The organism is Gordonia asplenii (assembly GCF_012933505.1).
GTDB lineage: Bacteria > Actinomycetota > Actinomycetes > Mycobacteriales > Mycobacteriaceae > Gordonia > Gordonia asplenii.
The window spans coordinates 1-57,671 of record NZ_JABBNB010000001.1; the positions used below are offsets into that span (position 1 = coordinate 1).

At 66.9% G+C, this 57,671-nt stretch carries 46 protein-coding genes and 2 tRNA genes (1 of these 48 running past the window's edge); 24 read left to right on the forward strand and 24 right to left on the reverse strand.

Annotated elements, in window-relative coordinates:
• Positions 1-501 precede the first annotated feature (501 nt).
• Positions 502-574 (reverse strand) — tRNA-His (locus HH308_RS00005).
• A 114-nt stretch (positions 575-688) separates the two neighbouring features.
• Positions 689-1,288 (reverse strand): oligoribonuclease, encoded by a 600-nt coding sequence (gene orn, locus HH308_RS00010; protein WP_170192126.1) that lies wholly within the window; start codon positions 1,286-1,288, stop codon positions 689-691.
• Between the two features lie 89 nt (positions 1,289-1,377).
• Here orn and HH308_RS00015 point away from each other — a divergent pair, with 89 nt between their 5' ends.
• Together HH308_RS00015 and HH308_RS00020 are read left to right on the forward strand one after the other, a co-directional pair.
• A complete protein-coding gene (locus HH308_RS00015; protein ID WP_170192127.1) occupies positions 1,378-3,573 on the forward strand; it encodes a DUF222 domain-containing protein in 2,196 nt (731 codons plus the stop codon).
• Positions 3,574-3,673: 100 nt separating this feature from the next.
• Positions 3,674-5,251, forward strand: a complete 1,578-nt coding sequence (locus tag HH308_RS00020; RefSeq protein WP_211188008.1) for a helicase HerA-like domain-containing protein — start codon at positions 3,674-3,676, stop codon at positions 5,249-5,251.
• A 34-nt stretch (positions 5,252-5,285) separates the two neighbouring features.
• Here the strand turns inward: HH308_RS00020 and cmrA are convergent, their stop codons facing one another.
• From cmrA to HH308_RS00065, 9 genes are all read right to left on the reverse strand, one after another.
• Positions 5,286-6,089: a mycolate reductase gene (cmrA, locus tag HH308_RS00025; protein WP_170192129.1), complete on the reverse strand. Its 804-nt coding sequence runs from the start codon at positions 6,087-6,089 to the stop codon at positions 5,286-5,288.
• 120 nt (positions 6,090-6,209) lie between these two features.
• Positions 6,210-8,267 (reverse strand): NADPH-dependent 2,4-dienoyl-CoA reductase, encoded by a 2,058-nt coding sequence (locus tag HH308_RS00030; protein ID WP_170192130.1) that lies wholly within the window; start codon positions 8,265-8,267, stop codon positions 6,210-6,212.
• A gap of 54 nt (positions 8,268-8,321) precedes the next feature.
• Complete coding sequence (locus HH308_RS00035) at positions 8,322-8,858, reverse strand: PadR family transcriptional regulator (protein WP_170192131.1); 537 nt, start codon at positions 8,856-8,858, stop codon at positions 8,322-8,324.
• 357 nt (positions 8,859-9,215) lie between these two features.
• Positions 9,216-9,674 carry a hypothetical protein gene (locus HH308_RS00040; RefSeq protein WP_170192132.1) on the reverse strand — a complete coding sequence of 153 codons (459 nt, stop codon included), beginning with the start codon at positions 9,672-9,674 and terminating at the stop codon, positions 9,216-9,218.
• A 39-nt stretch (positions 9,675-9,713) separates the two neighbouring features.
• Entirely contained in the window at positions 9,714-10,163 is a 450-nt protein-coding gene (locus tag HH308_RS00045) for an RrF2 family transcriptional regulator (protein ID WP_170192133.1), read from the reverse strand.
• A 60-nt stretch (positions 10,164-10,223) separates the two neighbouring features.
• Positions 10,224-10,619, reverse strand: coding sequence for a type II toxin-antitoxin system VapC family toxin (locus HH308_RS00050; RefSeq protein ID WP_170192134.1), 396 nt, complete (start codon positions 10,617-10,619; stop codon positions 10,224-10,226).
• 101 nt (positions 10,620-10,720) lie between these two features.
• A complete protein-coding gene (locus tag HH308_RS00055; RefSeq protein ID WP_170192135.1) occupies positions 10,721-11,137 on the reverse strand; it encodes a molybdenum cofactor biosynthesis protein MoaE in 417 nt (138 codons plus the stop codon).
• Positions 11,137-12,159: a bifunctional molybdenum cofactor biosynthesis protein MoaC/MoaB gene (moaCB, locus tag HH308_RS00060; protein ID WP_170192136.1), complete on the reverse strand. Its 1,023-nt coding sequence runs from the start codon at positions 12,157-12,159 to the stop codon at positions 11,137-11,139. Before moaCB ends, HH308_RS00055 begins: the two co-directional genes overlap by 1 nt.
• Positions 12,141-13,319 carry a molybdopterin molybdotransferase MoeA gene (locus HH308_RS00065; protein WP_170192137.1) on the reverse strand — a complete coding sequence of 393 codons (1,179 nt, stop codon included), beginning with the start codon at positions 13,317-13,319 and terminating at the stop codon, positions 12,141-12,143. The genes moaCB and HH308_RS00065 overlap by 19 nt, the downstream gene beginning before the upstream one ends.
• 45 nt (positions 13,320-13,364) lie before the next feature.
• Between HH308_RS00065 and moaA the strand changes: the two genes are divergently transcribed.
• From moaA to HH308_RS00085, 4 genes are all read left to right on the forward strand, one after another.
• The gene (gene moaA / locus HH308_RS00070; protein WP_246284030.1) at positions 13,365-14,345 is read left to right on the forward strand and encodes a GTP 3',8-cyclase MoaA; all 981 of its coding nucleotides are present in this window, start codon (positions 13,365-13,367) and stop codon (positions 14,343-14,345) included.
• On the forward strand, positions 14,338-14,598 hold the full coding sequence (locus HH308_RS00075; protein WP_312870228.1) for a MoaD/ThiS family protein: 261 nt from the start codon (positions 14,338-14,340) through the stop codon (positions 14,596-14,598). The genes moaA and HH308_RS00075 overlap by 8 nt, the downstream gene beginning before the upstream one ends.
• Before the next feature lie 166 nt (positions 14,599-14,764).
• Positions 14,765-16,180: an MFS transporter gene (locus HH308_RS00080; RefSeq protein ID WP_170192139.1), complete on the forward strand. Its 1,416-nt coding sequence runs from the start codon at positions 14,765-14,767 to the stop codon at positions 16,178-16,180.
• 26 nt (positions 16,181-16,206) lie between these two features.
• Positions 16,207-17,328 carry a uroporphyrinogen-III synthase gene (locus tag HH308_RS00085; protein WP_170192140.1) on the forward strand — a complete coding sequence of 374 codons (1,122 nt, stop codon included), beginning with the start codon at positions 16,207-16,209 and terminating at the stop codon, positions 17,326-17,328.
• Positions 17,329-17,683: 355 nt separating this feature from the next.
• Here the strand turns inward: HH308_RS00085 and HH308_RS00090 are convergent, their stop codons facing one another.
• The 5 genes from HH308_RS00090 to HH308_RS00110 all read right to left on the reverse strand — a co-directional run bounded on the left by HH308_RS00090 (position 17,684) and on the right by HH308_RS00110 (position 27,378).
• Complete coding sequence (locus tag HH308_RS00090) at positions 17,684-18,379, reverse strand: sirohydrochlorin chelatase (RefSeq protein WP_170192141.1); 696 nt, start codon at positions 18,377-18,379, stop codon at positions 17,684-17,686.
• On the reverse strand, positions 18,379-18,807 hold the full coding sequence (gene nirD / locus HH308_RS00095; protein WP_170192142.1) for a nitrite reductase small subunit NirD: 429 nt from the start codon (positions 18,805-18,807) through the stop codon (positions 18,379-18,381). Before nirD ends, HH308_RS00090 begins: the two co-directional genes overlap by 1 nt.
• 61 nt (positions 18,808-18,868) lie before the next feature.
• Positions 18,869-21,400, reverse strand: a complete 2,532-nt coding sequence (gene nirB, locus HH308_RS00100; protein ID WP_170192143.1) for a nitrite reductase large subunit NirB — start codon at positions 21,398-21,400, stop codon at positions 18,869-18,871.
• A gap of 99 nt (positions 21,401-21,499) precedes the next feature.
• Positions 21,500-23,245 (reverse strand): NTP transferase domain-containing protein, encoded by a 1,746-nt coding sequence (locus HH308_RS00105; protein ID WP_170192144.1) that lies wholly within the window; start codon positions 23,243-23,245, stop codon positions 21,500-21,502.
• A gap of 29 nt (positions 23,246-23,274) precedes the next feature.
• Positions 23,275-27,378 (reverse strand): bifunctional nitrate reductase/sulfite reductase flavoprotein subunit alpha, encoded by a 4,104-nt coding sequence (locus tag HH308_RS00110; protein ID WP_170192145.1) that lies wholly within the window; start codon positions 27,376-27,378, stop codon positions 23,275-23,277.
• A 196-nt stretch (positions 27,379-27,574) separates the two neighbouring features.
• Between HH308_RS00110 and HH308_RS00115 the strand changes: the two genes are divergently transcribed.
• From HH308_RS00115 to HH308_RS00130, 4 genes are all read left to right on the forward strand, one after another.
• On the forward strand, positions 27,575-28,708 hold the full coding sequence (locus HH308_RS00115) for a thiolase family protein (RefSeq protein WP_170192146.1): 1,134 nt from the start codon (positions 27,575-27,577) through the stop codon (positions 28,706-28,708).
• Positions 28,709-28,774: 66 nt separating this feature from the next.
• Positions 28,775-29,593: a crotonase/enoyl-CoA hydratase family protein gene (locus HH308_RS00120; protein WP_170192147.1), complete on the forward strand. Its 819-nt coding sequence runs from the start codon at positions 28,775-28,777 to the stop codon at positions 29,591-29,593.
• Positions 29,590-30,732 (forward strand): acyl-CoA dehydrogenase family protein, encoded by a 1,143-nt coding sequence (locus tag HH308_RS00125; protein ID WP_211188034.1) that lies wholly within the window; start codon positions 29,590-29,592, stop codon positions 30,730-30,732. Before HH308_RS00120 ends, HH308_RS00125 begins: the two co-directional genes overlap by 4 nt.
• Positions 30,729-31,640, forward strand: coding sequence for an acyl-CoA dehydrogenase family protein (locus HH308_RS00130; protein ID WP_170192149.1), 912 nt, complete (start codon positions 30,729-30,731; stop codon positions 31,638-31,640). Before HH308_RS00125 ends, HH308_RS00130 begins: the two co-directional genes overlap by 4 nt.
• A gap of 369 nt (positions 31,641-32,009) precedes the next feature.
• Here HH308_RS00130 and HH308_RS00135 read toward each other — a convergent pair whose 3' ends face one another.
• The 3 genes from HH308_RS00135 to HH308_RS00145 all read right to left on the reverse strand — a co-directional run bounded on the left by HH308_RS00135 (position 32,010) and on the right by HH308_RS00145 (position 34,469).
• Positions 32,010-32,663, reverse strand: coding sequence for a nucleoside/nucleotide kinase family protein (locus HH308_RS00135; RefSeq protein ID WP_170192150.1), 654 nt, complete (start codon positions 32,661-32,663; stop codon positions 32,010-32,012).
• Between the two features lie 3 nt (positions 32,664-32,666).
• The gene (locus HH308_RS00140) at positions 32,667-34,292 is read right to left on the reverse strand and encodes a serine/threonine-protein kinase (protein ID WP_312870230.1); all 1,626 of its coding nucleotides are present in this window, start codon (positions 34,290-34,292) and stop codon (positions 32,667-32,669) included.
• Between the two features lie 103 nt (positions 34,293-34,395).
• Positions 34,396-34,469 (reverse strand) — tRNA-Arg (locus HH308_RS00145).
• A gap of 105 nt (positions 34,470-34,574) precedes the next feature.
• On the opposite strand from HH308_RS00145, the gene HH308_RS00150 reads away from it, so the two are divergent.
• The 3 genes from HH308_RS00150 to ettA all read left to right on the forward strand — a co-directional run bounded on the left by HH308_RS00150 (position 34,575) and on the right by ettA (position 39,168).
• Positions 34,575-36,599 (forward strand): bifunctional copper resistance protein CopD/cytochrome c oxidase assembly protein, encoded by a 2,025-nt coding sequence (locus tag HH308_RS00150; protein ID WP_246284032.1) that lies wholly within the window; start codon positions 34,575-34,577, stop codon positions 36,597-36,599.
• Between the two features lie 167 nt (positions 36,600-36,766).
• Positions 36,767-37,255, forward strand: a complete 489-nt coding sequence (locus HH308_RS00155) for a single-stranded DNA-binding protein (RefSeq protein WP_170192151.1) — start codon at positions 36,767-36,769, stop codon at positions 37,253-37,255.
• Between the two features lie 239 nt (positions 37,256-37,494).
• The gene (gene ettA / locus HH308_RS00160; protein ID WP_170192152.1) at positions 37,495-39,168 is read left to right on the forward strand and encodes an energy-dependent translational throttle protein EttA; all 1,674 of its coding nucleotides are present in this window, start codon (positions 37,495-37,497) and stop codon (positions 39,166-39,168) included.
• Between the two features lie 13 nt (positions 39,169-39,181).
• On the opposite strand, the gene HH308_RS00165 is transcribed toward ettA, so the two are convergent.
• Positions 39,182-40,048: a LysR family transcriptional regulator gene (locus HH308_RS00165; RefSeq protein ID WP_170192153.1), complete on the reverse strand. Its 867-nt coding sequence runs from the start codon at positions 40,046-40,048 to the stop codon at positions 39,182-39,184.
• A 70-nt stretch (positions 40,049-40,118) separates the two neighbouring features.
• Between HH308_RS00165 and HH308_RS00170 the strand changes: the two genes are divergently transcribed.
• The 4 genes from HH308_RS00170 to HH308_RS00185 all read left to right on the forward strand — a co-directional run bounded on the left by HH308_RS00170 (position 40,119) and on the right by HH308_RS00185 (position 46,530).
• A complete protein-coding gene (locus HH308_RS00170) occupies positions 40,119-40,478 on the forward strand; it encodes a nuclear transport factor 2 family protein (RefSeq protein ID WP_170192154.1) in 360 nt (119 codons plus the stop codon).
• 172 nt (positions 40,479-40,650) lie between these two features.
• Positions 40,651-45,324, forward strand: a complete 4,674-nt coding sequence (locus HH308_RS00175; RefSeq protein ID WP_170192155.1) for an NAD-glutamate dehydrogenase — start codon at positions 40,651-40,653, stop codon at positions 45,322-45,324.
• Positions 45,325-45,377: 53 nt separating this feature from the next.
• The gene (locus HH308_RS00180; protein WP_312870231.1) at positions 45,378-45,845 is read left to right on the forward strand and encodes an acyl-CoA thioesterase; all 468 of its coding nucleotides are present in this window, start codon (positions 45,378-45,380) and stop codon (positions 45,843-45,845) included.
• Positions 45,838-46,530 carry a DUF8010 domain-containing protein gene (locus tag HH308_RS00185; RefSeq protein WP_170192156.1) on the forward strand — a complete coding sequence of 231 codons (693 nt, stop codon included), beginning with the start codon at positions 45,838-45,840 and terminating at the stop codon, positions 46,528-46,530. The genes HH308_RS00180 and HH308_RS00185 overlap by 8 nt, the downstream gene beginning before the upstream one ends.
• Positions 46,531-46,621: 91 nt before the next feature.
• On the opposite strand, the gene HH308_RS00190 is transcribed toward HH308_RS00185, so the two are convergent.
• On the reverse strand, positions 46,622-48,271 hold the full coding sequence (locus HH308_RS00190) for a glycoside hydrolase family 13 protein (RefSeq protein ID WP_170192157.1): 1,650 nt from the start codon (positions 48,269-48,271) through the stop codon (positions 46,622-46,624).
• Between the two features lie 9 nt (positions 48,272-48,280).
• Positions 48,281-48,709: a globin gene (locus HH308_RS00195; RefSeq protein ID WP_170192158.1), complete on the reverse strand. Its 429-nt coding sequence runs from the start codon at positions 48,707-48,709 to the stop codon at positions 48,281-48,283.
• Positions 48,710-48,913: 204 nt separating this feature from the next.
• Between HH308_RS00195 and HH308_RS00200 the strand changes: the two genes are divergently transcribed.
• The 3 genes from HH308_RS00200 (at position 48,914) to HH308_RS00210 (ending at position 50,292) form a co-directional block, all read left to right on the forward strand.
• Entirely contained in the window at positions 48,914-49,462 is a 549-nt protein-coding gene (locus HH308_RS00200) for an HNH endonuclease (protein WP_170192159.1), read from the forward strand.
• A 118-nt stretch (positions 49,463-49,580) separates the two neighbouring features.
• Positions 49,581-49,829 carry an aa3-type cytochrome oxidase subunit CtaJ gene (ctaJ, locus tag HH308_RS00205; protein ID WP_170192160.1) on the forward strand — a complete coding sequence of 83 codons (249 nt, stop codon included), beginning with the start codon at positions 49,581-49,583 and terminating at the stop codon, positions 49,827-49,829.
• Positions 49,801-50,292 carry a DUF5130 domain-containing protein gene (locus tag HH308_RS00210; RefSeq protein ID WP_170192161.1) on the forward strand — a complete coding sequence of 164 codons (492 nt, stop codon included), beginning with the start codon at positions 49,801-49,803 and terminating at the stop codon, positions 50,290-50,292. Before ctaJ ends, HH308_RS00210 begins: the two co-directional genes overlap by 29 nt.
• Before the next feature lie 64 nt (positions 50,293-50,356).
• Here HH308_RS00210 and HH308_RS00215 read toward each other — a convergent pair whose 3' ends face one another.
• Positions 50,357-51,724 (reverse strand): cation:dicarboxylate symporter family transporter, encoded by a 1,368-nt coding sequence (locus HH308_RS00215; protein ID WP_170192162.1) that lies wholly within the window; start codon positions 51,722-51,724, stop codon positions 50,357-50,359.
• A 109-nt stretch (positions 51,725-51,833) separates the two neighbouring features.
• On the opposite strand from HH308_RS00215, the gene HH308_RS00220 reads away from it, so the two are divergent.
• Together HH308_RS00220 and HH308_RS00225 are read left to right on the forward strand one after the other, a co-directional pair.
• Positions 51,834-53,405, forward strand: coding sequence for a sensor histidine kinase (locus HH308_RS00220; protein ID WP_170192163.1), 1,572 nt, complete (start codon positions 51,834-51,836; stop codon positions 53,403-53,405).
• Entirely contained in the window at positions 53,402-54,094 is a 693-nt protein-coding gene (locus HH308_RS00225; protein ID WP_170192164.1) for a response regulator, read from the forward strand. The genes HH308_RS00220 and HH308_RS00225 overlap by 4 nt, the downstream gene beginning before the upstream one ends.
• A gap of 13 nt (positions 54,095-54,107) precedes the next feature.
• On the opposite strand, the gene pepN is transcribed toward HH308_RS00225, so the two are convergent.
• Complete coding sequence (gene pepN, locus HH308_RS00230; protein ID WP_170192165.1) at positions 54,108-56,684, reverse strand: aminopeptidase N; 2,577 nt, start codon at positions 56,682-56,684, stop codon at positions 54,108-54,110.
• Positions 56,685-56,738: 54 nt separating this feature from the next.
• Between pepN and HH308_RS00235 the strand changes: the two genes are divergently transcribed.
• Positions 56,739-57,428, forward strand: coding sequence for a VIT1/CCC1 transporter family protein (locus tag HH308_RS00235; protein ID WP_170192166.1), 690 nt, complete (start codon positions 56,739-56,741; stop codon positions 57,426-57,428).
• A 90-nt stretch (positions 57,429-57,518) separates the two neighbouring features.
• Positions 57,519-57,671 carry the beginning of a N(2)-acetyl-L-2,4-diaminobutanoate deacetylase DoeB2 gene (doeB2, locus tag HH308_RS00240; protein ID WP_170192167.1) on the forward strand. The gene runs 999 nt beyond the window's last position, so the window shows 153 of its 1,152 coding nt (coding positions 1-153); it begins with the start codon at positions 57,519-57,521; the stop codon falls past the right edge of the window.

Genomic DNA, 57,671 nt, shown 5'->3' on the forward strand with positions numbered 1-57,671 from the left:
CTAGATTAGAGCGACGAGCTCGTCACGAGTCGCGCCGCGATCAGATCAGACGTAAGGTTCTTTGGGCCGAGTGATTGTGCAAGTCTGCGATTACAGCTGTGCCCAGGTATCCGATGGAGAGTCCGACACTCTCCGGAGCCAGACTCGCGGGTACGGCAAAGAATGAAGCATGCCGTATGCAGTCGAAGCGACGGCAGTTCCGCCCATATTGCGGTATTTGGAGCGGTAGTCGTCTAAGCGCAAGATCTGGCGACCTTCTACATCGCGACACCGGCGAGTTCCTTAGCGATCAACCACTCAGCAAAGAACTCGGGTGGTGATCCGTCTGGGTCTCCGTGACCCCGGAGGTCTTCTGCGGTGATGACACCGTCGTCGCGTGGTTGACAAGTGAGCCACGAGTCGGTGTCCCACTCGCGGTTGATCCGGCAGCCGAAGCCGACGGCAAGCCCACGAGTAAACGCCTGACCCGCGCATTGCAGGTCAGGCGCTACTTCATATCGGGGTGGATGACGGGACTCGAACCCGCGACAGCCAGGATCACAACCTGGTGCTCTACCAACTGAACTACATCCACCATGGCGTCGTTCGGGAGACTTCCCGGCGAGCCAGGAACATACTCTAGCGGGTTTGCCCGCTAGAACGCCAATCGGTTTCCTACCTGCGTGTTCACCGTCGATCTACCGCGAGTTCACGCAGGTCCGAGCCGCTCGACGATCGCCGCGATGGCATCGGTGTCAGGGCCAGGAGCGTCGATGAACACAGCCTCGCGGTAGTAGCGCAGTTCGCGGATCGACTCGCGGATGTCGGCGAGCGCACGATGCGAAAGCCCCTTCTGCGGCTGGCCGTAGTAGATCCGCGGGAACCAGCGTCGGCACAGTTCCTTGATCGAACTCACGTCGACCATTCGATAGTGCAGATAGGCGTCCAGTTCCGGCATGTCGCGCGCGATGAAGGAGCGGTCGGTGGCGATTGAGTTGCCCGCCAAGGGAACTGAGCCAGCAGTCGGCACATGCTTGCGGATGTAGGCGAGCACTTCTGCCTGTGCCTGCTCGATCGTTACCGACGACGCACGCACCTCCTCGGTCAACCCCGACGTCGCGTGCATCGTTTGCACCACCTCGGGCATGTTGGCTAGCGCTTCGTCCGAAGCCCCGATGACGATGTCGACGCCGTCGCCGAGGATGTTGAGGTCGCTGTCGGTCACCAGCGCGGCGATCTCGATCAGCTTGTCGTTGACCGTGTCGAGGCCGGTCATTTCGCAGTCGATCCATACCAATTTGTCCTGCACGGCCTCAACAGTAGGCCATCGGAGCGGAGTTTCCGGTGTCGATACTCGGTGCGCGAGAGTTTGTCAGTGGTCGAATGTATGTTCGTGTCATGGAGAATGCAGAGGGCACGGCGACCGTGGCGGGCGGGTACCGCTGGCTGCTGTCGACGCCGTCTGCGTGGCCCGACGCCGAACCTTCGGCACTCGGGTTGACCGAGCCGGAATCGTCGGACATCGGTGATCTGCTGGCCGGCGCCCTGCATGACTGGCGCGGCGAGGGATTCCTGGTCTATCACCGCTACCAGCTGCTCGCGGCGATGCACCGCGAGCGAGTTCGTCCCTTCGAACAGCGCGCCCTGCGCGACTACGACCACGCAAGTCACAAGGCTGCGCGCACGGCCTTCTTGGACTGCGCGAGCCAGATCGGCATGGTGTTGGGAATCAGCCGGGGCAGAGCCGAGGGCATGCTGCAGGAGGCCACCGATCTGCTCACGCGATTGCCCCAGGTCGCAGAACGGTTACGCGATGGGGTAATCAGCGAGGACCTCGCCCGCAAAATCATCGAGCGGACCGATCTCATCATCGACGACGATGACGACGATGACGACGATGACGACGGTGCGGACGAGCGGCATGAGTCGTCAGTCCTGGGGGAGGTGGATGCCGCGATCGCCGCGGAACTCGACCGCGGGGCGGGCGCCTGGTCGCTGCATCTGGTCCGTGATCTCGCCGACCGGATCGTGTTCCGCAGTGCGCCCGATGCGGTCCGTGCCCGTCGTGAGGCCGCGAAGAGTGAACGCCGAGTGTGGACGGCGAACACGGGCGACGACATGGGCCTGATCGCCGCGACGATGTCCGGTGAACGGATCCGGCTGTCGATGGAGTCGGTGCGGGCGTTGGCTAACGCGGTGTGCCCCAATGATCCGCGGACCACCGCGCAGCGCAACTCGGACGCGGTGTTCGCCCTGCTGAATCAGCTGTCCTTCGAATGCTCGTGCGATGACCCGCAGTCGTGCTCGGCGACCGTCGTGAACACGGCTGACGCGCCAGGCAGCGCGGTGGTGCCGGTGAAGACGAAAACGGTCGTACACGTGGTAGCCGACAAGGCCACCGTGGATGGTCGAGAGTCGAACCCGGGATTCATGGACGGGCACGGGGTGATTTCCGGCGACTATGTTCGTGACTTGCTCGACGACCCGACAACGCTAGTTCGCCCGCTGGGACCCGACGACGAGCTCGCGGTGTTTCTCGACGCCCTCAACAACGACGACACCCTCAGCAACGACGATGTCGCGGGCGACGTCGGTGAGGCCGACGATGCGGCAACGGGGGTCTACGAGGGAAGCACCGGCGACGTCGAGTCCCCGCGCAGCGGTGAGGCTTCCGCCCGAGCGGGTGACGGCACCGGCACCCGTGAACACGAGGCTGACTCCGATTCCCCCTCGCACACCACTACGCGCCCGCAGCGGATGGCTCAGCCGACCCGCAGCGAACACTCCGGATCGTCAGAGCCCGAACCCGAGCCGGAGCCGGTCGAGTTCGAGGTCACCGAGCCCGAGCCGACCGAAACCGTACCCACCGAACCGGAGCCGACCGAACCCGAGGCCACCGAACCCGAGGTCACCGAACAGGAGCCGGTCGAGTCCGAGGCCACTGAACCCGAACCCACCGAACCCGAGCCCACCGAACCCGAACCCACCGCTACCGGCGGCGAGATCGTGTTGCCGGCGACGCAGCCGCACAATCCGTATCGGCCGTCGACCGCGCTGGACACGTTCATCCGCATCCGCGACGGCTACACGTTGATCCCTGGTAACGCTCACTCGGCGTTCCACTGCGACCTGGACCATTGGACCGAATACCGCCATCACGATCCCACCGCGGGCGGACAGACCGAGCCGGGCAACCTCGGAGCTAAGGACCGCTTCGGGCACAACCGAAAGACCCACGGCGACTGGGTGGACGATCTGATCGTCGACCCGGACGGCAGGGCGTGCCCGATCTTCATCACACCCGACGCGATCGTGATCGAAGGCCGGGCAGGACCCGGGATCGATCTCTTCCCCGGGCTCGCCCGCTATCGGTTCACTCAGCCTGCCGCATCAGACAGGCGAAAACCCGGCCAGCCCCGCCCATCGTGCGACCCGCCCCGAGCCCGCACGGCAGACAAGCACGCCCAACGCCTGGCCGAGCGGGAACGCATACGCGCCGCCAGAAAGGAAGGCACGTGCGTCGAACCGCCCGCGGTGCGCAAACTCATCGCCGCTACACTCGCCGACATCGCACTCGGCGACCCGCCCTTCTGAGCGCCTGGCGCGTGCGACGTAACGCCGATCGCTATTGTTCTGTGCTGTATGCACGTGCCGCTGTATGCACTCGCCACACCCGCGAGGACGAACCTTCCCGATGAGAGGACGCGCTGTGACCGACGCCGCAACGCCTGCCCAGAAGATCGCCGCCGGATACGACTTCACCGGCGCAGCACTCGAACTCGGCACCGTCTCCGTCGACGGCACCGTCGATTCCGCGGCAAAGGTGCGCATCCCGCTGTCGATGATGAACCGGCACGGACTCGTCGCAGGCGCGACCGGTACCGGCAAGACGAAAACCCTGCAGCTGATCGCAGAGCAGTTGTCGGCCAACGGTGTTCCCGTGATCATGGCCGACATCAAAGGCGACCTGTCGGGCTTGAGCGTCGCGGGGACGTCGAATGACCGCATCGTCGAACGTGCCGGCCAGACCGCCGACGACTGGCAGGCCAGCGCGTACCCGACGGAGTTCGTATCGTTGGGGGACAAGGGAATCGGTGTCCCGATCCGCGCGACGATCACCTCGTTCGGCCCGGTCCTGCTATCGAAGGTGTTGGGCCTCAACGACACTCAGGAGTCGACGCTCGGGCTGATCTTCCACTGGGCCGATCAGCGGGGCCTGGCGCTCCTCGATCTCAAGGATCTCCGGCAGGTCATCGCCTACCTGACCAGCGACGAGGGTAAACCCGATCTCAAGGGAATCGGTGGCGTCTCGGCCGCGACGGCCGGCGTCATCCTGCGCGCGCTGTCCAACCTCGAGGCCGACGGCGGCGACACATTCTTCGGCGAACCCGAGATCGATCCGGCCGATCTGCTCCGCGTCGGCGCCGACGGCCGGGGCATCATCACGCTGTTCGAATTGGGCGATCAGGCCGCCCGACCAGCACTGTTCTCGACATTCCTGATGTGGATCCTGGCGGACCTGTTCGAGTACCTGCCCGAGGTCGGCGACCTGGACAAACCCAAGGTCGTATTCATCTTCGACGAGTCGCACCTGCTGTTCAACGACGCGTCCAAGGCGTTCAAAGAGCAGGTGGTGCAAACCGTCAAGTTGATCCGGTCCAAGGGCGTCGGCGTGTTCTTCTGCTCGCAGCTGCCCACCGACATCCCCAACGAGGTTCTGTCGCAGCTCGGCGCACGTATCCAGCACGCGATCCGCGCTTTCACCCCCGACGACCAGAAGGCACTCACGCAGACCGTCAAGACCTACCCCGTCTCCGACGTCTACAAGCTCGACGCCGTGCTCACCTCCCTGGGCACGGGCGAAGCCGTCGTCACCGTACTGTCCGAGCGCGGCGCGCCGACACCGGTCGCCTGGACGGTCATGCGCGCTCCCCGCTCGGCGATGGCCGCGGTCGGCGCCGACGGCATCAAGGCCGCAGCCGGCGCGAGCCCGCTGTACTCCAAGTACGGCACCGCCATCGATCGCGAGTCGGCCTACGAGATCCTGACCGCGAAAGTCGCGCCACCGGTACCCGCACCGACCGGCGGCGGCGTCGGTGCGCATGGGCAGGCGCATACCGAAGAGTCGCCCAAACCGGCCAAGCAAGAGCCGAGCATGATCACCGAGGTACTCAACAGCCCGGCGATGAAAAGCTTCCTGCGGTCGGCCGCGTCGGCAGCCGGCCGCGAGATCAGCCGCTCGATCTTCGGCACCGCCAAGCGCCGACGCTAGGACCAGGCCAGGACCTGTAGGGAGGATTGCCGCTCTATTCGGCCATCTTGCCGTAGAACGCCCCGACGATCGGCGCCACGATCTTGCGGGGCGAATACCCGCCGGCCACCGACATCGCCTTCGACAACATGCCGGGCACCACACGCATCTTGTTGCGGCCCAACGCATCCAAGCTCATCTCGGCGACCTTGTCGGACGAGTGCCAGAGGAAGTCGGGGACGGCTGCGTCGACGTTGCTGGCCTCCCCGGCGCTCGGTGTCTCGGTCCGGACGGGGCCGGGCGCGAGCAGCGTGACGTGCACGCCGTGGTCGGCGACCTCGCCGCGCAGCGATTCGCTGAAGGTGTTCACAAACGCTTTCGACGCCGCGTACGTTGCGTTGTTCGGGATCGGCATGTTTCCGGCCGCCGACCCGACCATCAGAATCCCGCCCGAATGCCGTTCGACCATGTGCGGCAGGACGGCGAGCGTCAGATCGTGCACCGCGTTGACGTTGAGCCGCGTCTGCGCCCGTTCGTAGTCGGGGTCGAGTTCATGCAGCGCGCCGAAGGTTGCGATGCCCGCGTTGTTGCAGAGAATCGAGATGTCCCGACCGGCGAGTTCGGCCGCGAGAATTTCAACCGACGTCGGATCGGACAGGTCGATGGCCCGCACCTCGACGGTCACGTCATGCTCGGTACGCAGTTCCTCGGCGAGTTCTTCGAGGATCTCGCCGCGTCGCGCGACGATGATCAGCGAGTATCCCCGCGACGCCAGAACTCGCGCCAACGCCATGCCGATGCCCGACGACGCGCCGGTGACTACTGCTCGACCGTCTTCCGACGGGGTGGGAACTGGCATGAAGCTACTCCTTGCGAGGGCCGGTGCGCTGAGAAGGTCCCCCGCGCGGCTCGACGCACGCACGGGGGACCGTTCAGAGAGGGTCGCGGTGCAGTCTAGTCACTCACCGCCCGATCACTGTCAATCGATGCTTGCGGCCACCTCGGTGCCCTGCCGGATGGCGCGCTTGGCGTCGAGTTCGGCCGCCAGGTCGGCGCCGCCGATGACGTGCGTGGTCACCCCGGCGACGGTCAGCGGGTCGACGAGCTCACGCACCGACTCCTGCCCGGCGCAGATGATCACGTTGTCGACTTCGAGGACGCGAGACGGAGTTTCCGGATCTGCGAACGACAGGTGCAGACCAGCGTCGTCGATCTTGTCGTAGTTCGCGCCCGAAATCTGTTCCACTCCTTTCATCTTCACCGTGGCGCGGTGTACCCAGCCGCTGGTCTTGCCCAGGCCCTTGCCCTGGCTCCCGGGCTTGCGCTGCACCATGTAGACGGTGCGGACCGCGGGCAGTGGGCGTGGTTTGGTGACGAAGCCGGGCTTCGACAGATCCTCACTGACGCCCCATTCCTGTTCCCATTCCTTGAGATTCAGGGTCGGGGACTCGTCGACGGTGAGGAACTCGGTCACGTCGAAGCCGATTCCGCCCGCGCCGATGACGGCGACGCGCTTGCCGATCTCGCGATGTCCGAGCACGGCGTCGGCGTAGGACATCACCATCGGGTGGTCGATGCCGTCGATGTCGGGGATCCGCGGCACCACGCCGGTCGCGACGATCACGTCGTCGAACGTGCCGGCGTCGGTGCCGGAGATCAGTTCGTCGGCGCTCACGCGTTTACCCAAATGCACTGTGACGTTGTTGATTTCGAGCTGACGCGTGTAATAGCGGATGGTCTCGTTGAACTCTTCTTTGCCGGGGATCTTCGCGGCGATCGAGAACTGCCCGCCGATCGAGTCGCCGCCCTCGAACAGTTCGACGCGGTGCCCCCGCTGCGCCGCCGAGACCGCCGCGGACAGTCCCGCGGGTCCGGCGCCGATGACGGCGATGTGCTTCGCGCGTCGCGTGGCACCGAGGGTGAGCACGGTTTCGCGGCCGGCCCGCGGGTTCAGCAGGCAGGAGACCTTCTTGCCGACGAAGGCGTGATCGAGGCAGGCCTGGTTGCAGCCGATGCAGGTGTTGATCTCGTCGCCGCGCCCGGTCATCGCCTTGTTGGCGAAGTCGGGGTCGGCGAGTAGCGGCCGGGCCATGGACACGGCGTCGACGCGGCCGCGTTCGAGGATCTCCTCGGCCACTTCAGGGGTGTTGATGCGGTTGGACGCGATGAGGGGGATCGACACCTCGTCGCGCAGCCGCTCGGTGAACTTCACGAACGCCGCACGCGGCACCGACGTCACGATGGTCGGGATGCCCGCCTCATGCCAGCCGATGTCGGTGTTGATCGCGTCGACGCCGTGTTCTTGGGCTTTGCGGGCCATCAGTGCGATCTCGTCCCAGGTCTGGCCGTTACGGACGAAGTCGGCGATCGACTGGCGCAGGATGATCGGGAAGTCGCGCGGCACCTGCTTGCGCACTTCCTTGATGATCTCGACGAGGAAGCGCTGGCGGTTCTCGGTGGAGCCGCCCCACTTGTCGGTGCGATCGTTGGTGTGCGGGCACAGGAACTGGTTGATCAGGTAGCCCTCGCCGCCCATCAGCTCTACGGCGTCGTAACCGGCCCGACGGGCGAGCGTCGCGCCCTGACCGAACGAGCGGATGACGTGCCAGATCATCTGTTCGTTCATCTTGAAGTGCTTGAACGGGTGGATCGGCGACGGCTCGGACCCCGCCGCGACCTTCAACGGGGTGTAGCCGTAGCGACCGGCGTGGATCAGCTGGATCGCGATCTTGCCGTTCTCCTTGTGCACCGCTTTGGTCAGCTGGCTGTGGCGCACCACGTCGACCGTATTGGTCAACTTGCCGGCGAACGGCAGCAGCAGGCCGGTCCGGCTCGGGGCGAATCCGCCGGTGATGATCAGTCCTACGCCCCCGCGAGCGCGTTCGGCGTAGTAGGCGGCGAGTTTGTCGGTATCCCAGATCCGGTCCTCGAGCCCGGTGTGCATCGAGCCCATCACGATGCGGTTGCGCAGGGTGGTGCCGCCGATCTGCAGCGGCTCGAACAACCGCGGGTAGTGGGGGTTGGGTGCTGTCGTCATTGCGACTCCTCTTGGTGGGCCGCCGGGGGCTGTCCGGCGATTCGGATGGGATGGCTATGGCTTGGTCAGCGAGTCGATCACTTCATCGCACCAGTCGATGAACGCCTCTTCGCCGCGAATTCCGCCGCGCAGCACCAGGTATTGGTACAGCCTGCGGCCCGACAATCCATCCGGATCGGGATAGTCGTCCTTCTGAAACCGCTGATACAGGTCGAGGCGCGCGGCATGCAGGTCACGCTGCCTGCGCATCTCGGTGATCATGTCGTTGAGGTCGCCGTGCTCGGTGGCACGGAGTTTGACGCCGAGTTCGTCGCGCAGATGGGTGATGGGCGTGGGGGTGGACACCCATTCGCGCAGAGCCGCGCGCCCGGCGTCGGAGAGTGAATAGACCTTCTTGTCCGGCCTGCCCTCCTGTGCGACGGGCTCGAAACTCACCAACCCGTCGGTGTGGAGCTTCTTGAGTGTGCGATAGATCTGCTGGTGCGTCGCCGACCAGAAATAGCCGATGGAGCGTTCGAATTGGCGCCCGAGCTCGTATCCGGTGCCGGGTCGCTCGGCGAGCGACACCATGATCGCGTGTTCGAGAGCCATGTCACCACGGTAGCAGTGCAACAACGCACTATGCAACGATGTGCATAGTCTGCGGGCGAGATACCCAGACATGACGAAACCCCGCCCAGACCTGAAGTCCGAACGGGGTTCCTTCGAGTGAGACCGTGTCGGTCTCGGTGGATCAGCGCTCTTCCCAGACCCACTGACGACGGCGGCGGTCCCACACGCGCCGACGCTCGCGGCGACGGCGACGGGGCTCCGGACCGGGGCGGTAAGGCTGAGGCATATTTCAATCTCCTATGTTGGGGATTCTGCTGTGCGGCAACGTTTGCCGAACACAACTGAGGCTAGGTGACCGAATTTGGGATGGGCTGCGGTGAAGCTGTCAACGGCCTGTCAGCCGTGCATCAGCAATCCGACGGTTCCGACGATCAGTGCGATCACCTTCAACACCTCGAACCCGACGTAGTAGAAGTGCGCGTGACTGCGACTGTCCTGAGCCTGGGTCCCGTCACCGGCGAGGACCTCGTTCGAGCGCTTGGTGAGTCCCGGCCGCACCGCGACGAGTTGGATGATCAGTGCGAGGATGGCGATGCCCGACGCGACCCACACCGCGAGGGGAGTGTGGTTCGACATCGATCCATCGAGCGCCAGTGCCACCACGAGTACGACCGCAAGCGCCGCCTCGATCGAGTTCAGTGCACGAAAGACCTTGCGGCCGATGGCAAGTCCGATGGGCAGGGTCACCCCGGGAGCGGTGAATTTCAGTGGCGCTTCGAGGAATGAGATCGCGACGACCATGCCGAGCCAGATCAGTGTGACGGCGGTGGCGAGGGCCGCGCCCAGGGTACTCATGACGGTTGTGCCTTTCTCTGGTGTTCTCGGAGATCTCGATCACCGAACAGCCGGCGTGGTTTCGCCGCGTCGACGCGGGAGGAGCAGTGCGACGGTTCGCGGGGTGACGAGGTCGTTGACGGTGTGCCGGTCGAGATCGTCGTAGAACGCCGACTGCGCTTGTGCGAGAGCGCTTTTCAGTATGCACGAGGCGCGCAGCGGGCAGGGCTGCGGATGGTCGCAGTCGACGACGGGTGCGGTGCCCTCGAGTTCGCGGGCCAGCCATCCGACCCGTACGGTGCGGCCCAGCGCGGTGATCGCCAGGCCGCCGGTCCGGCCGCGTCGGGCGTGTACTACGCCCAATTCGGCGAGTCGCGCGACGACTTTCGCGACATGCGAATAGGGAACCGCGAGCTGCTCGGAGATCGTGCGCGACGTCACCGGCTCATCGTCTGCGGCCAGACGCATGACGATGCGCAGGCCGACGTCGGTGAACCGGGTGAGTTCCATGCGGCCAGTCAACCATAAGTTGCATCTGAGATGAAAGATTAAGGCGCTGCGCCGTGTTGGTCAGTACGCAGCCACCAAGACGTCCGTGTGCGTGAAGTCATCTCCCACGAACAGCAACGGTTCATCCTTGTCGACCGCCAACGCGTATGAAAAGCAATCGCCGAAGTCAAGCGCGGCCCGATGGCCGGATCCTTTGCCGAAGAGTTGATAGGCCCGTCGGGCAATCGCGGCTTGTTCTGCTGTGACCGGCTCGATCTGGATTCGCGCTGCCTTGATCAGCGTCTCGACGTGCCGTGACACCGTCGGATTCGGGTGCCGGTCGGCGACGAGAAAGGTCTCCACGTGAGTGGGCGCCGACATCAGCAAGATCGCCCCCGATCGGAGTACATCGGCGATGGCGGGCGCTGCCGGCTCGTTTCGCGCGATCGCGATCAACGCCGACGCGTCGACGATCACGCCGGAAGGCCGTTCTCGTCATACAGGTCGTCGACGCTGGGGACGTCGGGGGGATCTGCGAGCGACCAGGCGCGCTGGTAGAAAGCAGACGCTGCGCGCCCTCAGCAACCCGGTGCCTGCCATCCCGCCGCGCCGTCGGCGTAGGTCTCGAACTTCCAGATCGGCACCTGCCGCTTGATCTCGTCGATCACGGTGGCGCACACCGTGAAAGCGTCGGCGCGATGCGGTGATGCCACCGCGACCACGACGGCGAGGTCGCCGACGCCGAGCTGCCCGACCCGATGCTGCGCGGCCACCCGCACGTCCTCGCGTCGATGCCGCGCGCACACCTGTTCCAGGAACTCGGCGGCTCGCGGGTGCGCCTCATACCGCAGCGCGGTCACACCGCGGCCGTCGTGATGATCACGCACGACGCCGGTGAAAGTCACCACGGCGCCGTCGGCGTCGGTGCGCACCGCGTCCTCACACGCGCGCGGGTCGAGCGGCTCGTCGACGACGCCGGGCAGCGTCGACGACATCAGTGTCCGCCCCCGTCGGCGAGGTGAAACAGATGCGAGATGAGCGGATCGAGTACCGCGATGCCGTCTTTCACACCGCCCTTCGACCCGGGCAGGTTCACGACCAGGGTGCGTCCGGCGAACCCGGCCAGCCCGCGACTCAACGACGAATACGGCGTCGACGCCCGCCCGGTCTCCCGCATGGCTTCGGCGATGCCGGGCAACTCGGTGGTCAGATGCGGGGCGGTCGCCTCCGGCGTGTGATCGTCGGAGGTGGGACCGGTGCCGCCGGTGGTGATCAGGAGTGCGGGATGGCGGGCCAGCGCGTCGCGCACCCCCGCGGCGATGTCGGCGTCGGCGCAGATGATCGGCTCCTCGACGTCGAATCCCTTGCCGGACAACCAGTCCCGAAGGACCGGTCCGGTGGCGTCGGACCGCTCGCCGGTAGCGATACGAGTCGATGAGACGAGCACCAGTGCCCGACGTCCCGGATGGATGTCGACGGTGCCGGGTGCGACGCCGGACGCGGTGTCGACGCTCGACTCCTCGCGGCGCCACTCGCCGCGCCGTCCACCGTCTTTCGCCCATAGCGCGACGTCGGTCATCGACGCCGCCGGGTCGACGGCCTTGACCATGTCGTGCAGCGTCAGTCCGGCGACGCTGACCGCCGTCAGTGCCTCCATCTCGACGCCGGTGCGCCCGGTCGTCGACGCCGTCGCGGTCACGACGACCGTGTCGGCGGTCAGTTCGAAGTTCACGTCGACGGCGTTCAACGGCAGTTGATGGCACAGCGGAATCAGGTCGGAGGTCCGTTTGGCGCCCATGATTCCGGCGATCCGCGCGACGGCGAGCACGTCGCCCTTCGCGTGAGCGCCGCTGCTGATCAACGAGATCACGTGCGGCGTCGTGCGGAACACTCCGCGCGCTGTCGCGGTTCGGTCGGTGACCTCCTTGGCCGACACGTCCACCATGTGCGCGCTGCCGTCTGCGGCGACGTGGCTCAGCGTCGTCGACGCAGCCGGGTCTACGGGGTCAGCGGCCACGTGGGCACCTCCTGGCCTGCGGCGAGATGCACTGCCGCAGAATCGATTTCGATGAGAACGTTGGCATTGGCGGCGGTCGCGACAAGGTGACTGCCCGGGCCGCCGACCACCTCGACGACCCCGTCGGCACGCAGGAATCCACGCAGAAACTGGGTGCGCCCGGCGATCGAGGTCACCGCACTCGCCAGCGGCGCCGACGTCGGGTCGATCGGCGCGAGTCCGCCCGCGGCCCGTAAACCGTTGCGCACCAACACTTCGAAGGACACCATCACGCTCACCGGGTTGCCCGGCAGGCTGACGACGGGCACACCGCGCCACACCGTGAAGCCCTGCGGTCCGCCGGGTTGCATCGCTATCGGGCCGAACCATCCGGCGTCGGACAGCAGGTCGCGCACCGGTTCCCGCTCGCCCATCGACACCCCGCCGGAGGTCAGGACGATGTCGGCGTGTTCGACGGCGGCGTCCAGCGTCGCCGCGAAGTCGCCGCCGTCGCCGCTGCTGCCGGAGAAGGTCACTTCGGCGCCGTGTGCCGCGCACAAGGTCGCAAGGATGATCGAATTCGATTCGTACACTTGGCCGTACGCCAGCGGCGCGCCGGGTGGGACCAGTTCTGACCCGGTGGAGACGACGGCCACGCGGGGGCGTCGGAACACCTCGACGGTGCCGGTGCCGGTGGCGGCTAGCGCAGCCAGATGGCGTGGAGTCAGCACCGTCGCGCCGGCGACGACGAGTGCCCCGGCCGCGACGTCGGCGGCCCGGCGTCGAACAAACGCCCCGACGTCGGGTTGGACCTGTAACCGCACGTGGCCGTCGCGCTCGACCGACTGCTCCACGGGCACCACGGCATCGGCGCCGGCGGGCACCGGGGCCCCCGTCATGATCGCGGCGGCGGATCCGGATGGCAGGGGAGTGGGATCGGTGTCGCCGGCGAAGATCCGGGTGGCCACTGGAAGCGGGACGTCGACCTCGACGTCGGCCGCGCGGACCGCGAAGCCGTCCATCGCCGAGTTGTCGAAGGCGGGCATCGGCGCACTTGCCAGGACGTCGCTGGTCAGCACCCTGCGATGGGCCTCGGTGAGCGGAACGGTCTCGGTGCCGACGAGCTCGGCGAAGGCATGGGTGATCGCCCTGCGATGGTCGGAGACGGGCCTGCGGGTCACCGCCACGAGTCTAGGGCACCCGCGTTGCGGGTAGCGTTGAACACTATGGCCTTGCAAGACCGATTCGGGCGTCGGGCGCGTGATCTGCGCATCTCGCTGACCCAGGCGTGCACCCTGAGGTGCCGGTATTGCATGCCCGCCGAAGGGCTTCCGCTGCTGCCGCGCGAGGAACTGCTGACCGTCGCGGAGGTGGCCCGCCTCGTCGACGTCGCGGTCGACGACCTCGGCATCGAGGAGGTCCGACTCACCGGTGGTGAGCCGCTTGTGCGGCGCGACCTCGAACAGATCGTCGCGACCATCCGCACCCGGCACCCCGACGTGCCGATTGCGTTGACCACCAATGCAATCGGGCTCGCGCGCCGCGCGCATGAGCTCCGTGCGGCAGGCCTGACCAGGCTCAACATCTCGCTGGACACCATCGATGCCGAACTGTTCGCGCAAGTCACCCGGCGAGACCGGCTCGCCGACGTCGTCGCGGGTATCGACGCTGCCCTATCGGCGGGCTTTTCGATCAAGGTGAACGCCGTCGCCCTGCGATCCACGCTGGAGCGGGCGTCGGAGCTGCTCGACTGGTGCCTCGCGCGCGGACTCGAGCTGCGCTTCATCGAGAACATGCCGCTCGACGCCGAGGAGACGTGGTCGGCGTCGGATCTCGTCACCGCCGCCGACGTCCTCGACGAACTGTCTCGCCATCATCGCCTCGCGCCGATCGGACGGGTCGACGCCGGTGCGCCAGCCGAGCGCTGGCTCGTCGACGACGGCCCCGCGACCGTCGGCGTCATCGCGTCGATGACACGCTCGTTCTGCCGCAGCTGTGACCGCACCCGGATCACCGCCGAAGGTCGGGTCCGACCCTGCCTGTTCTCCGACGACGAGATCGACCTGCGGACCGCAATGCGCAGCGGCGCAACGGATTCCGACATCGCCGCGCTGTGGAAGACGGTCACCTGGCGCAAGTCGGCCGGTCATGCCGCACTCGGGGTGCTCACCCATCCCCGCCGCACGATGGGCGCCATCGGTGGCTGACCCGACCGGGACGCACGTCACCGTCAGCTACTTCGCGGCCATCGCCGACGCCGTCGGGTGCCGCACCGAATCCTTCGACCTCGCCGACGCCACCGTCGCCGCTCTGCGCACGGCGATCGAGCAGCGCCACGGTGCCCGGGCGGGGGCCCTCGCGCAGTTGTGCACGGTCCTCAGCGGCGACGACATGTTGCGCGAGTCACATGCCCGCATCGGTGCGACGGTCGACCTGCTGCCGCCGTTCGCCGGGGGATAGTCGCAGGTCACGCCGCCGTCGGCGTCGTCTCACGGGCTACCGCCCGGCGCGGTGAGATCCCGGTTACCCGTCGGACACCGCACGACGCTGCAAGGCAACAAACGCTTCCTAACGTCGCTGTCAGTCGGCACGGTGCCGAATCGACAAGCTTGGGAAGGCGCAGCGTATGAGTCGCTCACACACCATCACCCACTGGGATCCGGAGGACGTGCAAGCGTGGGAAGCAGGTGGCAAGAAGATCGCACGCCGAAATCTCATCTGGTCGGTGGCCGCCGAGCACGTCGGATTCTCGGTGTGGTCGCTGTGGTCGGTCATGGTGCTGTTCATGCCGTCGGACGTCTACGGGCTGTCCGCCGGTGACAAGTTCCTGATCGGCGCGATCGCGACGCTCACCGGCGCACTGCTGCGATTCCCGTACACGATGGCCACCGCCACGTTCGGCGGCCGCAATTGGACGGTGTTCTCCGCGTTCGTGCTGTTGATTCCGGTGGTCGCGACGATCGTGCTGCTCGCGAATCCGGGTCAGCCGCTGTGGATGTATCTCCTCTGTGCGGCGATGACCGGACTCGGCGGCGGCAACTTCGCGTCGTCGATGACCAATATCAACGCCTTCTTCCCCCAGCGGCTCAAGGGCTGGGCGCTGGGACTCAACGCGGGCGGCGGCAACCTGGGCGTCCCGGCGGTGCAGTTGATCGGCCTGCTGGTGATCGCTGTCGCAGGCAACCGCCAGCCGTACTGGGTGTGTGCGGTCTACCTGGTCCTGTTGGCCGTCGCGGGTATCGGCGCCGCACTGTTCATGGACAACCTGGCCACTCCCAGCGTCGACATGAGTTCGATGCGTGCTGCCTTGCGCAACCGCCACACCTGGGTCATCGCGCTGCTCTACATCGGTACCTTCGGATCGTTCATCGGCTTCTCTTTCGCATTCGGCCAGGTGCTGTTGCTGACGTTCAAGGCGAACGGTCAGTCGGCGTCGGACGCCGCGCTGCACGCCGCGCAGATCGCGTTCATCGGCCCGCTGCTGGGGTCGATCGCACGCGTCTACGGCGGCAAGCTGTCCGACCGCATCGGCGGCGGCCGCGTCACACTGTTCGCGTTCGTCATGATGACGCTGTTCGCCGGAGTCATCATCGCGGCGTCGACCAGTGCCGGATCGGGCGCGGCGTCGGGAATGGCGATGGCCGGATACATCGTCGGGTTCATCGCGCTGTTCCTGTTGTCCGGCATGGGAAATGGATCGGTGTACAAGATGATTCCGTCGATCTTCGACGCCGCGTCACGCTCGCTCGACGCCGATGAGGCCACCCGTGCGCACTACTCCCGCGCGATGTCGGGCGCCGTGATCGGTATCGCCGGTGCGATCGGCGGACTCGGCGGCGTCGGAATCAACCTGGTGCTGCGCCAGTCGTATCTGACCCAGGGGAGCGCGACCGCGGCGTTCTGGGTCTTCGGGGTGTTCTACGTCGTCGCCGCGCTGATCACCTGGCGCGTGTACGTCGCCGTCCCGCAGTTGCCCGTCGACGACGCCGATTCGGCCGTCGAGGCCGAACCGGTGCGTGGGACAATCGAGTCCACGGTGTGAAGTCGGGAACTAACGAAAGTGGGTTGATGGGCGGAGCAGAGACGCCTCTGTCGGGGTTCTCGGTGGCACTCACCGCGGCGCGGCGCGCGGACGAATTCGAGACATTGCTTCGACGCCGGGGCGCGTCGGTGGTGTCGGCGGCGGCGATCGCGATGGTTCCGCTGGCCGACGACGATCGGCTGCGTGAGGTCACCGACGACCTCATCGCGCATCCGCCGGACCTGTTGATCGCGACCACCGGCATCGGTTTCCGCGGATGGATCGAGGCGGCCGACGGGTGGGGTCAGGCCGAGTCGTTGCTCGACGCATTGGGCCGCGGACGCGTCATCTCCCGGGGGCCCAAGGCGACCGGGGCACTGCGGGCCGCAGGGCTGCGGGAGGAGTGGTCGCCGGTATCGGAATCGTCGGCCGAGGTCCTCACGCATCTGACCGAAGCGGACCTCGCGGGCAAACGGGTCGCGGTGCAGTTGCACGGCGCGACCGACGATTGGGATCCGGTTCCGGGTTTCCTGTCGGGGCTTTCCGCACGCGGTGCCGACGTCGTCGGAGTTCCCGTCTACCGGTGGGAGCCGCCGTCGGACACCGCGGCGTTCGACGGCCTGATCGAGACCATCGCACTCGCGCAGGTCGACGCCGTGACGTTCACGTCGGCGCCGGCCGCGGCGTCGACGCTGATGCGCGCCGACGAACTCGGCCTCCTCGGCGGTGTGCGCCGCGCATTGACGGGTCCGGTCGTGTCGTACTGCGTCGGTCCGGTCACCGCCGGGCCGCTGGCCCGCATCGGCGTCGAAAGCGTTGAGCCGGAACGAATGCGGCTCGGCGCGCTGGCCCGATTGGTGGCTGACGACCTGCCGGTCCGTCGACCGACGCTGCGCGTGGCCGGACACGATCTCGGTGTTCGTGCATCCACCGCCGTCGTCGACGGAGCGGTACGTGAGTTGTCGCCGTCTGGGCTGTCGTTGCTGAAGATGCTGGCCCGACGCCCGGGCGACGTCGTATCGCGGGAAGAGTTGCTGGGAGTGCTGCCCGCGGCCGGCGACGACACGCACGCCGTCGAAGCGGCGATAGCCAGGCTGCGAGCGAGCCTGGGAGCCAAGGAGATCGTGGCGACGGTGGTCAAGAGGGGATACCGGCTCGCGGTGGATTGAGGGGGTGGGTCGGGAATGCGATGGATAAACTCTGCTCCCCGAGTGCCGAAGCGAGCTTGCGAGCTTCGGTGTAACGAGGGGTCAGTGAGATCAATGGCCACCATGACCGACACCACCGCGTAACGCGGAGATCCCGATGCAAATTGTTGTTCGCTCCCGTCCCTGGTAGGTGAGGCCGTTGGGAGTGTGGTCGATATGGTTGCGCTGGAATGTAAAGTCGCCAGCCCCTCGTTACACCGAAGCTCGTTCCTCGCTTCGGCACTCGGGGAGCGGGGACGGCGTTGCCGAGCGGGAGCGCACCGCGACCTACACCAGTGTCGGGGACGGCGTTGCCGAGCGGGAACGCACCCCCGACCTACACCAACACCGCGGCCCTTCTCCGGGCGCACACCAGTTTTGTCACGCTCAGGTGCAGACCCAGCGGCGCACCCACGACGTCGGCTCCGCACTCCTCCAAGCGGCCTTGGAAGAGCCCGTCCGCCAACAGATACGACGCCACCGCGACCCGACGTCGGGACTGCCCGCGCATCGACGACACCACGTCGCGCACCGCCGGATAGCCGCCCGATGTCGGCGGTGCCGCGAAGCCGATCCGGACTCGTGTCCCCACCAGCGACGACAACATCGTCGCCATGGTGCGGACCTCGCTCTGCGCGTGCGGATCCGACGACCCCGCCGCCGCGAGGACCACTTGGTCGCCGGGACGCCAGCCCGCGTCGATCAGGCGATCGAGCATGACTCGGGCGAGCAGCGGCGACGGTCCCAGCGCCGACGTCACCGTCACATCCGAATGGTTCACTGCGGCAACGTGTTCGGGGATGTCGACGCGCACGTGATAGCCGCTGGACAGGAACGCCGGGATGAGTGTCACTCGGCGGCCGTCGAGCATCCGCAACACGTCCGACGGTGTCGGGCCCAGCACGTCGACGAACGCGACCCGCACCTCTTCATTCAATGCTGCGGCCACCGAAGCGGCCAGATCGCCGATCATGGCCACGCCGTGCGCGTTTCGCGTGCCGTGCGCCACCAACAGTGTGCAAGCCTCGCCCATCACGCGCTCTTCGGTGCGAGTCCCGCGACGGCGCCCGTACGTGGCCGGTAACCGAACCGAATGTCCGGGGTGTTCGCCACGAACACCGTGCCGTCGAGCCCGATCCTGGTGGCGTACACCGGAATCGACACGCCGTCCGCATCGAGGCACCGACCGTCGAGCAGGCTGAACGCCTGCTTCTTCAGCGGGGACTGCACCACCGGGAATCCGCCGCGGTCGCCGACGATCCCGCGGGACAACACCGCGGCCCGCCCGATCGGATCGATGTTGCCGACGGCACGGATGCTGTCGTCGGCGAGCCGGAACAGCGCGACCTGCGCGCCGTCCGGCAGCAGAACCGCTACCCCTCGAAGCGGTTCGAGCCTCGACGCCGGGCAGGCGGGCGTCCAGTCGCGGGTCCAACGGTGCAGATCGAAATTGATGGTCATCGTGACATGTCTTTCTCAAGAAGGAAGCGAGCTGAGATCAGGCCGGATCAGGACTGGGGGATCAGGACTGTCGAAAGGCGGGCGTACCGATCAGCACGGGCACCTTGCGACCGTTCTTCTCGCCGAATTCGACGGTGGGGTCGGGTGCTCCGGGGGCGTTGACGAAGGACACGAACCGGGACAGCTTCTCGGGGTCGTCGAGCACCCCCTTCCACTCACACGAGTAGCCCTCGACGTGGCGCGCCATGCTCGCCTCGAAGTCGTCGGCGAGGCCCAGACTGTCCTCTACGACAACGGCTTTCAGGTGGTCGAGCCCGCCGTCGAGGCTGTCCAGCCAGGGCGCGGTGCGCTGCAGGCGGTCTGCGGTTCGGATGTAATACATCAGGAATCGGTCGATGTAGCGGACGAGGGTCGCACCGTCGAGGTCCGACGCCAGCAGCTGAGCGTGCTTCGGCGTCATGCCGCCGTTGCCCGCGACGTAGAGATTCCAGCCCTTCTCGGTCGCGATCACGCCGACGTCCTTGCCGCGTGCCTCGGCGCATTCGCGCGCGCAGCCCGACACCCCCATCTTGATCTTGTGCGGGGAGCGCAAACCGCGGTAGCGCAGCTCCAGGTCGATAGCCATCTGTACGGAATCCTGCTGGCCGTACCGGCACCAGTCGGTACCCACGCAGCTCTTCACAGTCCGCAACGACTTTCCGTACGCCTGCCCGGACTCCATGCCGCCGTCGACGAGCCGTCGCCAGATCTCCGGCAACTGGTCGACGGTGGCGCCGAACATGTCGATGCGCTGACCGCCGGTGATCTTGGTGTACAAACCGAAGTCGCGGGCGATCTCGCCGATGAGGATGAGGTGCTCGGGCGTGATGTCGCCGCCGGGGACGCGTGGCACCACCGAGTAGGTGCCGTTGCGCTGAATATTTGCCAGGAAGTGATCGTTGCTGTCCTGCAACGACGCCTGCTCGCCGTCGAGGATGTGCTCGGAACTCGTCGACGCCAGGATCGATGCGACGGTCGGTTTGCACAGGTCGCAGCCGGTGCCGGTGCCGAAGCGCTCGATGAGCCCGCTGAACGTGCGAATTCCGCTGGCCTGCACGAGTTCGAACAACTCGGCGCGGGATTGACCGAAGTGCTCGCACAACGACTTCGACACTTCGACGCCTTCGGCCGCCAGCAGCTGCGAGAGCAGCGGAACACACGACCCGCACGACGTTCCCGCGTTGGTGCATCCCTTCAGCGCGGCGACGTCGCACGCGCCGTCGGCGATGGCGGCGCACAGCGTGCCCTTGGAGACGTCGTTGCAGGAGCAGACCTGCGCCTCGTCGGGCAGTGCACCGACGCCGAGGGCGGGCGCGTCGGAGCTGGCCGGGGAGATCAGGCTGACCGGGTCACCGGGCACCGTCGACCCGACGAGGGGACGCAGGATGCCGTAGGCGCTCGCGTCCCCGACCAGCACGCCGCCCAGCAGAGTCGAAGCATCGTCGGACAGAACTAGTTTCGCGTAGGTCCCGTTGATGGGGTCGCTCACGACGACGTCGAGCGCTCCCGGCGTCGTTCCCAATGCGTCGCCGAAGCTGGCGACGTCGACGCCGAGCAGTTTGAGCTTGGTGGACATGTCCGCGCCGGGGAAGACGGCCTCGCCGCCGAGCAGCCGGTCGACGACGACCTCGGCGGTGGCGTAGCCCGGACCGACGAGCCCGTAGCAGCGCCCCTGCACGGCCGCGACCTCACCGATCGCGTAGATGTCGGGATCCGATGTGCGGCAAGACATGTCGGTGAGCACGCCGCCTCGCTCGGCCAACTCGATGCCCGCTGTGCGCGCGAGTTCGTCGCGCGGCCGGACGCCCGCGGAGAAGACCAGCAGCCCGGCGTCGACGACGGTGTCGTCCGCCAACGTGACCCGTAGGCCGGCACCGATGCGTTCGATGGAGGTGGTGCCTGAGCTCAACGAGATGTCGATGCCCAGCGCGCCGATCATCCGGGCGAGGTGCTCGCCTCCGCCGGCGTCGATCTGCTGTGGCATCAGGCGCGGATTGACCTCCACCACATGGGCTTTGAGGCCCAGGCTGCGCAGCGCGTTGGCTGCTTCCAGGCCCAGCAGGCCACCACCGACGACGACGCCGACCGCGTTCGGATCGGCCGCGAGGGCCCTCTGCGCGTCGGCGCGGATGTCGTCGAGGTCGTCGAGCGTGCGGTACACGTGGCAGCCTTCGCTGTCGTGGCCGGGCACCGGCGGAACGAAAGCATATGAGCCGGTGGCCAATACGAGTGCGTCATAGTCGAACTGGCGGCCGTCGGCGGTCATCACGCGATGTCCGGACCGGTCGACATCGGTGACGCGGGCGTCGAGATGGAGTTCGACGTTGTCGTCGCCCACGTAGTCGTTGCCCGGCAGCGCGAGTTGCGCGCGGTCCCACACCCCGACGTAGGACGACAGGCCGACGCGGTCGTAAGCGCGGTCGGCTTCTTCGGCCAGCACGACGACCCGCCACTGCGCTGCCTCGTCGCGGGTGCGCAGCGCCTCGATGAAGCGGTGACCGACCATGCCGTGGCCGACGACGACGACCGTGCGTTGCGTGCTCGCTGTACTCATGGCATTGACGGTAGAAAACGGGTGTTGCGGAGACGTCGCGGTGCGTTGCCGCATCGTCACGTAGTTCTCACATGGTGACGGCGAGGTCCGTGAGAGCTCTCAGAGATAGAGTTCGACCAGGTCAGCGCCGTGCGCCCGGGGCGGGATGAGCGCAAAGCCGCGTGCGGAGACCAGTGCGTTGAGGTGGGCCGTCGGCATCGAATGTGGCGCGCGCCACAGGCCGTGACCAGTGGGTGTGACCGGTGCCATCCGCCAACCGTCGGGCCGCGCCAGAGCATCGAGATCCTCGACGCCGCCCAGCACCCCGGGGCGCGGTTGGACGGCCAGCAAGGTGTCGGTGATCACCGGGATGAGCAGCGCGATGCCGGCGACGGCGGCGAGCGGATTGCCGCCGAGTCCGACGATCACCGGCCCGCCGGACACCGCCGCGACGACCAGCGAGCCGCCCGGGCGCATGTCGATACCGTCGACGAGAATCCGTGCACCGACGTCGTCGAGTGCATCCCGCAGATGGTCGGCGACGCCGCGCCCGGTGGCCCCGATCAGCACGACGACGTCGGCGTCGGGAGCGCCAAGCGCGGCGACGAACGCTTCGCGACGATCGCCGAGATGTTCGCCGTGGGCGACGTGAGCACCGTTGCGCCGCACCAGATTGCCGACCGCGTCCGACGCCGTGTCCACTATCGTTCCGGCCCGTGCGGCGTCGTCGGCGATCTCGTCACCCGTGGAATGCACGACGACGCGCAGTGGACCCCGGACGTCCACTTCTGCGACTCCCGCGGAGCGCGCGACGGAGACCACCGCATCGTCGACCCGCGTTCGGGCCGCGATCAATTCGTCGCCGCGGTTCCACTCCGATCCGCGGCGCCGGGTGTCGTCGCGATCGAAGGTGCTTGTCAGACAATGAGTCTCGTCGTCGAGGGTGATCTCCTCGTCGCGGATCACCCGGTCGGCGCCGGTCGGGAGCATCGCACCGGTCGCGATGCGGGCCGCGAAGCCGGTGCGCAGTGCGCTGCGGGCGTGACTCCCGGCCGCGACGGCGTCGCCCGATACCAGCCACGGACCGCCGCCGGCGACCGCGTAGCCGTCCATGGCGGATGCGTCGAAGCTCGGAAAGGGTTGCGCGGCAACAAGTCCGGTGGCGAGGCCGGCGCCGAGTGCGTCGGCGATCCGGCGTCGGACCACCGGCAACCCGGCCAATTCAGCGGACAGCACCGCCGCTGCCTGCGGTGGCGTGAGGCGCACGGGCGCCGCTGCCCGACGTCGGGCCCGGTCGAGATCGGCATCGGTGTCGACGTCGGCGACGACCTCGTCGGGCAGGACCACGCCGATCGAATCCGTTGGGATCAACGCACGCATCGCGGGTCCGCTTGCGCCGGCGAGTGATTCGCGCAGAGTCGCCATATCCCACACGCCGACCAAGTACTGCATCTGTCCGGTCGAGTCCAGCGCGAAGGCCGCCGGAGCCGCCGCGCCCCGGCGAGCGCGCGACAAGTCGGCCAGTGCCGCGGCGGTCAGCGACGGAACGTCGGCGGCGAGGACGGCGACTTCTCCGTCGGTCGCGTGCGGGCAGCCGGTCGACGACCGAAACGCATCCAACGCCGCCAGTCCCGCCGCCACCGCGACGGCCGGTCCAGACCCCGCGGGTTCCTCCCGGGTCTGCAGGATCGTCGGATCGAGGTCACGCGGCGGCCCGACGACCACGACCCGGGTCGCACCGGACACGGCCTCGAGAGCGACGTCGAGCAGACGCCGCCCGCCCACCCGAAGGGTCGGCTTGTCGATGCCGCCCATGCGGCTGCCGCGCCCGCCGGCGAGGATGATCGCGAACGTCGGATCGGCCATGACCTCACCGTATCTCGCGACCGACAGCGTCAGTACACGTCCCGTACGTAGCGCTTCTCGGCCGACAGCGCCGACACGAACGAATCCGCACTGTGCGGTGCCAGCCGGCCCTGTTGCGCGACGATCTGCCGCAGTGCGTCGTCGACGTCGCGGGCCATCGCTCCGGCGTCGCCGCACACGTAGAGGTACGCGCCCGCGCGCAGCCACGTCCACAGTTCGGCGGCATGTTCGTGCATGCGGTCCTGGACGTAGATCTTGCGCTCCTGATCGCGGGAGAAGGCGACGTCGAGGCGGGTGAGCACGCCCTGGTCGCGGAGTTCTTCGAGTTCCTCTCGGTAGTAGAAGTCGGTCGATTCGTGGCGTTCGCCGAAGAACAGCCAGTTCTTGCCGGTGGCTCCCTGTGCCGCGCGGTCGGCGAGGAACGCTCGGAACGGGGCCACGCCGGTGCCCGGTCCGATCATGATCGCCGCCGCGTCGGGGTCCTCGGGCGGACGAAAGTACTTGTTGGGCGCGATGAACAGCCGCACCTCGGTGTCGTCGACGATGGTTCGGTCGGCGAGGAACGTGGAGCACACGCCGTGCCGGATGACGTCGCGGTTGCCGGTGGTCGCGGTGTAGCGGACCGTGGACATGGTGATCTCGACCGATTGCGGATCTTCACGCGGCGTCGACGAGATCGAGTACAAGCGCGGCTGAAGGGGTCGCAGTGCCGACACCCAGTCTTGAGCACTCGCCCGAATCGCCCTGCCGCTCAGGACGTCGGCGCACTGTTTGCCCCACGTCCAGTGCGTGACGCCGGCGTGGTCGGCGAGCACGGCGTCGAGTTCGGTGTCGTCGGGTGCGGTGCGCGCGGCGACGAAATGCAGGAAATCCGGTGTGATGCGGGCGATTTCGAGTCGCTCGGTCAACGCTTCGGCGAAGGTGACCGTGTCTCCGCCGGGGAGCGTGACCGGCTCGATCCCGACCAGATCGGTGTGTTTGAGCCACTCGGCGACGAGCGCCGGGTCATTGCGCGGCCATACGCCGAGAGCATCTCCGGCCGAGTACGTGAGAGTCTGCGGGGGCAGTGCGAAGGCGACCCGGCGGACTTCTTTGTCGGATCCGTCACCGCTGAGTTTGGTATTGGCGCGAACCGTGGTGGTCAGCGGATTCTTTCGCGAATACGACGCCGGGACAGCGGCTTTCGGCTCTGGTGCGGCGGAGGGCGCGGGCGTGTCGTTGACGTGTGCGACGACGCGGTCCAGCCAGCCCCGCGCGGACTCCTCGTAATCGGGCTCGCAGGACACCCGCTCGGTGATGCGATGTGCACCCAAATCATGCAGTCGCGCATCGAGTTTGCGGCCGAAGCCGCAGAAGTCGGCGTAGCTGGAATCACCGAAGCCGAGCACCGAGTAGCCGAGGCCGGCGAGGTCACCGGCGTCGAGGGCGGTCAGCGTGTCCCACAGTGCGAGACCGTTGTCGGGGGCGTCTCCGTCGCCGGTGGTACTGGTCAAGAACAGCACGGTGCCCGCCAGGTCGGTCGCGCCGATCTCATCGGCGCAGCGCAGTGTGACGGTCACGCCCGCCGCGGCGAGGGCGTCGCGGGTGACCTCTGCGAACTCCTCGGTGGTTCCGGTCTGCGAAGCCCATACGACGGTCGCGCTCGTCGCCGTATCCGCCGCCGAGTCACCCGGCGTCGACGACGTCGCAGAACCGAATGGTTGAGCGCCGGGCAGCGGGACGCGCGCGAACAGTCCGGCCAATACACCGTCGAGCCAGCCGCGACTGTCCGCGCTGAGTGGGGCGGTCGCGGGCACCGTCGGGACCGCGCCGGACGGCGGCAGGGCGCGTAGTCCGACCAACAGGCCGTCCACGTAGTGGGCGTCGGCGCCGGCGAACCGGTCCGATGCGCGGATCGCGTCGGTGAGAGCGTCGAGGGTGGCCAAGATGTCGCCTCCGGTGTCGGGAACGGTGAGGGAGAGTTCAGTCGTCGGAGCTGCGGCGACGGCGTCGACCGGCGCCGGGCGCACCGCCACGGCGCACGCCTTGAACTCCGGTTGCAGCGAGTCGGCGTCGACGGCGTCGTTGGTGACCGCGTTGATGGCGAGGTCGGGGCCCTGGGCGTCGTTGAAATGCATCGGCGCGAAACAGGTTCCCGGGCGGATCGCGGTGCTCACCGCCGCGGGGAGGTATGCGGTCCCGCGGCGCGAGGTCACCTCGACCCGGTCGCCGTCACCGATGCCGAGCGGCTTCGCGTCGACGGGATGGATCTGCAGAAACGACGCCGGGTTGAGCTTGTTCAACTTGGCGACCTTGCCGGTCTTGGTCATCGTGTGCCACTGATGTGCCAGGCGCCCGGTGGTCAGGGTCATCGGGAAGTCGTCGTCGGGCAGTTCCGCACGCGGCAGGTAGGGTCGCGGCAGGAACTGTGCCCGTCGCGTCGGCGTCGGAAAGGCAAGGCGCGCAACGGTTCCGTCGTCGTCGACGTGCTGTGTCGCGCTGACTCCGTCGTTGAGGTAGCGGATCGGATTACGATCGCCGCCATCGGGTGCCGCCGGCCACTGGACCGGTCCGCGACGCAGCCGGGCGTAGTCGACGCCGCGGATGTCCCAGCCTGTCATTGGATTCCAGAAGCGGGTGATCTCGTCGAAAACCTCTGCGGCGGTGGTGAAGTCGAAGCCGTCGCGAAAGCCCATCGCCTGCGCGACGCGGCAGATGATCGCCCAGTCCGGCAGGGCGTCACCGGGTGCGGCCAGTGCCGGTGCGGTCAGCGTCAGGTTGCGTTCGGAGTTGATCATCACTCCTTCGCTCTCCGCCCACAGTGCTGCCGGCAACGTGACGTCGGCGTACTCGCCGGTCTCGGTCCCGGTGAAGGCATCCTGGACGATCACCAGCTCGGCGTTCTGCAGCGCATCGATCACCGTCTGCCGATTGGCAACGGATGCAACGGGATTAGTACAGATGATCCACGCGGCCTTGATCTCGCCCGCGGCCATCCGCTCGAACATGTCGATGGTGCCCGCCCCGGCGTCGGGGCGGATGGTGCCGCTGGGCAGGTGCCACCGGTCTTCGACGAAGGCGCGGTCGGCCGGGTTGAGGGCCGAGCGTTGCCCGGGCAGACCCGGTCCCATATAGCCCATTTCGCGTCCGCCCATGGCGTTGGGCTGCCCGGTCAGCGAGAACGGGCCGGACCCGGTGCGGCAGATGGCGCCGGTCGCCAGGTGCAGATTGCACAGGGCGTTGGTCTGCCAGGTGCCGTGCGTGGATTGGTTGAGGCCCATCGTCCACAGGCTCACCCAGTTCTCGGCGGTGCCGATCAAGTCTGCCGCCGCGGCGATGTCGGCGGCGTCGAGGCCGGTCAACTCGGCCACCTTGTCGAGCGGGTAGTCGTCGAGCAGCGGCCCCATGGCGTCGAATCCGTCGGTGAACTCGGCGATGAAGTCTGCGTCGACGTTCCCGGCGTCGACGATCAGCTTCAGCAGCCCGTTGAGCAGGGCGAGGTCGGTGCCGGGTGCGATGGGCAGGTAGAGGTCGGCTTTGGCCGCGGTCGCGGTGCGGCGCGGGTCGACCACGATCAGTTTCGCGCCCGCTTTGACGCGATCCATCATCCGCAGGAACAGGATGGGGTGGCAATCTGCCATGTTGGCGCCGATGACGAAGAAGACGTCGGCGTGGTCGAGATCGTCGTAACTGCCGGGCGGGCCGTCTGCGCCCAGGGACTGCTTGTAGCCGGTGCCCGCGCTGGCCATGCACAGCCGTGAATTGGACTCGATCTGATTGGTGCCCAGATAGCCCTTGGTCAGTTTGTTCGACAGGTACTGAGCCTCGAGACTCATCTGCCCGGAGACGTAGAGGGCCAGCGCGTCGGGGCCGTGGTCGTCGAGGATCCGGCGCAGCGCGTTCGCGGCGGTCGCGATGGCGTCGTCGATCGGGGTGGGGACAGGTTCGTCCGCGCGGTCGGTGCGCACCATCGCGTACGCCTGCCGGCCGCCCGCGTTGAGCATGTCGGCGGTGGTGGCGCCCTTGGTGCACAGGCGTCCCCGATTGGCCGGGTGACCTGCGGTTCCACTGCTCTTGGTGACAGTTCCGTCGACGACGCGCAGGTCCATGCCGCAGCCGACGCCGCAGTAGCCGCACACCGTCGAGAAGTCCATGGCTCGATCCTGCGTGGGGCGTGTTTCTCGACGCGCAGTCCGGTGTTACCGGAAGATCAACTCGGTCTCAGGGGACGGCGGAGTAGACCGTGAGAGGTGTAAGCGGGGCCACAATCCGTGCGGGGTAAGGTGAGAAAGCAACCGAGCGCTTGCTCGGTTACGGCCATCGGCCAGCCAACGACTTTGAGGAGCAACCATGCGGGATGCCGTAATCGTCGACGCCGTACGCACACCCATCGGAAAGCGCAACGGCGCTCTGGCCGACGTGCACCCCGGCGACATGACCGCACACGTGCTCACGGCCCTGCAGGCGCGCGTCGGCTTCGATCCGGCGATCGTCGACGACGTGATCTGGGGGTGCGTGAGCCAGGTCGGCGATCAGTCGGGCAGCGTCGGACGCGTGGGAGTCCTGGCCGCCGGCTGGCCCGAGTCGGTCCCGTCGACGGTCGTCGACCGGCGCTGCGGATCGGCACAGCAAGCCGTGCATTTCGCCGCGGCAGGTGTCATTGCCGGACAGTACGACTACGTGATCGCCGGCGGCGTCGAATCGATGTCACGCGTCCCGATGGGCTCCGCGCGTGCCGGTGGAGCGCCGTATCCCGCGTCGGTTCTCGACCGCTACGGCGTCGACGGGTTCAATCAGGGGCTGGGCGCGGAGATGATGGCCCGCAAGTGGGGGATGAGCCGCGCGCAGGTCGACGAGTATTCCGCCCGCTCCCATGAGCGCACCGCTACGGCGATCGATTCGGGTGCGTTCGACGGGCAACTGGCGCCGTTCGACGGCGGCCTGAGCCAGGACGAAGGCTTGCGGCGCGCGACGACCGTCGAGAAGCTCGCCGGCCTGCGCACGGCGTTCGACGACAACGGTGTGATCACCGCGGGCAACTCGTCGCAGATCTCCGACGGTTGCGGCGGATTGCTGATCACCACCGGCGAACTCGCCGCCCAGCGGGGGTGGACGCCGATGGCCCGCATCCACACCGCGGTACTCGCCGGCGACGACCCGGTCATCATGCTCAGCGCGCCGATCGCGGCGACGGCCAAGGCGCTCGAGCGGTCCGGATTGACCGTCGCCGACATCGGGGCCTACGAGGTGAACGAGGCGTTCGCGCCGGTGCCGCTGGCCTGGCAGGCCGAGACCGGAGCGAGCGACGACGTGCTCAATCCGCTCGGCGGCGCGATCGCCGTCGGACATCCGCTCGGTGCGTCCGGCGCGATCCTGATGACGCGCCTGGTGCATCACATGCGGGACAACGGAATTCGCTACGGCTTGCAGACCATGTGTGAGGCGGGCGGCCAGGCGAATGCGACCATTCTGGAATTGCTGTAGCGGCGTGGTCGTGCGGCGGCGGGGGCGCGGCGCGGCCGGTGGCGTCCGGCGGGTAAAGGTATACCTATGACCGACACCACGCCCACCGCTTCGCCCCTGTCCGTGACCCGCGAGGGGAACATCGAAATCTGGACGCTCAACTCGCCGGAGACGCGCAATGCCATCTCCAGCGACGAGATGGTCGACGCGCTGGTCGGTGCCGCAGACCGGGTGAATCGCGATACGTCGGTGCGCGTGATCGTGTTGACCGGTGCGGGCTCGGCATTCTCGGCGGGCGGCAACGTCAAGGACATGGCCGCCGGCGTCGGATTGTTCGGCGGGGCATCGCATGAGCAGCGCAACGGATACCGCGACGGCATCCAGCGCATCCCGCGTGCCCTCTACGCGTGCGAGGTGCCGATCGTCGCCGCCGTCAACGGCCCGGCGGTCGGCGCGGGATGTGACCTGTCGCTGATGTGCGACATGCGTATCGCCTCGACCAACGCGTTCTTCGCCGAGAGCTTCGTGAAGCTGGGCATCATCCCGGGCGACGGCGGGGCGTGGCTGCTGCCGCGCGTCGTCGGACCGGCTCGGGCAGCGGAGATGGCGCTGACCGGTGATCGTGTCGACGCCGCGACCGCGCTGGAGTGGGGAATCGTGTCGCGCGTCGTCGAACCCGACGAATTGCTGCCGCAGGCAATGGAATTGGCGCGCCGCGTCGCGGTCAACCCGCCGGTGGCGGTGCGGATGGCCAAGAAGCTGCTGCGTGAGTCGCAGCACCAGAGCTTGGATCAGTTGCTGGAGATGTCGGCGGCGATGCAGGCCATCGCGCATCACACGCAGGACCATCGGGAAGCGGTCACCGCGTTCGTCGAACGCCGCGACGGCAACTACACGGGCAACTGATCGTGGCACTGGTACCGGCCTACGAGCCGGAAAGCGCCCAGCTGCAACAGCTTCGGCGCGACGTGCGGGGGTTCCTCGCCGAGCAGCTGGCGGCCGCGAAATTCGTCCCGGAAGTCGACACCTGGTTGCGCGGTTGGGATCTGGAGTTCACCGCGGCGCTGGCGGAGCGCGGTTGGCTGGGCATGACCATTCCGCGCGAGTACGGCGGCCACGGACGGTCGTTCGCCGAACGGTTCGTCGTGACCGAGGAACTGCTCGCCGCCGGAGCGCCGGTGGCGGCGCACTGGATCGCCGATCGACAGGCGGCGCCGTCGCTGCTGAAGTTCGGCACCGAAGCCCAGAAGCAGCGCTATCTCCCCGGAATCACCGCGGGACAGGTCTTTTGGGCCATCGGAATGAGCGAGCCCGACGCCGGGTCGGATCTGGCCTCGGTACGCACCCGCGCAACACGCGTCGACGGCGGCTGGCGGGTGTCGGGCACCAAGGTGTGGACGTCGGGCGCGCATCTGGCGCACGCGTTCTTCATGCTGGCGCGCACCGAACCGGCGTCGAGCGAGAACCGCCACGCCGGGCTGAGCCAGTTCATCGTGCCGCTCGATTCGCGCGGCATCACGGTGTCGCCGATCCTGTCGATGGACGGTGCGCATCATTTCAACGAGGTGCACTTCGACGAGGTCTTCGTGCCCGACGAGATGGTGCTCGGCACCGTCGGCGACGGCTGGCACCAGGTGACGTCGGAGCTGTCCTATGAGCGCAGCGGACCCGAACGGTTCCTGTCGACCTATCAGCTGCTGGCGGGGCTGGTCGACGCCGCGAAGTCGGGCGAGGTGGTGCGGCACAGTGATCTCGGCGCGCATATCGCCCGGGTGGCCGGGTTGCATCGGATGTCGTCGGCGGTGGCGAGTGCCCTCGAACGCGGCGAGCAGGTCGCTTCGGCCGCGGCGGTGGTCAAGGTGATCGGGACGTCGGGCGAAGGCGACATCGCCGAACTGGCCGACCGGATCGTCGGGCGCGACGGTCCAGAAGCGTTGCGCGCGTTGGCCGATCGCGCGGTCGTGCAACGGCCGGGCTTCACCCTGCGGGGCGGGACCAGTGAAGTGCTGCGTGGCGTGATCGCCCGAGAGATGGGACTGCGATGAGCGCGTTGGATCCGGTTTTCACCTCGACCGTCCGCGATGTGTTCGACGGTTTCGCCGACGACACGTCGGTGGCGGCGGTGTGGCGCCAGCTCGACGAGATCGGGTTGGCCCGGCTGCTCGCGCCGGAAACGTCGGGCGGCAGTGAGGCGAGCTGGCGTGAGCTGGCATTCGTGCTGGAAACGGCTGCGCGACAGGCGATTTCGACCGGGATCGTCGGGAGCGACGTATTGGCGGGCTGGCTGCAGCGGCAGGCCGGGGCGCCCGACGACGGTGGGCTGCGCGGTGCCGTTCTGGTTGACGTGTCCGGCCGGGAGGTCGCGGGGACGCGGCCAGACGGAGCGGAAAGTGTTGTGACACTTGCGGAGTCGGCTGACGGGTGGTCCGTGGGCGATGTTGTCGTCGGTGCCGACGTGGTTGAGCTCTTCCGGCTGCGCGGCGCGCTGGCGCGTGCCGTGCAGGTCGCCGGTGCGTTGACGGAGATCGGCGAGATCACTGCCGAGCATGTCACCACGCGGATTCAGTTCGGTCGGCCGCTGGCGAAATTCCAAGCGCTGCAACAGATGCTGGCCGAGTCGGCCGCACAGACCGCGCTGACCGTGACGGCCGTCGATGCCGCGGTGGGAACGATGGACGCCTTCGAGTCGGGCGACGTCGGGCTCGACCGCGTGCGATTCGACGTCGCCGTCGCGCGCTCGTGCGCCGGCCACGCGGCGTCGACCGTAGTGCGTAACGCCCACCAGGCGCTGGGGGCGATCGGCACCACCGTCGAACATCGGCTGCACAAATACACGTTGCCCGCGCTGCGCTGGTGTTCGGAGTTCGGCTCCACGCAGTACTGGGACGACGTGGTCGCCGACGCGGCACTCGAAGTCGGCGGGGACGGGTTGTGGGAGTTGATCGTCGGGTAGTGGTGGTGTCGCGCGGCGCATTCCCGCGGGACGCAGCCAACCCGCTCCCTGAGTGCCGTAGCGAGTTTGGGTGTTGTCTCCGCTCCCCGAGTGCCGCAGCGAGCTTGGGTGTTGTCTCCGCTCCCCGAGTGCCGTAGCGAGCTTCGGTGTTGTCTCCGCTCCCCGAGTGCCGTAGCGAGCTTGCGAGCTTCGGTGTAACGAGCCTCGACACCGCTTCGCTGGTGGACGCGATAATGCAAGATGCCATGTCCAGTCAAACCTCTGAACTGCGGAGACATGGCATCTTCCTTACAGGGGCGGCGAGACGAACTCGATACGCGACCACCTCCGCTGTGATGTGAAAGCCACACCGCTTGACGCGACACCCACCTACAGGCTTCCCGACACCACCAGATCTGCCCGCGTCCGCGTCTGTTCGATCAGCACCGCGTTCGTTCCGTCGACGGTCCGGGCCCAAGTCCGGGCGGCTTCGGGGGAGCGACCGTGTCGGATGTGCCGGTCGATCAGCCGGTCTAGTCGGTCCGACTCGGGTGTCGCGCAGAACCACGTCTGTGCGAGTAGTCCGGGAATCTGCGACCACGGCTCGGCGTCGAGCAGCAGATAGTTCCCTTCGACGACGACGAGCGTTGTGCGGCTGGGGATCTCGATCTCGCCGGCGATCGGCTCGTCGATGGTCCGCTCGAAACTCGGTGCGTAGACCGGATGGTCGGTCTCGACGAGGATCCGGCGCAGTAGGCCGACGAACCCCCAGCCGTCGAACGTGTCGACCGCGCCTTTGCGGTCGCGGATGCGCCTGCGGTCCAGCTTCGAATTGGCAAGGTGGAAGCCGTCCATCGGCAGGTAGCCCACGTGCGCGCCGGAGTCGTTGAGGCGCTTCACGATTCGGCCCGCGAGCGTCGTCTTGCCGGCCCCGGGACTGCCGGTGATACCGAGGATGCGTCGTTCGCCGGGGACGATCAACGACGCCGCGCGTGCGGCCAGCTCGTCGAAATCGCTGATCGGAGTAGAGGTTTCAGCGGGCATCGGTTACGCGCCGCATTCCGATGCCGAATCACGGAACGACGGATCGTCGCGCGGGCACAACGTCACGTCGCCCGATCCGGAATTGATGGTCGCGTATCCGCCCGATGTCAGAGCGAAGTTGAACACTTCGCCGGAATAGAGCGATTGGCCGTCGAGTGTGCCGTCGTAGCTGAGCTGCCCGACGAGTGTGACCGTCGCGGTCGTGGTGGATGTGGCCGTCCAAGTGGCCGACCAGGTCTGCGAATTCGACGCGCCTTGGCTGACGATGTAAGTCGCCGAACCGTCGGATGACAGGGTGAGCAGAATGGAGTGCTGTCCCCACTTGCCGACGAGTTTAGCGATGGAGTAGCTCGCCGGTGTCGACGTGGTGGCCGTGGTCGTCGGTGGCGAAGAGGGCATGCTGGTCAGGGGTGAGGTCAGCGACGGAGTCTGCTCCGGAGCCGCTGCGATCGAGGCCGGCGAACTGGTGGCCGCCGTCGTGGTGGAGGCGGTGCGATCGCGTATCAACAGGTAACCGAGCGCGCCGATGCCGACGATGAGTGCCGCGATGACGCCGGCAAGAACTATGGTCGCCCACGAGCGGCGAGCGTTGCGCTGCGTCGGTTCGGCAGGCGCTCGGCGCGCGGTTGTGGGCGTCTGCCAGGCTGCGATTGCAGGGGAGGGCCCGGTCGGAGCGGGTTCGGTCAACATGTGTGCCGCGCCTGTGAGGTGAGCTCGCATCGCGGCGTCGAGCGCCTCGACGAAGGCCCCGCACGTCGGATAACGGTCACGGGGATCTTTCGCCAGCACTCGGAAGAAGACCGGATCCACCGACGTCGGCAGGTTCGCACGCTCGGATATCGGCGGCGGGGTGTGTGTCAGGTGCGCTGACATCAGCCCGGACATCGAGGTGGCGACGTACGGCGGCTGCCCCGACAGCAGATGAAATGCGGTGCAGCCGAGCGAGTAGATGTCGGCGCGGTTGTCGAGGTCGGCACCGTCGATTGCCTCAGGCGAGATGTATTGCATCGTCCCGACCGTGATGCCGGTGGACGTGAGCGAGGTTACCGCCCCGGCGGCCTTGGCGATGCCGAAGTCGGCCAGTTTGACCGACTCGATCGACTGCGGCCCCGACCCGGTGCTGGGTGAATCCAGCCCGACGAGGATGTTGGCGGGCTTGACGTCGCGATGCGTGATCTTCTGCTTGCGCCAGGCGTAGTCGAGGGCCGCGCCCGCCGAGCCGACCAGGGCAATCGCGAGTTGCGGGCTCAGCGGCCCGGTCTTGATCAGCTCGGCCGCGTCGGTTCCGGCGATGTATTCCATCGTGATCCACAGCCGGCCGTCGAACTCGCCGCGGTCGTACAGCGTGACGATATTCGGGTGCGAGAGCGTCGCCAGCACATCCGCCTCGCGCACAAATCGGGCCCGGAAATCGCCCGTACTGGACACGGCTGGGTCAAGCAGTTTGAGCGCATCCTCGCGCGGCAGTCGTGGATGCCGAACCAGATACACCTGCCCCATCCCGCCCGCCCCCAGCAGGCGAATCACCCGGTAGCCGGCAATCTCGGTAATGGTCACCGCGTGATTGTCCCAGGCACGCCCGATGCTTCGGAGCATGATGGCGAAGATGTCCGTTGCGGCTGTTGGCACTGGTGAACCCAACAGGATCATGTCAACCCGAACGAAAGAATCGTTAGGGTTGACGGAATTGAGTTGGGTTTGTACCCGACTAAGCTGAGCTTGGCTTAGATTGCGCCCCCGGCAGGAATCGAACCTGCGACCTAGGGATTAGAAGGCCCTTGCTCTATCCAACTGAGCTACGGAGGCTTGGCGCGGCCAGCAGAGTATACGACAGTGGGGCAGGCCGCCGTCCAATCCGGGCCGTCGAAGCCTCTCAGGCAGCGCACGAACTGTCCCGAATACAGTGAACTCATGACAACTGAGGTACCCGTGCGCGACGCGATGGACTCTCAACGCGGCGTCGTGGGCGCGCTGACCTGGGTATTTGGGTGGATCGGCGCAATTGTCGCGATCGTGGTCACGGCGCTGTCGGCGTCGTCGGCGATCCAACTGGCCGGTGTCCCAGATCCGGGCGCCATCACCACTTACGGGTTGCCCGCGCTCACCGCGCTCGGCCAGCTGAGCGCATCGATTGCGCTGGGGTCGACCGTGTTCGCCGCCTTCTTCGTGCCGCCGCAAGCCGACGGCACCCTGGACATCGGCGGGTACCGGGCGATCAGAGTCGCGTCCACGACGTCGCTCATCTGGGCGGTCAGCGCGATACTGCTCATTCCTCTGTCGATTTCGAACGTCAGCGGTCAATCCCTGTCGAAGACGCTGAACATGAACAATCTGCTGACCGCGTACGGCCAGGTCGCCGACGCCCGGACCTGGGGCTGGACGGCGCTGCTGGCAATCCTCACCGCGGTGGCCGCCCGCCTCACCATGCGGTGGGGATGGGTATTCGCGGTACTCCTGTTGGCATCGGCTTCGCTGCTGCCGGTGGCCCTAGCCGGGCATTCGTCGGCGGGCGGCAACCACGACCTCGGCACCAACAGTCTGATCCTGCACATCGGCGCGGCCGCGATCTGGATGGGCGGACTGTGCGCCGTCGTCACCTATGCCTTCGCCGGGGGACACTGGCGAGCGCTCGCCGTTCGACGCTTCTCCCGCGTCGCGTTCTGGTGCATCATCGTCGTCGGCCTGAGCGGTGTGGTGAACGCACTGATCCGCGTTCCCCTCGGAGAACTCTTCACCGACCTCTACGGCCGCATCATCCTTGCCAAGGTTGTGGCGCTGGTCGTCCTCGGGGCGTTCGGCGCCTGGCACCGGCGTCGAACCATCGCGTCGCTCGACGCCGATGACGCCCCGGGAGCCGACCCGCGCCGCGGCCTCTTCGTCCGCTTCGGTCTGGTCGAATCATTGGTGTTCGCAGTCACCTTCGGCATCGCGGTCGGGCTCTCCCGCACTCCGCCACCGCCGATCGACACCGCACAGCTCACCCCGGCCGAGACGGTCATCGGCTACCGCATCGACGCGCCCCCGACGTTGGGCCGCATCATCGGCGACTGGCGCTTCGACCTCATCTTCGGCACCGCCGCCATCGTGTTGTGTGCGGTCTACCTGCGTGGGGTGGTCCGGCTGCGCAAGCGCGGCGACGACTGGCCGATCGGACGCACCATCTCGTGGGTTCTGGGCTGCCTGAGCCTGCTGTTCGCCTCTTCGTCGGGGATGGGACTCTATGGCCCGGCGATGTTCAGCATCCACATGATCGCGCACATGGCGATGTCGATGTTGATTCCGGTCCTGCTGGTTCTCGGCGGCCCGATCACCCTCGCGCTCCGTGCCCTGCCGGTCGCCGGGCGCGGCAATCCGCCTGGTCCGCGTGAATGGATCCAGTCGGCCATTCACAGCAAGGTCTCGCGGCTCGTCGCCAATCCCGTTGTGGCGGTGGTGCTTTTCGTCGGCAGCTTCTACGTCCTCTACCTCGGTGGGTTGTTCGCCCTGGCCGCCGATTATCACGCCGCGCACGTGGCGATGAACGCTCACTTTCTGATCAGCGGGTACGTCTTCTACTGGCTCGTGATCGGGATCGACCCGGCACCGCGTCAACTGTCCCCGGTCGCGAAGCTGGCAATGGTGCTCGGCACCTTGCCGTTTCACGCGTTCTTCGGCGTCGCGCTGATGATGAGCAACACCGTAATCGCCGAAACCTACTATCGAAGTCTGCACCTGCCGTGGGCCTACAACCTGTACGACGATCAGCGAGTGGGCGGTGGAATCGCTTGGGCCGCAGGCGAAGTCCCGCTTGTTATCGTGATGCTCGCGCTTCTCGTGCAATGGAGCAGGCAGGACCGCAAGCAGGCCAAACGATTCGACCGCAACGCCGAGCGCGACCACGACGCAGAACTCGACAGCTACAACGCGATGCTCAAAGAACTCAACAAGGGCAGGTAGCCCGTCACACGCGAATAGCGAGTTATCCACATACCCCGACTATCCCCAGGTTCGGCCCGAAACCGTGCTTTCGACGCTGATCCCGTCGCCGACGACGGCGATGCTGTAACGACCACGCCGAGCGTGGTCACCAGTCAGAACTGTTGTCACAGTGGAGGAGTCGAGCTATGTATGAGACCTACACCACCGTCATCGGGACGGTCGTCTCAGATCCCCGGCGCAGAAGCACCGGGTCCGGGGAGGAAGTCATCTCCTTCCGCGTCGCGTGCAATTCGCGTCGCCACGACCGGCAGAACAACACGTGGTCGGACGGACCGACGCTGTATCTGACCATCAGTTGCTGGCGCAAACTGCTGGCCGGCGTCGGACTGGCGGTCGCCAAGGGCCGCCCGATTATCGCCCACGGCCAGATCAAGACCAACGAGTACGTCTCCGCAGACGGCGGCAGACGGCAGGATCTGGAGATGAACGCCTCGTCGGTGGGACTCGATCTGAGCCGGTGCGTCGTCACCTATCGGGGCACCCCGGCACACGAACCGCCCGCTCAACCGAACGAGCGTGCAGGTGAATACAGTTCCGCTGCCCCGACGTCGGTCCATCCGGTCGATCCGACGTCCCCGTTCGCACCGACTCCCGACCAGGAGACCGCCGCCTGAGGGCCACCACCCGCTCCGGCATCGATGCCGTGAGACGACGCGGAGTGCGCGAGATCAGGCGCTGACGACGATGGACCGAGTCGACGTCGCAGCCGCTCGCCGGCAGGTCTGTCTGTGCACTCCGTCCGCTCGTCCGTAGGATAGACGACCGGGCCATCTGCGGGTTCGCCACGACGCGGCGTCCAGTGCGGCACCGGCAGACGCGACAATCACGTAACAGCAGGTCAGAGGAGTTTGGTGTGGCAGAGTTCATTTATACGATGAAGAAGGTGCGCAAGGCGCACGGCGACAAGGTGATCCTCGACGATGTCACGATGTCGTTCTACCCGGGCGCCAAGATCGGCGTCGTCGGTCCCAACGGCGCGGGTAAGTCGTCGATCCTCAAGATCATGGCCGGCATCGATCAGCCGTCCAACGGCGAAGCCTTCCTCGACCCGCAGGCGACCGTCGGCATCCTGCTGCAGGAGCCGCCGCTCAACGAAGAGAAGACGGTCAAGCAGAACGTCGAAGAGGGCATGGGCGAGATCAAGGTGAAGCTGGACCGCTTCAACGAGGTCGCCGAGCTGATGGCCACCGACTACTCCGACGAGCTCATGGAGGAGATGGGCAAGCTCCAGGAAGATCTGGACAACGCCGACGCCTGGGATCTCGACTCGCAGCTCGAACAGGCCATGGATGCGCTGCGCTGCCCGCCCGGCGACTCACCGGTCACGCACCTCTCCGGTGGTGAACGACGCCGCGTCGCACTGTGCAAGCTGCTGCTGCAGAAGCCCGACCTGCTTCTCCTCGACGAGCCCACCAACCACCTCGACGCCGAGTCGGTGCTGTGGCTGGAGCAGTTCCTGGCCAGCTACCCGGGTGCTGTCCTCGCCGTCACCCACGACCGCTACTTCCTCGACCACGTCGCCGGCTGGATCTGCGAGGTCGACCGCGGCAAGCTGCACCCGTACGAGGGCAACTACTCCACCTACCTGGAGAAGAAGGCCGAGCGCCTCGAAGTGCAGGGCAAGAAGGATCAGAAGCTCCAGAAGCGCCTGAAGGAAGAGCTCGCCTGGGTCCGGTCGGGCGCCAAGGCCCGGCAGACAAAAAACAAGGCTCGCCTCGCCCGCTACGACGAGATGGTCGCCGAAGCGGAGAAGACGAGGAAGCTCGACTTCGAGGAGATCCAGATCCCGACGCCACCGCGCCTGGGCGACGTCGTCGTGGAGGTGTCGCATCTGGACAAGGGCTTCGACGGTCGCGTCCTCATCAAGGACCTGTCATTCACGTTGCCGCGCAACGGAATCGTCGGCGTCATCGGCCCCAACGGTGTGGGTAAGACCACGCTGTTCAAGACCATCGTCGGCCTGGAGGATCCGGACTCGGGCACCGTCAAGGTCGGCGACACCGTCAAACTCAGCTACGTCGACCAGTCTCGTGCCAACATCGACCCGAAGAAGACGGTGTGGGAGGTCGTGTCCGACGGCCTGGATTACATCGAGGTCGGCCAGAACGAGATGCCCTCGCGCGCCTACGTCAGCGCCTTCGGGTTCAAGGGGCCGGATCAGCAGAAGCGGTCGGAGGTGCTCTCCGGCGGTGAGCGCAACCGACTCAACCTGGCGCTCACCCTCAAAGAGGGCGGCAACCTCATCCTGCTCGACGAACCGACCAACGACCTCGACGTCGAGACCCTCGGTTCGCTGGAGAACGCGCTTGAGCAGTTCCCCGGCTGCGCCGTCGTGATCAGCCACGACCGGTGGTTCCTCGACCGCACCTGTACCCACATCCTCGCGTGGGAAGGCAACGTCGAAGAGGGACAGTGGTTCTGGTTCGAGGGCAACTTCGAGGCCTATGAGGCGAACAAGGTGGAACGCCTCGGCGCCGACGCCGCGCGTCCGCACCGCGTCACCCACCGCAAGCTGACCCGCGACTGATCGCGACCGGCCACTACCCGACGAGCCGGGTGCGCAGCGTCTGGGCGAATGCCCGCGCCGCCGCACCCGGCTCGATCCGTGTGGCCAGCGAGAGCGAGGTGTGTGCGGCACCGTCGACGTCGACGCGAATCAGCGGCTCGCCGATCATCGACGCCGACAGCACCGCTACTCCGGCCCCCTGGGCCGCCAACGCCAGCGCGGCGTCCGGGGAGTAGACCTCGACTGCCGGAGTGATCGCTATTCCCGTTGCGGCGCAAGTCTTTTCGAGGGCGGTGCGGACACCCGTGCCCGACGGCAGGGTCAGTACGTGCTCGTCTGCCAGCTCGGCCGCGGTGATCGACGCCCGGCGTGCCCAGGCGTGATCACCGGCCACTGCGACGGCGAGCGGCTCGTCGACGACGGTGCTGACATCGAACGAGGCCGACAGCGGATCGGCATGGGCCACCAACGCGACGTCGAGCGTGCCCGCGGTGAGGGCGGCGATCAGGTCGACCGAGTTGCCCTCACTCGCGGTCACGACGACGCCGGGGTGCGCCCGCCGGAACTCGGCGAACGCATTGAGATAGCCGGGGATGGTGCACCCGATGACCGTTCCGATTCGAACCTGTCCGCGCGTGACTCCCACCAGGTCGTCGGCGACGGTTCTGATTCGCGCTACCGCGTCGAGCGCCGATTGCACGTGTCCGAGCAGGGCGTCGCCCTCCGGCGTGGGTGTCGCGATGCGTGATCCGCGCTCGAACAAGCGCACACCGAGCTCTCGCTCCAGCTTCGCCACCTGCGCCGACACTCCCGACTGGCTGATATGCAGGATGTCCGCCGCAGCGGTGAACGACCCCTGTCGCGCCACCTCCGTCGCGTAGCGCAGCTGGTGGATTTCCATAACTGATGATTCTACATTCCAGAATAACCAGCTGTTAGACATATGGACTGCGAGTGACCACGATGGAGACATGACAACAACAGCAACGCTCACTCCGCGTCAGATCGCCGAACTCTACTTCGCCAGCTGGGCCGCCGGCGACCCCGAACCCCTGCGCCCCCACCTCGCCCCCGACGTCACTTTCGACGGCGTCCTCGGTTCCACTCGCGGTCCCGACGAATTCCTCGCCGGACTCGCCGGCATGTTCGCCGCGACGACCGGCAACGACGTCCTGCTGCGCCTCGCCGACGACACCGATGTCATCACCTGGTCGCAATTGCGCATCGCCGACAAGCCGCCGATGCAGGTGGCCAACTGGACCCATATCGACGCCGGGCTGATCACGGCGGTGCGAGTCACGTTCGATCCGCGCCCCATGTTCGAGGGCTGAGGCCGCACCCCGATCCGTCGGGTCGGTGTTCGACGGCGCCGCGCCGTCGACACCGCGCCAAACGTCCCACCCAACCCGTCGGTAGTCACTACGATCGCATCAAGAGGACGACCGTTCGCGGTCTGCTGTCCACACAACGACGTGATTGGCGGTAGCGGGTTTGACTTCTATTGTGCCACAAGTGATTTCGCGGTACTTCTCGGCATCGCACGGTGCTGCGGCGCCGTCGTCGGCGGATGCCGACCGGGTGCGCAGACACGTGGAGATAGCCCGTTCGCGAGTCCCCGGCGAACATCTCGTCGCCGTCGACGCACCAGGCGGCCCGCTGAACGTCTTCCTCGTCAACGACGACATGCCGTTGCTCGTCGAGGCGGTACTGACCACCGTCGAATCCCTGGGTCTGACCGTCGGGCGCGTCGACCATCCGATCTTCACCGTGTCGCGTGATTCCGACGGCGACCTCATCGATGTGGACTCCGAGTCGGGCGTGGCCGAGTCGTGGATCTCGCTCGTCGTCACTCGGGGCGGCGCGACGCTGTCGGAAGCGCAGATCGTCGACGAGCTCGCCACCGTGGTGCGCCGCGTGGCCGACGTCAACCGCGACACCCCACAGATCGTCGCGACCTTCACCGACCTCGCCGAGGGCTGCGTCGGCGGCGAGATCCGCGGCGTCGGCGACGATCAGGCCGCCCGACTCGAAGCCGCAGCGCTCATCAACTGGCTGGTCGACGGGAACTTCGTACCGCTCGGGCATCTCGAAGTCGATGCGGCCGGCGAGGAGGTCGGCACCGGCGACGGCGTCTGGTGCACCGACGCCGTCGATCACCTGCGCGACTTCACCGGTCTGTGCGGCGCCGGTCGTACCGAATTCCCGGAAGTGTCGACGGTATACCTGCCGACCGGAATCTCGCGGTCCAACTACGTGATCATGGTGCGGATCCCGGTCATCGGGTCCGCCCAGCCCGACGGCGGCCCGGGATTGGGCGGTGAGCATCACTTCGTCGGAATGCTGACCACCTTCGCCCGCCACCAGCCGCTGGTCGACATTCCCGTTCTTCGACGTCGTGCGTCGGCGGTCCTCGACAAAGCCGGCGTCGACCTCGATTCCTATGTCGGGCACAGCATGGAGGGGCACCTGGAGTCGTACCCCCTCGACGAGTTGTTCGCGACCTCGGCCGAGGAACTGTCCCGGCGGGTCGGCGGACTGCTCGATGCCGTCGCCACTCGCTCGGTGCGGGTCTTCGTCCGGGCAGATCGGGCTGGGCAGATGGTCTCGGCGATGGTCTACCTGCCGCGTGAGCGCTACACCACCGACATGCGCCTACGCGTGCAGCGCATCATCGTCGACGAATTCAGCGGCAGCGACGTCGAATACATCGGCCTCGTCACCCGATCACCGCTCGCCGCGCTGCAGGTCATGATTCACGTCCGCGCCGACTCCGACCTCGCCGAGTACGCGACCGGGGAACCCGCGCAGCGCGCGCTGCAGGATCGCCTCTCCGACGCCGTGCGCACCTGGGACGACCGGGTCATGGAGCTGTCGGTCGACGGCATCGACGCCGAACCGTGGCTGGCCGGTCTGCCGGAGAGTTATAAGGAGCAGCGCACCCCGGCCGAGGCGATCAAAGACTATGCGCACGTGGCCGGGCTGCGGCCGGGGGACATCGCAGTCGAACTCGAAGATCCGGAGAAGGTCGAGGGACGCTACACCTTCATCCTGTACCTGTGCGGTCAGTCGGCCAGTCTGACCGACATGTTGCCGCTCCTCGGCAGTATGGGGCTCGACGTCGAGGACGAATACCCGTACCACATCGTGCGGCCCGACGGCGAAGAGTGCTGGGCCTATGAATTCGGGGTACGACTCGCTCCCGGGGTCACCATCGGTCGGCGCAACCGCGACGACGTGCGGGAACGGTTCACCGCGGCCTTCGCCGCGATCTGGCGTGGCGAAGCGAGCGTCGACCCGTTCAATTCCCTTGTCCTGCAAAGCGGTCTGCAATGGCGCGGCGTCGTGATGCTGCGCGCCTATCACGCCTACCTGCGGCAATGCGGATTCGCTTACGGCGCAGCGTATGTCGCCACGGTGCTCGGTGAGCACGCCGAGCTGACCGGGCTCCTCGGCGATCTGTTCAAGGCGTCGTTCAAGCCGGACGAGGCCGACGACGACGCGCGCCGCACGGTACTCGCGCGGGTGAAGACCGAACTGAAGAAGGTGATCAGCCTCGACGCCGACCGGGTGATCTCGGCGCTGCTGTCGACGATGACGGCGACGTCACGGACCAACTTCTACGTCGAGTCCGCGCCGGTGGACCCTGACGTACAGGGCCGGGCGCTCGCATTCAAGTTGCGGCCCAGGGAGATTCCGCAGACGCCGCAGCCACGGCCGCAACATGAGATCTTCGTCTACTCGCCGCGCGTCGAGGGTGTGCACCTACGCTTCGGTGCGGTCGCGCGTGGTGGCCTGCGCTGGTCGGATCGGCCGGCCGACTTCCGCACCGAGATCCTCGGGTTGGTGAAGGCACAGGCGGTCAAGAACGCGGTCATCGTGCCGGTCGGCGCGAAAGGCGGCTTCGTGGTCAAGCGGCCGCGCGGGGCGCTGGTCGCGCCGGACGGCGTCGTCTGTTACCGCGAATTCATCGCCGCGCTGCTCTCGGTCACCGACAACATCGATCGTCGCACCGGCAGGGTGATTCCGGCGCCGTCGGTGGTGCGCCACGACGGTGACGACTCCTACCTCGTCGTCGCCGCGGACAAGGGCACCGCGCGATTCTCCGATACCGCGAATTCCGTTGCGGCACTGTATGATTTCTGGCTCGGCGATGCATTCGCATCGGGCGGCTCGGCGGGGTACGACCACAAGGCGATGGGTATCACCGCCAAGGGCGCGTGGGAATCGGTGAAACGACACTTCCGCGAGATGGGCGTCGACACACAGACCCAGGACTTCACCGTCGTCGGAGTCGGCGACATGAGCGGCGATGTCTTCGGCAACGGCATGCTGTTGTCCGAACACATTCGGCTGGTGGCGGCGTTCGACCATCGACATGTGTTCGTGGACCCGAATCCTGTTGCGGCACCGTCGTTCGCCGAGCGCAAGCGGATGTTCGCACTGCCGCGGTCGTCGTGGGCCGACTACGACACGTCGCTGATCAGCGCGGGCGGCGGCGTGTGGTCGCGCGAGCTCAAGTCGATCGAGATCTCCCCGCAGATGCGGGTGGCACTGGGTCTCGACGACGCTGTGACCGAGCTGTCGCCGCCCGACTTGATTCACGCAATCCTGTTGTCGCCCAACGACCTTCTCTGGAACGGTGGTATCGGAACCTATGTGAAGGCGTCGTTCGAGGCGAATGTCGACGTCGGCGACAAGGCCAACGATGCCATCCGCGTCAACGGAGATCAGTTGCGTGTCAAGGTCGTCGGCGAGGGAGGCAACCTCGGCGTCACCGAGCGGGGCCGCATCGAATACGACCTTTCCGGCGGCCGGATCAACACCGACGCGATGGACAACTCGGCAGGCGTCGACTGCTCCGACCACGAAGTCAACATCAAGATTCTGCTCGACTCACAGGTATCCGGCGGGCAACTGGCCGCCGCCGACCGAAATCCATTGCTGGAATCGATGACCGACGAGGTGGCGGCGTTGGTGCTCGCCGACAACGTCGCGCAGAACACCGAACTCGGCTTCTCCCGAACCCACTCGGAAACCTATGTCGAAGTGCACGCGCGGCTCCTGAAAACCCTTGCAACCGACTACGACGTGGACCTCGAACTCGAAGCGCTACCGACTCCGCTGCAACTACGACGACGGTTCGCCTCGGAGTTGCATCGTGGACTCACCTCGCCGGAGTTGGCGACCCTGATGGCGCAGGTGAAGTTGACGACGAAGGGGGAAGTGCTGGCCAGCGACGTCCCCGACAGCGATGTATTCCTCGAGCGGGTCACCCGGTACTTCCCCGAACCGTTGCAGCAGCGTTTCGCCGAGGGCATCGAGAACCATCGGCTGCGCCGCGAGATCATCACGACCACCCTCGTCAACGACGTCGTCGACCTCGCCGGCGCCACCCACGTCTTCCGGTTGGGGGAGGGGACCGGTGCGTCGACGTCGGACGGCGTGCGTGCCTACGTGGTCACCACCGAGGTGTTCGCGCTGCCCGAGCTGTGGCGACGGATCACCACCTGCGATGTCGGAACCACTGCGATCGACGAAATGCTTTTGTACTCAAGGCGATTGGTGTTCCGCGGCTCGCGGTGGATGCTTGCCTACCGTCCGCAGCCGCTGGCCATGGCGGCCGAGATCAAGCGCTATGCCGGGCGGATCGAGCGTGCGTGGAACCTGCTGCCGACCTGGCTCGGGGAGTCGTCGAAGGCCGACTTCGTGCAACGGTCGACGCGCTATCAGAACCTCGGTGTGCCACCGGAACTCGCCGACGACGTCGCGATCAGCCTGCATCGGTTCCTGCTGCTCGACATCATCGACGCCGCCGACATCGCCGAACGCGAACTCGGCGAGACAGGCGAGCTCTACTGCGCGGTGATGGAGCATCTCGGCGTCGAAGGAATGTTGACGGCGGTGTCTGATCTAGAGCACGGCGACCGTTGGCATTCGTTGGCGCGCTTGGCGTTACGCGACGACCTGCATTCGGCGCTGCGCTCGCTGACGCTGAAGATCCTGGAGCTCGGCGAGCCGTCGGAGTCGGCGGAGGAGAAGATCGCCGAGTGGGAGCTGTCGAACGCGTCGAGGTTGACCCGCGTGCGGTCGACGCTCGACGAGGTGCTGTCGTCGGGGACGCTCGACCTGGCCACCCTGTCGGTCATCACCAGGCAACTCCGTAGTGTGATCAGGTAGGTCCGCGCGATTCGCGCGCGGCCGACCGAGACACGATTCGACGAGGAGGCGCCGTGGCCGCGCTGGGGACGACCGATGAGCTCGACGACGGAGTGGTGACCGACCGCGGATACGTGGTCGCGGTCCCGGTTCGTTGGTCGGACATGGACGTTTTTCAGCACATCAACCATGCACGGATGGTGACGCTGCTGGAAGAGGCACGTATCCCGTGGCTCTTCTACGACGAGCGGCCGACGGCGTCGATGCGCGCGGGCTGTCTCGTCGCCGACCTGCACGTCAAGTACCAGGGGCAGTTGCGTCACGACGAGGGACCGATCGAGGTCACGATGAGCGTCGACAAGGTCCGTGCGGTGGACTTCGTCGTCAGCTACGAGGTGCGGGCGCGAGGAGCCGATCCGGCGTCGAAGCCCGCGGTGGTGGCGTCGACGCAGTTGGTGTCCTTCGACATCGACACGCAGCGCCCGCGCCGGATGACGGCCGAGGAGAAGGACTACCTGAGCTCGTTCATCCGCAATGACTGAGGCCCCCGAGCGGTTCATCGCGATTCCCGGTGACGAACGCGCCGACGCGGCAGCGTTTCTGGCCCGAGCACTGCGTCAGGACGAGGCAGCGGTGGTCCGGCTCAAAGAACGGGCGGACGGTCGGATCGGGTTGTGGGTGAGCACCGGCTTCGAGGTGCTGGCCACCCGGTCGGTCATCGGCTCATGCCGGCCCGGCGATCTGGTGTGCGACGCATCATCGTTGCGTGCCTCGCTGGAAAGCGCTGTGACGTTCATCGATCCGGGCTTCGCGATGGACAGCGCGTGGCGCGGCGCGTTGCCGGCGACGTCGGGGTTCGGACACGTCGACGACGTACCCGTGCGCGCGATAGTCGAATTGTCGCGCCGCGGAGCGGTATTGGCGCGAACCGAGGGGAGCGGCCACGGTCCGGCGACCGGTCTCCTCGATCAGGTGGTGCTCGAGGTGTCGGCGTCGGGCGATGCCGAATCGGTTGGGGTGCAACTGCGTTCGCTGTTCGCGTTGACGGCGATGGGCTTCGTGCGCGACCGCGACCATCGCGAGATCACCGACGTCTCACCGCTCGACGCCATCGCCGAGCGAGAGCCACTACGCGTACGCGCCAGCGCCACCTGGGTGCGGCTGGACGCGCGGTTCGGGTCGGTGTACCAACGTCGGGCCGACCAGTTCTCAGTGATGGTGTTGTAGGCGGCGGCGTGCTGTGGTGTTGGCTCGCTCCCCGAGTGTCGGGCGGGTCGTGCTGTGGTATTGCCTCCCTCGGGGAGCCGAGGGATGGCGCCTACCCCGCCAACCACGCCGCCGCGTTCGGCGCGAGTTCGCCGTTGATCAGCGGGGCACTCGACAACAACACCTCGCCCGGGGGCAGCGCCACCGGATGGTCGTTGGTGTTCAGCGCGCACACCAGGTGGCCGCCGGTGCGACGGAATGCCAGGCAGCCCTCCGGTGCGCCGTACCATTCGATCGCGTCGCCGTCGGATTGCTTGCGCTCGTACCGCAGTTCGATGGCACGGCGGTAGAGCGACAACGTCGAGTCGACGTTCTCCAACTGCGCTTCGACGGTCAACGACGCCCAGTCCTGCGGAATCGGCAGCCACGTCATCGAGCCGGTCGTGAAGCCGAACGGCGCGGCGCTGCCCTCCCACGGCAACGGCACACGGCATCCGTCGCGCCCGCGCTCGGTGTGTCCGGACCGTTCCCACACCGGGTCTTGGAGCACCTCGTCGGGCAGGTCGACGTTGGGCAGTCCCAACTCCTCGCCGTTGTAGATGAAGATCGACCCGGGCAGGGCGAATTCGACGAGTGCCATCGCGCGCGCACGTTCGATGCCCACGCGCAGATCGCCGCTCTCGCCGGCGTAGCGGGTCACCTCGCGCTCGACGTCGTGATTCGACAGCGTCCACGTCGGAGCGCCCTGGACCGACGCCACCGAGGCCAGCGAATTGTCGATCGCCGTGCGGATCTCGTCGACGTCGAACTCCGCCTTGGCGAGCCGGAAGTTGAAGCCCAGGTGGAGCTCGTCGTGCCGGATGTAGTCGGCGAACGCCACGTTGTCGTCCACCCAGATCTCGCCGACGTTGCCGGCCGACGGGTAGTCGTTCATCACCTCCCGGATCTTGCGGTGGATGGCGTGGACACCCGGGTTGTTGAAGCGCAGATCGTTGTCGTCGTTGACGAGCAGGCCGACCGTCGAGAGATCCATGTCGGGCAGGCCGTCCGGCTTGGCCATGCCGTGCGCGACGTCGATGCGGAATCCGTCGACGCCGCGGTCCAGCCAGAAGCGCAACGTGCGGGCGAGGTCGTCGAAGACCTCCGGGTTGTCCCAGTTCAAATCGGGCTGCTCGCGGGCGAAGATGTGCAGGTACCACTGGCCGGGTGTGCCGTCGGCCTCGGTGACCCTGGTCCACGCGGGTCCGCCGAAGACGCTCGGCCAGTTGTTCGGCGGCTGCGACCCGCCGGGACCGCGGCCCTCGCGGAAGATGTAGCGGGCGCGCGCGGCCGAACCGGGTGGGGACGCGAGAGCCTCGACGAACCACGGATGCTGATCACTCGTGTGATTGGGGACCAAGTCCATGGTCACCCGGATCTCCCGCTCATGCGCCGCGGCGACGAGCGCATCGAAGGTTGCGAGGTCACCGAAGAGCGGGTCGATGTCGCGGGGATTCGACACGTCGTAGCCGTGGTCGGCCATCGGCGACGCCATTACCGGGCTCAGCCAGATGGCGTCGACGCCGAGCAATTCCAGATAGCCGAGCCGGTTGATCACGCCGCCGAGATCGCCGACACCGTCGCCGTTGCTGTCGGCGAACGAGCGGGGATAGATCTGGTAGAAGACGGCATTGCGCCACCACGAGGTGCTGTCGTCGAGTTGGCCGATTCGGGCAGCAAGGTCACTCGGGTCGGTGTTCTTGCTGGGGACCACGTTGCTCATGGGACTCAACTATAAGGGGCTGTTCACCAGTGAGTTGGCCGCCATCTCCATGTAGTCGAGCAGTGCCGTACGGTGCTTGTCGTCGAGCGTGGCCGCGTCGATCGACGCGATCGCGATGTGCATGCAGCGCAGCCAGGCGTCGCGTTCGAGCGGTCCGACGTGGTACGGGACGTGCCTCATTCGCAGGCGCGGATGGCCGCGTTCGTCGGAATAGGTGTGCGGGCCACCCCAATACTGTTCGAGGAACATCCGCAGGCGCCGCTCGGCGGGCCCGAGATCTTCTTCCGGGTAGAGCGGGCGCAGCAGCTCGTCCTTGGCGACTTCTTCATAGAATCGGGCGGTGAGCTGGGCAAAGGTCGGTGCACCGCCGACCTCGTCGTAGAAGGTCGCGGGCGACTTTGCGGGCTGGATTCCGCTGGGCTGGCTCACAGCAGCCATTGTGTCACTGCGGCCGCCGCGGGGTCGGAGGGCAGGTGGGTCGCGGCGTCGACGCCGAGGACTGGCAACCCCGTGTTCACGCAATCGACCTGCGACGACACGAAGAATTGTCGTGCCCGGTGCGCTGAGATGTGTTTCGATGGATTGCGTCCAACAGTTTGGGATCTGGAATTTCCCGACTTGAACAAACGTGGAGGACGAAACGTGCGAAGTGCTTCTTGGGAACGGAGCGCGTGGGGGCGGCAGAAGGTCTTACTGCTCAACGCCACCTACGAACCGTTGACCGTCGTCACCATTCGGCGTGCCGTCGTGCTCGTATTGCGCGACCGGGCCGAGATCATCCACGGTGATTACGGCGCACACGGCGTACTGCACTCGGCCGACGTATCGCTTCCGACGCCGTCGGTGATTCGCCTGACCAGTTACGTCCGGGTGCCCTATCGCGCGGTCATTCCGATGACGCGGGCGGCGTTGATGTATCGCGACAGCTCCCGGTGTGGATATTGCGGCGCCAAGGCGACAACCATCGACCATGTCATCCCGCGCAGCCGGGGCGGGCGTAACACGTGGGACAACTGTGTCGCCTGCTGCACCGGCTGCAACCATCGCAAGGCCGACAAACTTCTCAGCGAACTGGGCTGGCGGCTGGCCGTCACGCCGGCCGCGCCGCGGGGCCGACACTGGCGGCTCATCGCCTCGATCAAGGACATCGACCCTGCCTGGGAGCCCTATATCGACGCCGGTGCGGCCTGATCTTTCGACGACGCCACGCGAGAGCACCCTTCGTGAGTCGTGGCCGCGACTTTGCGATAGATTGACTACGATGTTCTGTCGTAGACAGGACCGTTACTGACGACCGGAAGGGTGGACGATGGACGACCTCATTGTTCCCATCGGATTACCGATCACCATCGCGGTGCTCGTGTCCGTCGCGCTGTGCGTGATCTCAATGGCTTTCTCCCGTGGGGTGAAGTACCCGGCGGTGCAGCAGTACACCCTCGGCGAGACGTGGACGCACAGCCCGTTGCTGTTCAGCGCGACCGCGATTGCGCCGATGGCGTTGGCGTCGCACGCCGAGGCGACCGATGTGGATGGAGGTTCGGCAAGTGGCAAGTGGTGACCATCACGACGTCGTAGCGGTCGACCCGGCGTCGCTGCCGTTGGGAGCCGTCGTGACCAACAGCGGCCGCATCTCAGCCGCGCGTACCCCGGGCCAGTCCCCGACGACCCCGCCGTTCAGCAAGGACGAGCTCATCGGCCTCGACGACGCGCTCAAGGACGCGAGCGAGAAGGCCGAGGTGCGCTTCTCGGTATACATCGGCGACCTCGGCGCCGACCCGGTAGCCGGTGCGCGCGCCCAGCTCGCCAACGCCCCCGAGCCCGCCCACGGAGCACTCATCGCCGTGTCGCCCAACTCCAAGGACATCGCGATCGTGTCCGGCAGCAACGTCGCCGGCCGCGTCAACGACCGCGTCGCCCAGCTCGGGGTGACCGCGGCGGTACCCTCGTTCCGCAACGGTGACCTGATCGACGGCATCATCGCCGCGCTGCGGGTGATGGCCACTGCGGCCGTCGCGCCGTAACTCCGCGTACCCGAACAGCTCAGCCCCGACCATCGGTCGGGGCTGAGCCGTTTTCATCCGGTTCTCAGTGAGCTGCGACGACCGGTGGCGCCTCGTCGGCGGTCTCCTCGTCGACCATGTCGGTCTCGTCGAACGGCAGCCGGCCCGACAGCACCTCCTCGACACGGGCCTTGTCGACGGTGTGCGTCCACGATCCGACGAGCAGCGTGGCGACGGCGTTGCCGGAGAAGTTGGTCAGGGCGCGTGCCTCGGACATGAACCGGTCGATGCCGACGATCAGTCCGACGCCGTCGAGCATTTCCGGTCGATGCGCCTGCAGCCCGCCGGCGAGGGTCGCGAGGCCGGCGCCGCTGACGCCCGCGGCGCCCTTGGACGCGATGATCATGAACGCCAGCAGGCCGATCTGTTCGCCGATCGACAGCGGATCACCCATCGCATCGGCGATGAAGATCGAGGCCATGGTCAGGTAGATGGCGGTGCCGTCGAGGTTGAACGAATATCCGGTCGGCACCACGACGCCGACGGTGGTCTTCTCCACGCCGAGGTGTTCCATCTTGGCGATGAGCCGCGGCAGCGCCGACTCCGACGACGACGTCGCGACGATCAACAGGTACTCCCGCGCCAGGTAGCGGGCCAGTTTGAAGATCGACACCCCGGTCGAGGTCTTCAAGATCACGCCGAGCACGCCGAACACGAAGATCAGGCAGGTGATGTAGAACGCCATCATCAGCACCAGAAGCTGTTGTACCGCAGCCCATCCCGTCTGTCCGACGACGCCGGCGATCGCGCCGAAGGCGCCGATCGGAGCCACCCAGAGCACCATCGTCAGGACCTTGAAGACCAGTTTCTGGAAGTACGACACGGCGGTGAGGATCGGTTCGCCGGTGCGGCCCATCGCCTGGATCGCGAAGCCGACGAGCAATGCGACGAACAGCGCCTGCAGCACGTTGCCCTCGGTGAGCGCGGACACCATCGTCTCGGGCACGATGTGCTGCACGAAATCCATGGTGCCGCCGGCCTCGTGAGCCTTCTCCGCGTATTCGGCGCCCTTACCCGCGGTGGCCGAGATGTTCAGTCCGTCACCGGGTTTGATGATGTTGCCGACGACGAGTCCGATCGCCAGCGCGATGGTCGACATGACCAGGAAGTACACGAAGGCCAGGCCGCCGACTTTGCCGACGGTGGCGGCTTTGCGCACCGAGCCGATGCCGAGCACGATGGTGCAGAAGATGACCGGTGCGATCATCATCTTGATCAGGCTGACGAAGATGGTGCCCAGAACGCTCAGGTCTTTGCCGGCTTGTGGGAAGACCAACCCCACGATCACGCCGGCGACGACGGCGACGATCACGGCGATGTACAGGAAATGAGTGCGGTCGCGGCGCTTGGCAGGTGGTGTCTGCTCGCTGCCTGCCGTGTGTTGCGCGGTCATGGGGGATACCTCTCGCGTCGGTGAACTGTCTCTGACAGGTATGAATTGTGGGGGACCGACGTGATGCGGGTCACCATTACGTTCATTAAGTTCGCAGCGGAGGTGAGTGATGCGCAGGCTGGTGCCGACGAGTCTGGCCGGGCAGGCGATGGCGCTCGCGGTGCTGGTCGTCGCGGTGCTGGTGATCGCCGCGGGCGTTCTCGCCACGCTCGACGCCCGGGCCGACGGTCAACGGGCGGCGCGGGAGGAGGTGGGTGCGGTGGCGGCGAGCATCGCCGCGGCGCCGTCGACCGCGCAGGCACTGTCGACGAGCAACCCGACGTCGGTGCTGCAGCCGATGACCGAGCGGATCAGGGCGCAGACCCAGGTCGCATTCATCACGATCATGAACCGCGATGGAATCCGCTTCACGCACACCAACCCGGCGCTGATCGGGCAACGCTATCTGGGGACCATCGACGCCCCGTTGCGCGGCGAGACGTTCACCGAGACCTATCGCGGCACGCTGGGCCCATCGATCAGGACAGTGGTGCCGATCCGCGACGCGCGCGGATCGATCGTCGGGCTGGTGTCGGTGGGGATCACCACCGACAGCCTGGCGCGCAGTTGGGAGTCGCAGATACCGCTGATCGCCGGTCTGGGCGCGGCGGCGCTGTGCTGCGCGCTCGGCGGATTGTGGCTGCTACGGCGGCGTATCAGCCGCGACACCGGAGGTCTTGCGCCACAAGAACTTCGACGCATGTACGAGCATCACGACGCCGTGCTGAGGTCGGTGCGCGAGGGGCTCGTCGTCGTCGAAGGTGGGCGTCCAGTGCTGTTCAACGACGAGGCGCGCCGACTGCTGGAGTCCGACGCCGACGACCCGCCGGACTTCCTGACCGGTGCCGATCCCATCGAGGACCGGCTCTACGTCGACGGTGCGCGAGTGCTCGTCGTCAATCGGATGCCGGTGGCGACGCGGCGCGATTCGGCGGTCGTCACCATCCGCGATCGAACCGAATTGTCGTCCACCATCGGCGAATTGGACTCGATGACGAGGTTCGCCGAAGCTCTGCGGTCGCAGGCGCACGAGTCGGCCAACCGTCTGCACACCATCATCACTCTCGTCGAGATGGGCCGGGCCGACGACGCGGTCGCGTTGGCGACCGATTCGCTCGATCTGTCGCAGCAGCTGATCGACCAGCTGGCCGAGTCGGTCGCCGAGCCCGCGCTGGTGGCACTGCTGCTGGGCAAAGTCGCGCAGGCGGGTGAACGCGGCATCGAACTACGGCTGACCGAGGATTCGCAGTTGTCCGACACCGCAACACAATTGCTGAGCACACCGGAGCTGATCACCGTGATCGGCAACCTCGTCGACAACGCGCTCGACGCCGCCGACCCGGAGGATCCGTGGGTGGAGCTGACGATCATCGGCGACGACGGGCGACTGGAAGTGGTGGTCGCCGACAGCGGCGCGGGCATGGACCCGGCGATGTTCGCTCGGGCGCAGCAACGGGGCTATTCCACCAAGTCGGGTGGTGACGAAGCGGGTCGCGGTATCGGGCTGGCGCTGGTGGCCCGCGTGGTGCGACGACACGCCGGAGCGATCGTCGCAGAGAGCACCTACGGCTCGGTGGTGCGCGTGAGAATCGATGCGGCAGGACATGTTTCGACGACGTCGAGCGGAAGGTCGGAGAAATGATCCGGGTGCTGATCGTGGAGGACGACCCGCTGATCGCTGCGGCGCACCGGGCGTATCTCGGTCGCCTCGGCGGCTTCGACGTCGTCGCGGAGGCGAACACGGCTCAGCGGGGTCTGCGGGTCGCGTCTGAGGCGTCGGCCACGTCGGCGCCCGTCGACCTGGTGCTGTTGGATCTCGGTCTGCCCGATGCACGCGGAATCGACCTGGCGTCGGCGCTGTCGGGTATCGACCCGATTCCTGACATCATCGCGATCACGGCGCAGCGTGACCTGGCGTCGGTGCGTGACGCGATGTCGCGCGGTGTGTTGCTCTACCTGCTCAAACCGTTCACCTTCGCCGCCTTCAAAGACAAGCTGGAGCAGTATCAGCGCTACCGCGACGCGACGGGCGGCGGCGGTGACGCGGTGAGCCAGCGCGACGTCGACCGAGCGCTGGCGCAATTGCGTACCGCCGACGAGAAGCGGACGGCGAAGAAGGGCGCGTCGGCCGCCACCGAAGACGCCGTCGCCCGTGCGATCCGCGACAGCGACGACGGGCTGACAGCATCGGAAGTGGCTGCGGCACTGGGCAGCTCACGCGTCACCGCGTGGCGCTACCTGGAGCGTCTGGCCGACGAGCAGACGGTCACGCGACTGACCGAATACGGCCACGCCGGCCGCCCCCAGGTGCGCTACCGGTGGGGGCGGTGAGGCGGGGTCGTGCCTATCCCGCGTCGAACGTCCGCGCCCGCAACGACCGCGCCACGCCGTCGCGGCCCTCGAGTACCAATCGGTGCAGCGCCGGCGGAATGTCGGTCGCCAGGAAGGCGTCCGCCGCGGCGAGGCCTTCGTCGGAGATCTCCCAGTGCGGGTAGAGCCCGATGACGACGGTCTGCGCGACCTCCGACGATCGGCGGGTCCACACCTGCGGTGCCGCCTGGAAATACTTCGGCAGGTACTCGCCGAGCAACCCGCCCTGACCGGGTCGGGCGAACCCTTCGACGATCGACCGGGTCGTGACGTTGGCGATGGAATCGTCGTCGACGGCCAGCGCCCACGCCGCGGCCTTCGCCGCTGCCAGCGGCCGCGACGCGCGCGCCGCAGCCGCGTGGCGAGCACCCGTGGCGGTGTTGTCGGCGGCGAGGGTGGCGTCGATGACCGGCGTCAGCTCGGGAGCCTCCGCCGACGAGTCGACGGCCCCCGCGGTCGCCAGTGCCCGCAACAACCGCCACTTGAGGTCGGTGTCGACGACCAATCCGGCCAGGCCGTGATCGGCCGGGTCGGCGCCGGAGAACAGCGCAGTGACGACCTCGGTCTCGGCATCGCCCAGCACACCGCCGAGCAGCGTGTTGACGAACGCGAGTTGATGGTCGGAACCGGCGTCGGCGCCGCGTGCCAGTTCGAGCAGCCGCGCCGAGAACGTCGGCCAGCCCTGCGACGACGCCCACGCGGGGTCGGCATAGCTTTCCAGGGCGGTGGCCGCCTGCATCAGAACTCGTTGCACCACACCGATTTCGGACTCCGCGGCGATACCGCGGCCGACCAGCTCGACGAAGTCGCGGGCCCGCATCTGGGCCTGCCGCGTCATCTCCCACGCGGCCGACCAGACGAGTGTGCGCGGCATCGGGTCGGCGATGTCGCCGATGCGCGTCGTAGCGACGGCGAGCGACTCGGCGTCGAGACGCACCGATGCATAGGTGAGGTCGTCGTCGTTGAGGAGGATCAACTGGCCGCGGTTGACGCCGACGAGGTCGGCGACGTCGGTGCGCTCGCCCTCGACGTCGAGCTCGACGCTGTGCACACGGGTCAACGCACCGTCTGCGTCGTCGTAGATGCCGATCCGCATCCGGTGCACGCGGGTCTCGCCCGCGCCGGGGGCCGCGCCCTCCTGCACGACGGTGAAGCGCGTGAAATCGCCGTTCGCGTCGAGCGTGAAGTCGGGGCGGATGACGTTGATGCCGGTGGTCTTGAGCCACTGCGCACCCCAGTCCGACAGGTCGCGCCCCGATGACTTCTCCAGTGCCGCAAGAAGATCCGCGAACGTCGCATTGCCGAACTTGTGCGTCACGAAGTAGTCGCGCAGGCCGGCCAGGAAGGGCTCCAGCCCGACGTAGGCAACGAGTTGCTTGAGCACCGAGGCACCCTTGGCGTAGGTGATGCCGTCGAAGTTGACTTCGACGGCGGCGATGTCGGGAATGTCGGCGGCGACCGGGTGCGTCGAGGGCAGCTGGTCCTGACGGTACGCCCACGACTTCTCGACGTTGGCGAAGGTGGTCCACGCGTTCTTGTACTCGGTGGCCTCGGCCTGTGAGAGCACCGAGGCGAAGGTGGCGAAGGATTCGTTGAGCCACAGGTCATCCCACCACTTCATGGTGACCAGGTCGCCGAACCACATGTGCGCCATCTCGTGCAGAACCGTCTCGGCGCGCCGCTCGTAGAGGTAGTTGGTCACGCGTGAGCGGAAGACGTAGTCCTCCAGGAAGGTCACCGCGCCCGCGTTCTCCATCGCGCCCGCGTTGAACTCGGGGACGAACAGCTGGTCGTACTTGCCGAACGCGTAGGGGATGCCGAAATTCTTGTGGTAGAACGCGAATCCCTGCTTGGTCTCGGTGAACAACCGGTCGGCGTCCATGTGCTCGGCCAGTGAGGAACGGCAGAAGATACCGAGGTCGATGGTGCCGTGCTCGTCGGTGTAGGCGTCGGTCCACTTGGTGTACGGACCGGCGATCAGCGCGATGAGGTAGGTGCTGAGCACTTCGGTGGTGGCGAAGACGTGCTGCGCGGTGCCGTCGCCGTTGTCGGTGGTCGACGCGGTGGCGCCGTTGGAGATGACCTGCCAGTCGGCGGGGGCTTTGACGGTGACGTCGAAGATCGCCTTCAGGTCGGGCTGGTCGAAGCAGGCGAACATCCGCTTGGCGTCCGCGGTCTCGAATTGCGAGTACAGGTAGACGGCGTCGTCGGTGGGGTCGACGAACCGGTGCAGGCCCTCGCCGGTGTTCGAGTAGGCGCAATCGGCAACGACGACAAGGACATTCGACTCGGCGAGACCGGGCAGCGCCAGTCCCTTCTCCTCGTCGAAGCCGCTGACGTCCAGTGCGGTGCCGTTCAGCGTCGCCGACCGCAGTGCGGGTGCGACGAGGTCGATGAAAGTATCGGTGCCGGTCGCGGAGAATTCGACGGTGGTCGTGGACCGAAACGTCTCGGGACCGGTGGTGAGGTCCAGATCGATCTGGTATCGGGCGACGTTCACGCTCGCGGCGCGTTCGGCGGCTTGGACTCGAGTCAGGTTGGGTGCGCTCACCACCGCCACTGTAGTCGGAGCGTTTGCCGTCCGGCTGCCGACTATTGTCAGTGGATGCTCAGTGTTTTGACCGGTTGGTGGGCCCGGGTCGATCCGGCGGACGTGCGCGCACGACTCACCGACGTCAATGACGGCATCATCGCCGTCGGCGGCATGGGGTTGGGGCTGGCCGGTGCGGAAGTCGCCCGACACACCGCGATCGCGGTGATCGTTCTCAGCACCGTCGTCGGTGCGATGGCGGTCTTCGGCATGCAGTTGGGCGAGGCTTTCGCCGAGCGTGAAGCCGTCGAAGAGATCGCGGCCCGTGAGCGGCGCCTCCTCGAACTGAGCCCCGACGACGAACTCGCCGAGTTGGCGGGCGTCTTCGAGGCGAAAGGCGTCTCGACGGCGACGGCCCGAGCGGTCGCCGAGGAACTGTCGGCCTCCGACGCACTGTCGGCTCAGCTCGAAATGGAGTACGGCATAAGGGAATTCATCAGCGCGCGACATGCCTGGCTGGAAGGGGCGCTGGCCGGGCTGGCATTCCTGGGCGGGGCGTCGATGCCCTTGCTGATCACCCTGCTGGTGCCGTGGAACGCCCGGGAGGGCAGTGTGGTGGCGATCGCGGCGCTGTCGTTGGTCGCCACGTCGGTGGTGCTGTCGCGGCGGGGACTGTCGCATATGTGGCTCACCGTGGGGCGGTCGGTGGTCGTCGGGCTGTCGTCGCTCGGGCTGGCCTTTCTGCTGGGGGATTGGCTGATTTAGACCCGATCGAGGAGCGGCGTCGACACACTCTCGGCGGATCGGCGCTAGGGTCGGACATAGGACGGCGTGTCGAGTGTCGAGGAGGTTGTCGTGTACGCCGAGTGGCCCGAAATGGTGGCCGACGCCATCGAGATCCGACATGACCTGCATCGACGCCCGGAAATCGCCTGGGCGGAGTTCGACACCGTCCGTACCGTCCGCCAATTGTTGACCGACTGGCGGATATCGCAGCGTCCGTGCGCG

What these genes read in the sequence shown, in the direction of transcription:
- HH308_RS00195 (WP_170192158.1), bottom strand. Translation starts at nt 48,709, where the DNA reads ATGGCTGCTGTGAGCCAGCCCAGCGGAATCCAGCCCGCAAAGTCGCCC.
- HH308_RS00215 (WP_170192162.1), bottom strand. Translation starts at nt 51,724, where the DNA reads ATGACCGCGCAACACACGGCAGGCAGCGAGCAGACACCACCTGCCAAG.
- nirD (WP_170192142.1), bottom strand. Translation starts at nt 18,807, where the DNA reads ATGACCATCAATTTCGATCTGCACCGTTGGACCCGCGACTGGACGCCC.
- HH308_RS00235 (WP_170192166.1), top strand. Translation starts at nt 56,739, where the DNA reads ATGCTCAGTGTTTTGACCGGTTGGTGGGCCCGGGTCGATCCGGCGGAC.
- HH308_RS00085 (WP_170192140.1), top strand. Translation starts at nt 16,207, where the DNA reads ATGGGCGGAGCAGAGACGCCTCTGTCGGGGTTCTCGGTGGCACTCACC.
- HH308_RS00035 (WP_170192131.1), bottom strand. Translation starts at nt 8,858, where the DNA reads ATGGCTCTCGAACACGCGATCATGGTGTCGCTCGCCGAGCGACCCGGC.
- HH308_RS00030 (WP_170192130.1), bottom strand. Translation starts at nt 8,267, where the DNA reads ATGACGACAGCACCCAACCCCCACTACCCGCGGTTGTTCGAGCCGCTG.
- HH308_RS00080 (WP_170192139.1), top strand. Translation starts at nt 14,765, where the DNA reads ATGAGTCGCTCACACACCATCACCCACTGGGATCCGGAGGACGTGCAA.
- HH308_RS00120 (WP_170192147.1), top strand. Translation starts at nt 28,775, where the DNA reads ATGACCGACACCACGCCCACCGCTTCGCCCCTGTCCGTGACCCGCGAG.
- HH308_RS00150 (WP_246284032.1), top strand. Translation starts at nt 34,575, where the DNA reads ATGACAACTGAGGTACCCGTGCGCGACGCGATGGACTCTCAACGCGGC.
- cmrA (WP_170192129.1), bottom strand. Translation starts at nt 6,089, where the DNA reads ATGCCAGTTCCCACCCCGTCGGAAGACGGTCGAGCAGTAGTCACCGGC.
- HH308_RS00170 (WP_170192154.1), top strand. Translation starts at nt 40,119, where the DNA reads ATGACAACAACAGCAACGCTCACTCCGCGTCAGATCGCCGAACTCTAC.
- HH308_RS00040 (WP_170192132.1), bottom strand. Translation starts at nt 9,674, where the DNA reads ATGAGTACCCTGGGCGCGGCCCTCGCCACCGCCGTCACACTGATCTGG.
- HH308_RS00155 (WP_170192151.1), top strand. Translation starts at nt 36,767, where the DNA reads ATGTATGAGACCTACACCACCGTCATCGGGACGGTCGTCTCAGATCCC.
- HH308_RS00115 (WP_170192146.1), top strand. Translation starts at nt 27,575, where the DNA reads ATGCGGGATGCCGTAATCGTCGACGCCGTACGCACACCCATCGGAAAG.
- HH308_RS00110 (WP_170192145.1), bottom strand. Translation starts at nt 27,378, where the DNA reads ATGGACTTCTCGACGGTGTGCGGCTACTGCGGCGTCGGCTGCGGCATG.
- HH308_RS00165 (WP_170192153.1), bottom strand. Translation starts at nt 40,048, where the DNA reads ATGGAAATCCACCAGCTGCGCTACGCGACGGAGGTGGCGCGACAGGGG.
- HH308_RS00130 (WP_170192149.1), top strand. Translation starts at nt 30,729, where the DNA reads ATGAGCGCGTTGGATCCGGTTTTCACCTCGACCGTCCGCGATGTGTTC.
- HH308_RS00105 (WP_170192144.1), bottom strand. Translation starts at nt 23,245, where the DNA reads ATGGCCGATCCGACGTTCGCGATCATCCTCGCCGGCGGGCGCGGCAGC.
- ctaJ (WP_170192160.1), top strand. Translation starts at nt 49,581, where the DNA reads ATGGACGACCTCATTGTTCCCATCGGATTACCGATCACCATCGCGGTG.
- HH308_RS00045 (WP_170192133.1), bottom strand. Translation starts at nt 10,163, where the DNA reads ATGGAACTCACCCGGTTCACCGACGTCGGCCTGCGCATCGTCATGCGT.
- HH308_RS00055 (WP_170192135.1), bottom strand. Translation starts at nt 11,137, where the DNA reads ATGTCGTCGACGCTGCCCGGCGTCGTCGACGAGCCGCTCGACCCGCGC.
- HH308_RS00090 (WP_170192141.1), bottom strand. Translation starts at nt 18,379, where the DNA reads ATGGGCGAGGCTTGCACACTGTTGGTGGCGCACGGCACGCGAAACGCG.
- nirB (WP_170192143.1), bottom strand. Translation starts at nt 21,400, where the DNA reads ATGAGTACAGCGAGCACGCAACGCACGGTCGTCGTCGTCGGCCACGGC.
- HH308_RS00210 (WP_170192161.1), top strand. Translation starts at nt 49,801, where the DNA reads ATGGAGGTTCGGCAAGTGGCAAGTGGTGACCATCACGACGTCGTAGCG.
- HH308_RS00015 (WP_170192127.1), top strand. Translation starts at nt 1,378, where the DNA reads ATGGAGAATGCAGAGGGCACGGCGACCGTGGCGGGCGGGTACCGCTGG.
- HH308_RS00020 (WP_211188008.1), top strand. Translation starts at nt 3,674, where the DNA reads ATGAGAGGACGCGCTGTGACCGACGCCGCAACGCCTGCCCAGAAGATC.
- moaA (WP_246284030.1), top strand. Translation starts at nt 13,365, where the DNA reads ATGGCCTTGCAAGACCGATTCGGGCGTCGGGCGCGTGATCTGCGCATC.
- HH308_RS00135 (WP_170192150.1), bottom strand. Translation starts at nt 32,663, where the DNA reads ATGCCCGCTGAAACCTCTACTCCGATCAGCGATTTCGACGAGCTGGCC.
- HH308_RS00225 (WP_170192164.1), top strand. Translation starts at nt 53,402, where the DNA reads ATGATCCGGGTGCTGATCGTGGAGGACGACCCGCTGATCGCTGCGGCG.
- HH308_RS00185 (WP_170192156.1), top strand. Translation starts at nt 45,838, where the DNA reads ATGACTGAGGCCCCCGAGCGGTTCATCGCGATTCCCGGTGACGAACGC.
- HH308_RS00190 (WP_170192157.1), bottom strand. Translation starts at nt 48,271, where the DNA reads ATGAGCAACGTGGTCCCCAGCAAGAACACCGACCCGAGTGACCTTGCT.
- HH308_RS00220 (WP_170192163.1), top strand. Translation starts at nt 51,834, where the DNA reads ATGCGCAGGCTGGTGCCGACGAGTCTGGCCGGGCAGGCGATGGCGCTC.